General features: G+C 45.6%; 49 protein-coding genes, 9 tRNA genes and 2 rRNA genes (1 of these 60 running past the window's edge). 5 read left to right on the top strand and 55 right to left on the bottom strand.

What is annotated here, in order from left to right; all coding sequences use genetic code 11:
* The 14 genes from M3636_RS00300 to cymR form a co-directional block, all read right to left on the bottom strand.
* Positions 1–1,965 carry the 5' portion of a methyl-accepting chemotaxis protein gene (locus M3636_RS00300; protein WP_145408326.1) on the bottom strand. It extends 297 nt beyond the left edge of the window, so 1,965 of the gene's 2,262 nt are visible here — the first part of the coding sequence; it begins with the start codon at positions 1,963–1,965; its stop codon lies off the left edge, out of view.
* A 239-nt stretch (positions 1,966–2,204) separates the two neighbouring features.
* The gene (locus M3636_RS00295; RefSeq protein ID WP_251380912.1) at positions 2,205–3,533 is read right to left on the bottom strand and encodes a peptidase U32 family protein; all 1,329 of its coding nucleotides are present in this window, start codon (positions 3,531–3,533) and stop codon (positions 2,205–2,207) included.
* A 17-nt stretch (positions 3,534–3,550) separates the two neighbouring features.
* Complete coding sequence (locus M3636_RS00290) at positions 3,551–4,480, bottom strand: peptidase U32 family protein (protein WP_251380911.1); 930 nt, start codon at positions 4,478–4,480, stop codon at positions 3,551–3,553.
* Between the two features lie 15 nt (positions 4,481–4,495).
* On the bottom strand, positions 4,496–5,536 hold the full coding sequence (gene mltG / locus M3636_RS00285) for an endolytic transglycosylase MltG (RefSeq protein ID WP_251380910.1): 1,041 nt from the start codon (positions 5,534–5,536) through the stop codon (positions 4,496–4,498).
* 75 nt (positions 5,537–5,611) lie between these two features.
* Positions 5,612–5,926: a DUF1292 domain-containing protein gene (locus M3636_RS00280; protein ID WP_128103253.1), complete on the bottom strand. Its 315-nt coding sequence runs from the start codon at positions 5,924–5,926 to the stop codon at positions 5,612–5,614.
* Positions 5,927–6,226 (bottom strand): DUF1292 domain-containing protein, encoded by a 300-nt coding sequence (locus M3636_RS00275; RefSeq protein WP_024633075.1) that lies wholly within the window; start codon positions 6,224–6,226, stop codon positions 5,927–5,929.
* 12 nt (positions 6,227–6,238) lie between these two features.
* Positions 6,239–6,655, bottom strand: a complete 417-nt coding sequence (ruvX, locus tag M3636_RS00270) for a Holliday junction resolvase RuvX (RefSeq protein ID WP_174715350.1) — start codon at positions 6,653–6,655, stop codon at positions 6,239–6,241.
* A 127-nt stretch (positions 6,656–6,782) separates the two neighbouring features.
* A complete protein-coding gene (locus tag M3636_RS00265) occupies positions 6,783–7,043 on the bottom strand; it encodes an IreB family regulatory phosphoprotein (RefSeq protein ID WP_090915537.1) in 261 nt (86 codons plus the stop codon).
* Between the two features lie 231 nt (positions 7,044–7,274).
* Positions 7,275–9,905 carry an alanine--tRNA ligase gene (alaS, locus tag M3636_RS00260; RefSeq protein ID WP_251380909.1) on the bottom strand — a complete coding sequence of 877 codons (2,631 nt, stop codon included), beginning with the start codon at positions 9,903–9,905 and terminating at the stop codon, positions 7,275–7,277.
* Positions 9,906–10,330: 425 nt separating this feature from the next.
* On the bottom strand, positions 10,331–11,398 hold the full coding sequence (locus tag M3636_RS00255) for an AI-2E family transporter (protein ID WP_128103256.1): 1,068 nt from the start codon (positions 11,396–11,398) through the stop codon (positions 10,331–10,333).
* 612 nt (positions 11,399–12,010) lie between these two features.
* Positions 12,011–12,220 carry a hypothetical protein gene (locus M3636_RS00250; RefSeq protein WP_024633070.1) on the bottom strand — a complete coding sequence of 70 codons (210 nt, stop codon included), beginning with the start codon at positions 12,218–12,220 and terminating at the stop codon, positions 12,011–12,013.
* Positions 12,221–12,230: 10 nt separating this feature from the next.
* On the bottom strand, positions 12,231–12,752 hold the full coding sequence (locus M3636_RS00245) for a PRC-barrel domain-containing protein (protein WP_128103257.1): 522 nt from the start codon (positions 12,750–12,752) through the stop codon (positions 12,231–12,233).
* 164 nt (positions 12,753–12,916) lie between these two features.
* Complete coding sequence (locus M3636_RS00240) at positions 12,917–14,068, bottom strand: cysteine desulfurase family protein (protein ID WP_251380908.1); 1,152 nt, start codon at positions 14,066–14,068, stop codon at positions 12,917–12,919.
* 144 nt (positions 14,069–14,212) lie between these two features.
* Positions 14,213–14,632, bottom strand: a complete 420-nt coding sequence (gene cymR / locus M3636_RS00235; protein ID WP_128103259.1) for a cysteine metabolism transcriptional regulator CymR — start codon at positions 14,630–14,632, stop codon at positions 14,213–14,215.
* Between the two features lie 439 nt (positions 14,633–15,071).
* On the opposite strand from cymR, the gene mnmA reads away from it, so the two are divergent.
* On the top strand, positions 15,072–16,196 hold the full coding sequence (gene mnmA / locus M3636_RS00230; protein WP_128103260.1) for a tRNA 2-thiouridine(34) synthase MnmA: 1,125 nt from the start codon (positions 15,072–15,074) through the stop codon (positions 16,194–16,196).
* Positions 16,197–16,382: 186 nt separating this feature from the next.
* On the opposite strand, the gene crcB (M3636_RS00225) is transcribed toward mnmA, so the two are convergent.
* The 4 genes from crcB (M3636_RS00225) to M3636_RS00210 are packed head-to-tail and all read right to left on the bottom strand — an operon-like array spanning position 16,383 to position 19,344.
* Entirely contained in the window at positions 16,383–16,739 is a 357-nt protein-coding gene (crcB, locus tag M3636_RS00225; RefSeq protein ID WP_251380907.1) for a fluoride efflux transporter CrcB, read from the bottom strand.
* On the bottom strand, positions 16,736–17,134 hold the full coding sequence (gene crcB / locus M3636_RS00220; RefSeq protein ID WP_251380906.1) for a fluoride efflux transporter CrcB: 399 nt from the start codon (positions 17,132–17,134) through the stop codon (positions 16,736–16,738). Before crcB (M3636_RS00220) ends, crcB (M3636_RS00225) begins: the two co-directional genes overlap by 4 nt.
* A 2-nt stretch (positions 17,135–17,136) precedes the next feature.
* Positions 17,137–18,444, bottom strand: a complete 1,308-nt coding sequence (locus M3636_RS00215) for a replication-associated recombination protein A (protein ID WP_145408152.1) — start codon at positions 18,442–18,444, stop codon at positions 17,137–17,139.
* Between the two features lie 18 nt (positions 18,445–18,462).
* On the bottom strand, positions 18,463–19,344 hold the full coding sequence (locus M3636_RS00210; protein ID WP_251380905.1) for a LysR family transcriptional regulator: 882 nt from the start codon (positions 19,342–19,344) through the stop codon (positions 18,463–18,465).
* A gap of 169 nt (positions 19,345–19,513) precedes the next feature.
* On the opposite strand from M3636_RS00210, the gene M3636_RS00205 reads away from it, so the two are divergent.
* Entirely contained in the window at positions 19,514–20,389 is an 876-nt protein-coding gene (locus tag M3636_RS00205) for a DMT family transporter (protein ID WP_251380904.1), read from the top strand.
* A gap of 206 nt (positions 20,390–20,595) precedes the next feature.
* On the opposite strand, the gene M3636_RS00200 is transcribed toward M3636_RS00205, so the two are convergent.
* The 11 genes from M3636_RS00200 to M3636_RS00150 all read right to left on the bottom strand — a co-directional run bounded on the left by M3636_RS00200 (position 20,596) and on the right by M3636_RS00150 (position 35,525).
* Positions 20,596–22,773 carry a HelD family protein gene (locus tag M3636_RS00200; protein WP_251380903.1) on the bottom strand — a complete coding sequence of 726 codons (2,178 nt, stop codon included), beginning with the start codon at positions 22,771–22,773 and terminating at the stop codon, positions 20,596–20,598.
* A gap of 228 nt (positions 22,774–23,001) precedes the next feature.
* The gene (locus M3636_RS00195; RefSeq protein ID WP_251380902.1) at positions 23,002–24,783 is read right to left on the bottom strand and encodes an ABC transporter ATP-binding protein; all 1,782 of its coding nucleotides are present in this window, start codon (positions 24,781–24,783) and stop codon (positions 23,002–23,004) included.
* Between the two features lie 67 nt (positions 24,784–24,850).
* Positions 24,851–26,149 carry an NCS2 family permease gene (locus M3636_RS00190; protein ID WP_251380901.1) on the bottom strand — a complete coding sequence of 433 codons (1,299 nt, stop codon included), beginning with the start codon at positions 26,147–26,149 and terminating at the stop codon, positions 24,851–24,853.
* A gap of 307 nt (positions 26,150–26,456) precedes the next feature.
* Entirely contained in the window at positions 26,457–27,215 is a 759-nt protein-coding gene (locus M3636_RS00185) for a tRNA threonylcarbamoyladenosine dehydratase (protein WP_128103267.1), read from the bottom strand.
* Positions 27,216–27,232: 17 nt separating this feature from the next.
* Complete coding sequence (gene aspS / locus M3636_RS00180) at positions 27,233–29,011, bottom strand: aspartate--tRNA ligase (protein ID WP_063567716.1); 1,779 nt, start codon at positions 29,009–29,011, stop codon at positions 27,233–27,235.
* Between the two features lie 240 nt (positions 29,012–29,251).
* A complete protein-coding gene (gene hisS, locus M3636_RS00175) occupies positions 29,252–30,502 on the bottom strand; it encodes a histidine--tRNA ligase (protein WP_128104574.1) in 1,251 nt (416 codons plus the stop codon).
* A 723-nt stretch (positions 30,503–31,225) separates the two neighbouring features.
* A complete protein-coding gene (locus M3636_RS00170) occupies positions 31,226–31,675 on the bottom strand; it encodes a hypothetical protein (RefSeq protein WP_128103268.1) in 450 nt (149 codons plus the stop codon).
* A gap of 104 nt (positions 31,676–31,779) precedes the next feature.
* Positions 31,780–32,286, bottom strand: a complete 507-nt coding sequence (locus M3636_RS00165) for a type 1 glutamine amidotransferase domain-containing protein (protein ID WP_128103269.1) — start codon at positions 32,284–32,286, stop codon at positions 31,780–31,782.
* A gap of 346 nt (positions 32,287–32,632) precedes the next feature.
* Positions 32,633–32,800 carry a hypothetical protein gene (locus M3636_RS00160; RefSeq protein WP_251380900.1) on the bottom strand — a complete coding sequence of 56 codons (168 nt, stop codon included), beginning with the start codon at positions 32,798–32,800 and terminating at the stop codon, positions 32,633–32,635.
* A 79-nt stretch (positions 32,801–32,879) separates the two neighbouring features.
* Positions 32,880–33,335: a D-aminoacyl-tRNA deacylase gene (dtd, locus tag M3636_RS00155; protein WP_128103270.1), complete on the bottom strand. Its 456-nt coding sequence runs from the start codon at positions 33,333–33,335 to the stop codon at positions 32,880–32,882.
* Positions 33,336–33,347: 12 nt separating this feature from the next.
* Positions 33,348–35,525: a RelA/SpoT family protein gene (locus M3636_RS00150; RefSeq protein ID WP_128103271.1), complete on the bottom strand. Its 2,178-nt coding sequence runs from the start codon at positions 35,523–35,525 to the stop codon at positions 33,348–33,350.
* A 382-nt stretch (positions 35,526–35,907) separates the two neighbouring features.
* On the opposite strand from M3636_RS00150, the gene uraA reads away from it, so the two are divergent.
* Entirely contained in the window at positions 35,908–37,224 is a 1,317-nt protein-coding gene (uraA, locus tag M3636_RS00145; RefSeq protein WP_251380899.1) for a uracil permease, read from the top strand.
* A 205-nt stretch (positions 37,225–37,429) separates the two neighbouring features.
* On the opposite strand, the gene M3636_RS00140 is transcribed toward uraA, so the two are convergent.
* From M3636_RS00140 to M3636_RS00115, 6 genes are all read right to left on the bottom strand, one after another.
* Positions 37,430–37,942 carry an adenine phosphoribosyltransferase gene (locus M3636_RS00140; protein WP_128103273.1) on the bottom strand — a complete coding sequence of 171 codons (513 nt, stop codon included), beginning with the start codon at positions 37,940–37,942 and terminating at the stop codon, positions 37,430–37,432.
* Positions 37,943–37,979: 37 nt separating this feature from the next.
* A complete protein-coding gene (recJ, locus tag M3636_RS00135) occupies positions 37,980–40,388 on the bottom strand; it encodes a single-stranded-DNA-specific exonuclease RecJ (protein WP_251380898.1) in 2,409 nt (802 codons plus the stop codon).
* 40 nt (positions 40,389–40,428) lie between these two features.
* Positions 40,429–41,403 carry a cation diffusion facilitator family transporter gene (locus M3636_RS00130; protein WP_251380897.1) on the bottom strand — a complete coding sequence of 325 codons (975 nt, stop codon included), beginning with the start codon at positions 41,401–41,403 and terminating at the stop codon, positions 40,429–40,431.
* A 73-nt stretch (positions 41,404–41,476) separates the two neighbouring features.
* Complete coding sequence (secF, locus tag M3636_RS00125; RefSeq protein ID WP_145408142.1) at positions 41,477–42,385, bottom strand: protein translocase subunit SecF; 909 nt, start codon at positions 42,383–42,385, stop codon at positions 41,477–41,479.
* The gene (gene secD, locus M3636_RS00120; RefSeq protein ID WP_128103277.1) at positions 42,375–43,625 is read right to left on the bottom strand and encodes a protein translocase subunit SecD; all 1,251 of its coding nucleotides are present in this window, start codon (positions 43,623–43,625) and stop codon (positions 42,375–42,377) included. Before secD ends, secF begins: the two co-directional genes overlap by 11 nt.
* A gap of 90 nt (positions 43,626–43,715) precedes the next feature.
* The gene (locus tag M3636_RS00115) at positions 43,716–43,955 is read right to left on the bottom strand and encodes a post-transcriptional regulator (protein WP_056701711.1); all 240 of its coding nucleotides are present in this window, start codon (positions 43,953–43,955) and stop codon (positions 43,716–43,718) included.
* 227 nt (positions 43,956–44,182) lie between these two features.
* Between M3636_RS00115 and spoVB the strand changes: the two genes are divergently transcribed.
* Positions 44,183–45,796, top strand: coding sequence for a stage V sporulation protein B (gene spoVB / locus M3636_RS00110; RefSeq protein ID WP_251380896.1), 1,614 nt, complete (start codon positions 44,183–44,185; stop codon positions 45,794–45,796).
* 8 nt (positions 45,797–45,804) lie between these two features.
* On the opposite strand, the gene M3636_RS00105 is transcribed toward spoVB, so the two are convergent.
* Positions 45,805–46,512, bottom strand: a complete 708-nt coding sequence (locus tag M3636_RS00105; protein ID WP_128104575.1) for a YetF domain-containing protein — start codon at positions 46,510–46,512, stop codon at positions 45,805–45,807.
* Between the two features lie 226 nt (positions 46,513–46,738).
* Between M3636_RS00105 and M3636_RS00100 the strand changes: the two genes are divergently transcribed.
* Positions 46,739–47,131 carry a TIGR04086 family membrane protein gene (locus M3636_RS00100; RefSeq protein WP_128103279.1) on the top strand — a complete coding sequence of 131 codons (393 nt, stop codon included), beginning with the start codon at positions 46,739–46,741 and terminating at the stop codon, positions 47,129–47,131.
* Between the two features lie 161 nt (positions 47,132–47,292).
* Here the strand turns inward: M3636_RS00100 and yajC are convergent, their stop codons facing one another.
* The 19 genes from yajC to M3636_RS00005 form a co-directional block, all read right to left on the bottom strand.
* A complete protein-coding gene (gene yajC, locus M3636_RS00095) occupies positions 47,293–47,604 on the bottom strand; it encodes a preprotein translocase subunit YajC (RefSeq protein WP_128103280.1) in 312 nt (103 codons plus the stop codon).
* Positions 47,605–47,672: 68 nt separating this feature from the next.
* Positions 47,673–48,809: a tRNA guanosine(34) transglycosylase Tgt gene (gene tgt / locus M3636_RS00090; RefSeq protein ID WP_056701206.1), complete on the bottom strand. Its 1,137-nt coding sequence runs from the start codon at positions 48,807–48,809 to the stop codon at positions 47,673–47,675.
* A gap of 53 nt (positions 48,810–48,862) precedes the next feature.
* Entirely contained in the window at positions 48,863–49,891 is a 1,029-nt protein-coding gene (gene queA / locus M3636_RS00085; protein ID WP_251380895.1) for a tRNA preQ1(34) S-adenosylmethionine ribosyltransferase-isomerase QueA, read from the bottom strand.
* A gap of 7 nt (positions 49,892–49,898) precedes the next feature.
* A complete protein-coding gene (locus tag M3636_RS00080; protein WP_285858664.1) occupies positions 49,899–51,920 on the bottom strand; it encodes a SpoIID/LytB domain-containing protein in 2,022 nt (673 codons plus the stop codon).
* A 234-nt stretch (positions 51,921–52,154) separates the two neighbouring features.
* Positions 52,155–53,165: a Holliday junction branch migration DNA helicase RuvB gene (ruvB, locus tag M3636_RS00075; protein ID WP_056701201.1), complete on the bottom strand. Its 1,011-nt coding sequence runs from the start codon at positions 53,163–53,165 to the stop codon at positions 52,155–52,157.
* A gap of 55 nt (positions 53,166–53,220) precedes the next feature.
* The gene (gene ruvA / locus M3636_RS00070) at positions 53,221–53,835 is read right to left on the bottom strand and encodes a Holliday junction branch migration protein RuvA (protein ID WP_056701199.1); all 615 of its coding nucleotides are present in this window, start codon (positions 53,833–53,835) and stop codon (positions 53,221–53,223) included.
* Entirely contained in the window at positions 53,832–54,335 is a 504-nt protein-coding gene (gene ruvC / locus M3636_RS00065) for a crossover junction endodeoxyribonuclease RuvC (protein WP_056701196.1), read from the bottom strand. Before ruvC ends, ruvA begins: the two co-directional genes overlap by 4 nt.
* A 271-nt stretch (positions 54,336–54,606) precedes the next feature.
* Positions 54,607–55,305 carry a BofC C-terminal domain-containing protein gene (locus M3636_RS29675; RefSeq protein ID WP_251380894.1) on the bottom strand — a complete coding sequence of 233 codons (699 nt, stop codon included), beginning with the start codon at positions 55,303–55,305 and terminating at the stop codon, positions 54,607–54,609.
* Between the two features lie 148 nt (positions 55,306–55,453).
* Positions 55,454–55,527 (bottom strand) — tRNA-Pro (locus tag M3636_RS00055).
* Between the two features lie 7 nt (positions 55,528–55,534).
* A tRNA-Leu gene (locus M3636_RS00050) sits at positions 55,535–55,613 on the bottom strand.
* Between the two features lie 14 nt (positions 55,614–55,627).
* Positions 55,628–55,704: transfer RNA gene (locus tag M3636_RS00045), tRNA-Arg, on the bottom strand.
* Between the two features lie 4 nt (positions 55,705–55,708).
* Positions 55,709–55,783: transfer RNA gene (locus M3636_RS00040), tRNA-Gly, on the bottom strand.
* A gap of 59 nt (positions 55,784–55,842) precedes the next feature.
* Positions 55,843–55,920 (bottom strand) — tRNA-Asp (locus M3636_RS00035).
* Positions 55,921–55,931: 11 nt separating this feature from the next.
* Positions 55,932–56,005, bottom strand: a tRNA-Met gene (locus M3636_RS00030).
* 17 nt (positions 56,006–56,022) lie between these two features.
* Positions 56,023–56,098 (bottom strand) — tRNA-Val (locus M3636_RS00025).
* A 122-nt stretch (positions 56,099–56,220) separates the two neighbouring features.
* A tRNA-Glu gene (locus M3636_RS00020) sits at positions 56,221–56,292 on the bottom strand.
* A gap of 4 nt (positions 56,293–56,296) precedes the next feature.
* Positions 56,297–56,372: transfer RNA gene (locus M3636_RS00015), tRNA-Asn, on the bottom strand.
* Positions 56,373–56,455: 83 nt separating this feature from the next.
* A 5S ribosomal RNA gene (rrf, locus tag M3636_RS00010) occupies positions 56,456–56,572 on the bottom strand.
* Positions 56,573–56,649: 77 nt separating this feature from the next.
* Positions 56,650–57,671: ribosomal RNA gene (locus M3636_RS00005) — 23S ribosomal RNA — on the bottom strand; the annotation flags it as partial.

Here is a 57,671-nt window from a genome sequence, read left to right as displayed (position 1 = left end):
ATCCATTTGTTCTTTGAACAGTGGATACGCGTCCGATAGGGCTTCAACGGTTTCGTTCATCTCGGTCATGATGTTGTCTGTAATTTCACCAACCATGTCAATCGACTTTCTGGATTGTTCAGCCAATTGCCGAACCTCATTAGCAACGACCATAAATCCACGACCCGCTGTACCCGCCCGTGCCGCTTCAATTGTAGCATTAAGGGACAATATGTTCGTTTGCTTCGTAATATTTTGCATCACATCAAGCACCTTCAGAACAGAGGACGTGCTCTCTTTAAGGGAATCCACTTTGTTCACCAGTGCACCGATCATTTCTTCGGTCTTCTGGGTTTTGGTCATCAATTGGTTCAAATGCTGAATACCCGTTTCACTGGACTTCTCAACATGACGTGCGGATTGTCCCATTTCCTCATTGGCAGCCACTACACTTTCCATCTGACGAGAGATGTTATCCGTGAGATCATTACCACGCTCAGCCTCGTTTGCAAGACTGCTCGCACCTCCTGCAATCTCTTCTGTAGCCACAGCGATCTCAGAAGCGGAAACAGCTGTTTTCTTAGAAGCATTGCTGAGCTCGGACGCTGTATCCAGCACTTCTTGTGCAGAACGATTCGTTTGCTCAACCAGCTTGGTGATCTGCTCCATCATCTCATTAAATGCAGCTGACAATTGACCAATCTCATCCTTAGACGTATATGGTGTACGAACTTTGAGATCACCTTTGGCTCCTTGTTGCATCAGATCTTTCAATTTACCCAATGGACGAGCAAACATACGAACCATCCAAATACCGATCAAGACAGCAATTGCGGCATCAAGTAGTGCCATCCACAATGTGAGCGTAAGAATACCTTTGGCATCCTTAACCAATACGGACGTTGGCAACAACCCGATTAACTTCCAATTGGATGCTTCCATCGTGCTATACACAGCTAACATCTCCGTGTTCTTATCATCCACTGTGTATTCCGTATTAAGACTTCCTGTATTTTCAGTAAGGTCTTTGAAAAATGTAAGTTCGGTATCTTTTCCTGTACGATCTGGAATGGTTGAAGCGACCACTTTATTGTCTGGTGCAATCAACTGCAGCACTGAGCCCGGTCCCAGATCAAGTGATTTCAACTGTTCTTCCAGCACTTCTAATTTCAGTTCAATAATTAATACATACGATTGATTAGAACCTTGTAAGTTCTTCATTGAGCGAGCAATACGGAAAGTTGGCATTGATCCATCTTCTTCATTCTGCGTTGGCAACCAGCGATATCCACCAGCTTGGGTAAGCTCAGCATACCAAGGCTCAGTACGAATGCTTCCCATGGAGGAACTACTATTGCCTGTACCCATCGTTGATTTCGTTTCATCCGTAGGAACCAAATAAATCGCTTCCATGGATTTGTTTGTAAATGCAATGTTGGACAACTGCTTGTTGATGGAACTAGAATTCACAAACAAGTCATACGCGGACAAATTTTTGTCAGACATTTTCTGCAGTAACGATTGCATCTCTGGATCGAAGAAAATCTGTGTGGAGGTATCCACAAAACGTTCTAAAATAATATCCAGCTTTTGCTTCGTTTGTTCAATCGTCTCTTGATTAGATAGAGAGGCATTTTGTTCAATCGTGTTTTTGGCTTTATTATAAGATAATAGCCCCAAGCTAACGACAAAAATCATAATCGCGGCAAAAAATATAAAGAACAATTTGACGCCAACCGACTTAATTGGATTCGCTTTCTTAATTTGAGATAACGTTGAACCCCCTAGGTTCTTCCACTTCACGTTTTTCAAATCTGGCTTGCTCCATTTTACTTTAAAGGGTTTTTTATTTGATGCCCCATCAGCTTTGCTATGTACAGCTTTTCCCTTTTTCGTAATCTTTTCCTTCAATACGTTTAACACTTTATTTTCCTTCACCGGCTTTTCCTTCTTTTCCCCATTTTCTCTCTGCTTCTTTTGAACCATTTCCATTCACCTGCCAGTTCCTACTTGTTGGATTTTTCTTACTTTCCCCTATAAACATGTATTATTCGACAGGTTTCCTATTTCCCCTTTACTAAATCAAAAATTTTTTACAACTTTTTTCCTAATTTTCTATACAAAAAAGACCCCCATCAACCGATATACGGAGGTCATTTTTAGTAATTGATAACATAATATTGTTATTTCATAATACTATTTTGTTATATTATAGGTCTGCAAGACTATTTCTTTTTTCTCATCATATCGAAATAAGAAATAGGTTGATTTACTTTCATTTTCACACGTTGCAGTGGATGTCTTGCAGCATCTAGGACATTGCCTTCCTCATCCTGCAATTCTCCGACAACTTGTTTGAAGAATGTCCCACCTGGGCCGAAAAATTCGATCTGATCACCCGGCTTGAAGTGATTGCGCTGTTGAATTGTCGCCATGCCAGTCGCAGCATCATAATCCATAACGAGTCCTGCGAAGTCGTAAGGAACTGCTTTTTCTTCTGGCTCATAGATATGATCCTCATGATCTGGTGTGTCATAGAAGAAACCTGTGTTTAGTGGACGGTTTGCAGCTTTATTCATCTCTTCAACCCATTCCGGTTTCAACACATAATTTTCTGGATCAGCCATATAAGCATCAATCGCTTGACGATATACGTTAACCACAGTAGCTACATAGTGAATCGATTTCATACGACCTTCGATTTTGAAGCTATCCACACCGACGTCGATCAATTCAGGGATATGTCCGATCATGCATAGATCTTTGGAACCCATGGAGAAGGCATTATCCTGTTTTTCGAACAGTGGAATCTGATTCTCGCCCAGGTTAAATGGAGCAGGAGCTTGCATCTGCATCTCTTCTTCGCTGACCCATACACCTTCTTCTCGTGCGTCCTCAAATAGATCATATTTCCAGCGGCAGGATTGGCAACAGCCCCCGCGATTGGAGTCCCGGTCCGTAAAGTGATTGGATAATACGCAACGCCCAGAGTACGAAGAACACATTGCACCATGGATGAAAGCTTCGATCTCGATATCAACATGAGCCTTGATCTCTTCGATCTCCTCAAAGCTTGTCTCACGGCCTAGAACGACACGTGGCAGCCCTTCATCCTTCCAGAACTTCACGGCTTGCCAGTTAAGCGTTGATTGTTGGGTACTCAAGTGAACCTCAAGTCCAGGAACCGCACGCAGCGCCACATCAATAATAGCTGGATCTGCAACGATTACCGCTGAAATGCCAGCATTGTAAAGATTCTGAAGATACGCTTCAATCCCCTCGACATCTTCATTGTGTGCATAGATGTTCGTTGCCACAAACACTTTCGCGCCGTATTTCTTGGCAAACTCCACACCTTCGCGCATTTCCTCAAAGCTAAAATTGCCAGCATTCGAACGCAAGCCGTAGGCCTGTCCACCAATATACACGGCATCTGCGCCGTAATGGATTGCAAACTTCAGTTTTTCCAGATTCCCAGCCGGAGCAAGTAGCTCCGGTTTATCCAGACGGTTACGTTTGCCGGAGAACTTCCGCTGTACCGCCACTGTTTCCATTTTCTTCACCTCTTCTATTAATACACCTGTTCTTTGTAGAAAAATCCAAATGACAATTCCCGTTCAGGATCTTGCAATTCACGTACTTCATCTAACCACTCTTCGGAGAAGGCATATGCATCAGCATCTGAGATATAATGATCAATTGCTTTTCGGTAGGCTTTAACTACAGCTACATTGTAGGCTAGCGGCTTCAAAATGCCTTCAATCTTCAAGCTGTGCACGCCTGCCTCCATTAACAGATGTAGATCCTCCAAAATGCAAATATCCTCTGAACTCATAATATGTGTTCCGTTCACATCTTCATAGATCGGGAATTTCTCATCCCGTCGCTCTGCTTCAATCAAGAACAAACCACGCTCTTTGCCGAGATTCCCCTCCACAGGACGACCCTGATGTGCCATATAACTCTGTACAAGGCTACGCTTGGAATGATAAATATTAGTCATCCCATGTACCTGTACCTGAGCCTCTACTTTCAGAAAAGGAACCATCTCCGTCAGTTCGTCCATGTTCAGCTCGCGAGCCAACACAACACGACTGGCGCCTTTTGTCCCCCAGTAGTTGGCTGTGGCATAGTTGGTTGAAGTCATCTCTGCATTCCAATGCAGCTGAATGTGCGAAGCATATTCTCGAATAGCTCCAAGCACCGACGGATCATTGAACTCCACCCCGTGTACGCCGATTTTGCCCAGTGCTTGAACATACTCAGGTAATTCCTTCAGTAGATCGTTGGACATCAAGTTCGTCATGGATACATAGACACGTGCCTGATGTTTCGTCGCAAGTTCTACGACCTCTGCTGTCTCTTCTATAGTGAAGCTACCAGGAAGTCGCATACCGAATCGGTCATCCCCGATTAACAGGGCATCCGCACCTGCCTGTAACAGCACCTCTGCTTCATTTACATTCGCTGCTGTAACCAGCAGTTCATGTTTCTTACTCATATACATCCCCTCCGCTTATTGCGCAGCCTTACTCTTGGCTATATTTTGCTGATGTTCCTTATACGTTTTGGCAAACAAATGCCCAGACGAACCGTCCTTTTTGGTTACATAAAACAGGTATTCTGAAGCTTCTGGTTGAAGAGCCGCCTGAATGGACGGAAGACTTGGACTTGCAATCGGACCTGGTGGTAAACCTTTGTTCAGATACGTATTGTAGGGACTCTCTACTTTTAGATCCTTGAAGAGCAATCTAGCCTTCGGCTTGTCCAATAAATATTGCACCGTAGCATCAATCTCCAGCTTCATATCCTGATGAATCCGATTATAGATCACGCCCGCAACTAGAGGACGTTCTGCATCAACTACAACTTCTCTCTCCACCAACGACGCGATGGTCAGCAACTCATGCAACGACAAGTTTTTCTCTTGCAGTTCTTTCTCCAGATCCGGAATCGAATTCATTCTAGTTTGGAACTCCTCCAGCATGCGCTGCATGACATCATGAGTGGAACTGTCCTTTTTGAGTTCATAGGTTTCAGGGAACAGATATCCTTCCAGTACGTACCGCAACTCTTCATCCACTGGAACATCTTTAATAATATCTACATCAAAGGCAGAAGGGTCATTGGCGAGCTTGATAAATTCTTCGCGATCCACAATGCCTTCTTCCGATAATTTATCCGCCATTTGCAGCACAGTATAACCTTCCGGAATCGTAAACTTCACCATTTCCTCGGGTACAACCTCACCATTATTCAGCTTGTTCACGATCTCCTCATATGACACACCAGGATTCATTGAATAGGTACCTGCCATAAAATTCGATCCTTGCTTCTTCCATTTCAAATAACCTTTAAAAGCTAAACCACTTCGAATAAGACCTTCTTGCTGCAGTTGTTCTGCAATTTTTGATGTTCCTGTTCCGCTTTTGATCTCAAAAACGATCGGCTCTGTTGAAGCTTCGAGTGGACGCATCATGTTCCAGGCATATGCGCCAGCCCCACCAGCAGCTACAACAATGACAAGCAGAAGAATCAACCAACCTTTCCCTTTCAAAAAAGAAACAACTCCTTTACACAACCAAAAAGAGCGGACTTCTCCGCCCTTCCGGTTTCTTCAATTTGAAGCTGATTAATCTTCATCAATGGGAAGTGTACATTCATCGTATAATTCCGAGATGTTCTCCCACTCTTCATCATCGTCAATCGTTACTAACTCCGGCATGATCTGGTCTTCACTACCTGGCAATACTCTCAGAAGTTCAACTTCGTCATAAGGACGCAATGAGCTTCGAAGTACGGCGTATTGCTGACCATGCACCTCGAATTCAGCCAGCAAGTCGTAGGGATGTGATTTCCCGTTCTCTTCCTCGAGCTCAACGTGAGCACCAAAAGCCAAACGCAGTGAATCTGTCCATTTTAGGTCTTTGCGGCTGTATTCAGTCATTTAGTTCGCTTCCTCTTCATCTTCTGCTAAGAATGTATTAAACGTCTCCTCAACGATATCCCATTCGGCATCATCTTGGATGACGAAAAGTTTAATGTCGTCGCCCTCTTCTTCGTAACGGAATGCATATACATCCGTCTCTCCATCCTCAGGCTCAACCGGAGCAACCATCATGTACTTGGCCTCCGAACCATCTACTTCAAACTTCATGATGACTTCGAATTCTTCTTCATTGCCCTCGTCATCCGCAATGTAAATAATCTCCGATTCTTCTTCCATACCCAGTTGATCTTCAGCCATTGTTGATCCCCCTCACCTTTTACTGTTGGCATCTAAATAGTTTTGCAAAATCAAGCTTGCGGCCATTTTGTCCACAACCTGCTTGCGTTTTTTCCGACTGACATCCGCTTCAATCAGCGTTCTTTCCGCTGCCATGGTTGTCAGCCGTTCATCCCAAAGGTGAACAGGTAAATTCAGTTCGCCCCGCAGGCGTTCGGCAAAATCAATACAGATTTCACCCCGCGGCCCTACGGTGCCGTTCATGTTTTTGGGGAGCCCTACAACGATCTCGCTAATCTCGTGCTCGCGCACAAGCTCGGCAATTCGACCGAACTCACCTTCATCCCGGCGGCGTTCAAGCACTTCCAATCCCTGGGCAGTCCAACCGAAGGCGTCACTGACAGCAACTCCGATTCTTCGGTCCCCATAATCCAAACCTAATATTTTCATCATGCTCTCCCATCCTCAAGCCTGCTTAGGAGGATTACTCATCCTCTCTCTCAAGCTTCAGGCTGACTACTGTCGGTTCATTTCCCGCTGCCCTGCATGGGCTGCATCACAGCGGAAGCGGTGTACATTACCGGTGATTGGCCAGATAAGAACGTACAAGCTCTTCAATGAGCTCGTCGCGCTCCTTTTTCCGGACCAGGCTGCGTGCATTGTTGTGACGAGGGATGTATGCGGGGTCGCCAGAGATCAGATACCCTACAATCTGGTTGATTGGATTATACTCCTTATCGACCAATGCATCATATACCGTGAGAAGAATCTCTTGGGAGGATGCCTCCTGCTCGTCACCTTTCACATTAAATTTAACCGTCTTATCCATGGAGTCCATTGATGACACCTCGCTCCTGCATGAACATGGGGACCATGTCCTGCCGAATTGATTTCTGCTTATATAATAACATATTCTGACTGTCACGAGTAAACAAAGGAGAAGCGAATTGTGTTTTTTGCTTGACTGTTACGATTTACAGCATGTTGTTCCTGTCATTTCGTAGCTGAAAGCAGAAATTATATTCGCTTCATCCTCTGTAAATGTTTGATTCAACGCATATCGATTGAATTAAACCGCCTGCTCGCTTACAAGTGATACAGCCAATTTCAGTGCTTCATCCAGCTTGGATGCGTCCTTACCACCAGCTTGTGCCATGTCTGGACGTCCACCGCCACCGCCACCGCACACAGCTGCAACTTCCTTAACAATTTTACCTGCATGAAGACCTTGCTTCACTTGCTCTGCAGGTACAGCGACAACAAAGTTTACTTTACCATCTGCGGGAGCACCTAGTACGAGGACTGCATTAGGCAGTTTCGCTTTCAGTTCATCCGCTACGGTCCGCAGTGCATCCATGTTCGGAGCATCTACACGAGCTGCTAATACTTGTGTGTTACCAGCTTGTACGACTTGGTCAGTGAGTTGACCTGCTTCCATAGCACTGAGCTTGCTTTGAAGAGATTCTGCTTCTCTTGCTGCTTCTTTCAATTGTTGATTCAAGCCTTCAATCCGTTTAGGTACATCAGCAACATTTGCTTTGAGCAAAGTAGCCGATTGTTTCAACAGTTCTAGCTGACTCTCAACATAGAGATATGCACCACGACCCGTAACAGCTTCGATACGGCGCACACCGGAACCAATTCCGCTTTCGCTTACTAATTTGAAAATTCCAATCTCCGATGTATTATTTACGTGGCAACCGCCGCAAAGTTCCAAACTGTAGTCTCCTACTTGAACTACACGCACGATATCTCCGTATTTTTCACCAAATAGCGCCATTGCGCCCATTTCCTTGGCTTCATCGATCGCCTTCAATTCAATGTTCACGTTCAAGCGATTCCAGATCTGTTCGTTAACCTGACGCTCGATCTCCGTCAATTCTTCCGGTGTAATGCTGCCGAAGTGAGAGAAGTCGAAACGCAGACGTTGTGGTTCAACCAATGATCCTGCTTGATTAACGTGAGTTCCCAGTACATCCTTGAGTGCTTTGTGCAACAGGTGGGTTGCGGTATGGTTTTTGATAATATCTCCACGTTTGGATGCATCCACTTCTGCTTTAACGACATCACCCACACGCAGCTCACCAGCTTCTACCACGACCATATGCACATGTTGTCCCATTGGAGCTTTGAACAAGCCTTGAACTTTAGCAGTCATATTAGCTCCGCGCAACAAACCTTGGTCACTAACTTGTCCACCACTTTCCGCGTAGAACGGTGTTTGGTCAAGGATGACCTGGCAAGAGTGCCCTTCACCGACAGCATCCACAAGCGCATCGTCAGCAACAATAGCTACCACTTTTGCTTCCTTCAACAGGTCAGTATAACCAACAAACTCGCTTTTAACCTCCAGATCAGCAAGAGGGCCACCTTGAGCCTTCATACTTTCGTTCTCCTGACGACCTGCACGTCCAAGATCACGTTGACGTTGCATCGAAGCATCGAATCCTTCACGATCTACCGTGAGACCATTCTCAGCTGCATAGTCTTCTGTAAGGTCAAACGGGAATCCGTAAGTGTCATACAGTTTGAAAGCTTCTGGGCCACTAATAACAGTGCGTCCTTCCGCTTTAGCTGCTGCACTAATATCAGCCAGAATCGCCAAACCATCGCTAAGTGTTTCGTGGAAACGCTCTTCTTCCGTTTTGATGACTTTAGCAATGAACTCTTGCTTCTCCACCACTTCTGGATAGTACACGCCCATAACCTCACCGACCGTTGTTGTCAGTTCATATAGGAACGGACGGTCTAGTCCAAGCACTTTACCGTAACGCACTGCACGGCGGAGCAAACGGCGGATAACATATCCGCGGCCATCATTACCTGGCAAAATGCCATCACCTACAGCAAAAGAAACCGTACGGATGTGATCCGCAATAACTTTTAGTGCAACGTCAATTTCGACGCTATCATTATATTTAACACCAGCAAGTGCCGCTGTTCTTTGAATCATCGGTTGGAACAGATCCGTATCGAAGTTGGAATCCACATTTTGAAGAATGGAGGCAAACCGCTCGAGACCTGCACCTGTATCAATGTTTTTGTTCGGAAGCGGGGTATAGCTGCCATCTTTATTGTGATTGAATTGGGAGAATACCAAGTTCCATACTTCGAGATAACGTTCATTCTCTCCACCTGGGTACATCTCTGGATCATTCATGTCGTTGCCATAAGCTTCGCCGCGATCGTAGAAAATCTCCGTACATGGTCCACACGGGCCTTCACCGATGTCCCAGAAGTTCTCGTCCAGCTTAATAATCCGCTCTGCAGGCAGACCAATCTTTTCATTCCACAGTTTGAACGCTTCTTCGTCTTCTGGATATACCGTTACGGACAGACGCTCTGGGTCGAAACCAATCCACTCTTTGCTTGTCAGGAACTCCCATGCCCACTCGATCGTCTCTTCCTTGAAGTAATCTCCAATGGAGAAGTTACCTAACATTTCAAAAAATGTGTGGTGACGGCGCGTTTTGCCGACATTTTCGATATCATTCGTACGAATACATTTTTGCGAGTTCGCAAGACGTGGATTCTCCGGCTTCTCACGACCGTCAAAATACGGTTTGAGCGGAGCCATACCTGCATTAATCCACAACAAGGATGGATCATTGTGAGGTACAAGGGATGCACTTGGTTCAATTTTATGACCTTTACTTGCAAAAAACTCTAACCATTTAGACCGGATTTCACTAGCTTTCATGTTGGTCTTCCTCCAATTTAATTATAATGTCCGGTTCTGTAACTCCCCGGTTTGTTAATCATGATCATGCGATAAAAACAACACAAAAAACGCCCCTGATTATATCAGGGACGATGTTATCGCGGTACCACCCTGGTTATTGCCATTTATCCAAGATAAATAGACAATCGCCTCGTTGATGCGAATAACGGTCGCTTCCGGCAGGGTTGTCCTGCACTCCGAAATTAGCTTTCTGCCGCTTCAACTTCCTAGACTCTTCCAGCCATCAGGCAGATTCAACTCTGCTCCGAAGGAGTCTATTCTCTGAGAAAGGAAACCCAGCATACTTGATTTCATCATCGATTTCATAGTCTAAACATACACCCTCATTATATCGGTATGCCTATCAGGTGTCAACGCACGCCACTTCCGCTTCCAGACTGGCTTTATTCAATCCTCCGCTTGATATAGTATGCGAAGAAATGCTGCATAATCACTTTCAGGACGGCAAAGACAGGTACAGCGAGAATAAGTCCAACAATGCCAGCCAGCTCTCCCCCAACGAGAAGGGCAAAGATAATCGACAGCGGATGTAGGTGCAATGTTCGCCCGACCACTTGTGGGGATATGACGTTACTTTCTAATACCTGACATAACGTATTAACGATGACCACAAACAGCACCATTTTGAGAGATACGGTGGACGCCATTACGACTGCAGGCGCCGCCCCCAGGAATGGCCCTAGATAGGGAACGATGTTAAACACAGCAACAATGCTTGCCAGCAATAAGGCATATGGCATATCGACAATGACATAACCAATATAGGCGAAGATTCCTACGATCACACACACGATAAACTGCCCACGAATGTAATTGCCTAGTGCTGCATCAATCTCTTTCATGACTGAAACAATGGCCTTGCGACGTGAGCGGGGTAAGTAGGCAACAACGGTACGCTCAAACACTTCAAAGTCCTTAAGCATATAGAAAATAAGAAAAGGCACGATAAATACATTGAACAATACATTAATGGTTGCTCCGATATTATCCATCAGCACCGTAATCCCTTGCGTCAGCCGATCTTCCATCTGAAAAAACCAGCTATTCATGCCTGTGCGCACACTTGGCGGCATTAACTTGTTATCCATGCTATTCATCAAACTTTGGGCTCGCATCGAAAGCTCTGGCATATGTTCATTCAACTCTTCCAATTGTTCAATCAATACAGGGATTACATTCATCAAGATTACACCGATGCAAGTCAGGAAAAAGGCATAGATCAGCAGTACAGCAATTGTCCGCGGCACTTTACGCCCACCTAGCATACTTACGATTGGATTCAGAACATAAGATATAATCAGAGCTACAATAAATGGCGCCAGAACTGTTTTTAGAAATCCATATATATGAAGTAACAACGGCCTTAACAGCCAGATAAAATATAAAATAATCAAGCCCAGCAGCAGCCAGATGGCGTAACGGAACAGCTTGTGTTTGGTTAATTGCTCCACTTGTATCTCTCCCTTTTGGACTGGCTCTGAAAGTCAGTATATGTAGGAAAGAGAATATTTATTAATAGGACGTGTCTCAAAACTCGCTGAAGTGCATCTTTTACCGCATTTTCGCCACTGCTGCATACTTCGAATTTTTCATCCACGTACTAGGGTTTGTTCAAAAAAAGCCCGAAGCCGCATTTATTTAACATGCACTATATCTCAACGCAAAAACGCCTCCTTCTCATCGAGAAGGAGACGCATGTTGTAATCCGGTCGAGCATATATTATGCCATACTTTATGGATTACTATGTAACCACACATCTATATGCTCTGTTCTGCACATCGCAACAGCATTTAACGACAGAAACTGTCATCAAACCGCATATAGAGGAAGTTCATTGACTTTAAGTACGTGTTCAAAAAGGTCGGTTTTCAGTACCAAGAAGATGGGATGAAGCTAGAAATGGAGTAGCGGAACGTAGGCCAAACTACGTGAGCAACTACATTGTTTCCTACGGAAACAAGCTTCGTAAGCCTCCACTTATTTCGGCTGAATCCCATGTTCGACGTTGAGATGCCACTCGCGCATCTTTCGTAATCAAAAGCGGACTTTTTGAACAACCTCTTTAAGAAGATGCGTGCAGGTGAGGGAAGTCTTGTGGCAACTCTTCACCGAAGAACAAGTCATCGAGTGAGCTAAGTGTGCCGTCTTCTTCTACCTGATACACAGACATCTTCTCTCCGTTCACCGTTAATTCGATAAAGCAACCCCAGCAATAAAACTGGTGGGAACCAATTTTCCCGATATCTTTGGAACTACAGTTTGGACATTTCATATTCATTCACCTATCCATTAACAGAATGAATGGCATTTTCCAAGCGCTGCTCACTCAGTGGAGGTACCATAACGGCATTTTCCCCGATAGACATATCGCTTGTACATGGCAGCCATTTACGGCCCTCAATCAAATCGGACACGAACCCGTCCGTAATTTCAATCCCTATTATTGTATTTCCCAACTCTTGGTCAAAATAAACATCAGAGATTCGTCCTAACAACAATCCCTCTTCAGTAAGTACAGATCTCTCCTTCAATTTAGACTGACCGAGAAGGTACGTATGTTTTATGTCGTCGGCTCCCGTCTTGCGGACAGCCTGTTGATTACGGATCATGACGGCATCTTCGCCGTAGGCAACGATATCTTGCCACTGCACGATTTTGACATGACTGGTAAACAGGCCTTTGTTCTCAAGTTCAATGCCTTCAATTTTCCAATCGTCACTCACAATGAAATCCTGGATTTTGCCGACCTGTTTGCCATCCTCAACATCAAAAACAGCTAGACCGATCATTTCCTGAAGCTTCATCGTAGGGTCCCCCTCATCTTCTTATCATTAAATAGGCGCGGTGTTATCCTTGTTAGGTATGCCCAAAGCTTATGAATTGCAATCAGATACCCACATCCAAACCGCTCTATCCAACCGATGAAATGGAACTTCTTCCCTCCTTATGTCCCAGTGTAAAGATCCCCTTAGGGTCTATTACGCAGTCGCCCAAGAATGGTTCCAATTTTTTCGGCGGTTATCCTGATTTCTTCCGTAGTATTACCCAATCCCCAACTAAAACGAATCGCTGAGTGCAAAAATGCCTCTGGAAGCTTCATCGCTTTGAGTACATGGGACAATTCAAGAGAACCCGATGTACATGCCGAGCCGCTGGCAACAGCGATCCCCTCCATATCGAGGTTCATTAACATCGTCTCTGTGGACACTTCCGGGAAGCTGATATTTATAATGTTGGGAAGCGTAAATTCGGGGTGGCCGTTCACATGAAAATGCTCTGTTCCCACGTGCTGCTCCAACTGTTGAAGCAATAATGCTCTAAGCTGCAGATCATGCTCGTAACGCATTTGTTGTTCTGCCGAAACAAGTCGTAATGCTTCAGCGAATCCGGCAATGCCCGCCATGTTCTCTGTTCCTGCACGTCTCTGCCGCTCCTGCAACCCTCCGTGTGCTCTTGCTTCCAATACAACGCCACGCCGCACATAGAGTACACCGACACCTTGTGGCCCATTGATTTTGTGAGCAGAGAAACTAATCAGATCCACAGGCAAATCATGGCATGAGATCTGTTGTGTACCCAGTGCTTGAACCGCATCGGTATGGAACCAGATATCATGTTGTCTTGCAAGCTCACCAATCTCACGTATCGGCTGAATTGTACCCACTTCATTGTTGGCAAACATAATCGTAATCAGAATTGTGTCTGGACGAATCGCATCACGTAATTCATCCACGTTAATTCTTCCATACTGATCAACAGGCAGATACGTTACTTCGTATCCTTGGCGCTCTAATTCCTGACATGTATGCAATACAGCATGGTGCTCAATAGCCGTTGTAATGACATGGCGTCCACGATCTTTTCTTGCTGATACGGCACCAAAAACAGCTAGATTATCACTTTCCGTTCCACCTCCGGTGAACACCAGCTCATCTGGCAAACAGCCCAAAGCCTTCGCTACAGCATCTCTCGCGCCGCTGACAACGCGTTTGGCATCACGTCCAAATGCATGAATGCTGGATGCATTACCATATTGCCCTGTCATAACTTTCATCATCGCTTCTGCGACCTGTGGATGCATTGGTGTGGATGCAGCATGATCCAGGTAGATTCTTTGCATTTCACTTCACTCCGTTTATCGTTAAATTACGAATTCGCAATTAAATTACATGTATACACATACGACTTAAATAGCTCGTTGCATGGCTAAAGCCCCCATAATGGGGGCTTTATTATGTGTGATCTCTGATGCTCGTCATCTTATTTAGATATAGAACATGTAGCTATCTTTTTTCTCCTGATCCTCGAACGAAATGAGATCCTTCAATGTTGTAGAGTCTAGCACCTCTGCAATGCTATCACGAATACGCAGCCACAGATCTCGCTTAGCTGGGTCATCCTCTTCGGTGAAGTCCACCGGGGAGATTGGTCCTTCTAGAACGCGGATCACGTCACCTGCGGTTACTGTTGCAGGATCGCCTGCGAGAATGTAGCCACCGTAGGCACCGCGAATACTTTTAACCAGTCCTGCATTACGCAGCGGAGCGATCAATTGCTCCAGATAATGCTCGGAGAGCTGGTTGCGCTCGGCAATGCTTTTAAGTGATGTAGGGCCTTCGCCTGTTCTGGCAGCCAGCTCCATCATGATTGTGAGACCGTAACGGCCTTTTGTTGATATCTTCAAAGGAGTCACCTCTTTCAATTTTCGAAAAAACGCACGATAAATCTTAACTTACCCTATGTGATTCATGACCGTCTTTCCCTTACTGTGTGGTTAAGGATGGGAAAATACAGGTCTTATACTTCTAATCCTACGTATTCCGATCATAACCCTCAGCTAATGTTAACATATCTGTCTGCGTTATGGAAAACAAAGATTGACGATTTTCAAAAAATGTACGCCTACAGTGGACACTATCCAAAGTTAGCCGGGTGTATCGTAACTTAGACCGGGTTATGCTAGAATAAGAAAAGCGTCTATTGACGTGCTTCACAGAAGCTTGATCGCATTCAGCGAAAATGTTTCTTACCCTATTTAGAAAGATGATGCTCCGAGACTTACACTTTCTGATATGATAAGGAACGAGAACGAAACACATTTATATATAGAAGTGGTGATAACGATGTCCAAAACAATTGAAAATACACGGGTCGTCGTTGGCATGTCCGGGGGTGTCGATTCTTCCGTAACTGCGCTCCTATTGAAAGAGCAAGGATACGATGTCATCGGCATTTTCATGAAAAACTGGGATGACACAGACGAGTTCGGCCACTGTACCGCTGAAGAAGATTCAGAGGATGTGCGCCGGGTATGTGAACAGATCGGCATTCCATACTACACTGTCAACTTCGAGAAAGAATACTTTGATAAAGTATTTTCCTATTTCCTTGATGAATATAAGTCAGGTCGCACGCCAAATCCTGATGTCATGTGCAACCGCGAGATCAAGTTCGGCGAATTCCTTAACAAAGCGCTTGATCTGGGTGCAGATTATGTAGCAACAGGTCACTATGCCCGCCTGGTTGAAGAGGATGGTCAATTCAAACTGCTGCGTGGTGTGGACAATAACAAGGATCAGACTTATTTCCTTAACGCACTCAATCAGAACCAGCTATCCAAAGCAATGTTCCCAATCGGTCATCTTCCCAAACCGGAAGTGCGTAAAATCGCTGAAGCAGCCGGTCTGTACACTGCGAAGAAAAAAGATAGCACAGGTGTCTGCTTTATTGGCGAGCGCAACTTCAAAGAGTTCCTGAGTAACTACCTACCTGCCAAAGGTGGAGATATGGTAGATATCGTTACCGGTGAAGTAAAAGGTCGTCATGATGGCCTCATGTACTACACACTTGGACAACGCCAAGGTCTCGGAATTGGTGGGTCTGGTAATGGTGAGCCTTGGTTTGTTGCTGATAAGGATCTGGAGCGTAATCAACTGCTTGTTGTACAGGGCGATGCCCATGCAAGCTTGTACTCAACAGGTCTCACAGCAACAGGTGTAAACTGGATTGCTGGTGCAGAGAAGGTGCCTAACGTACCATTCCGCTGTACCGCAAAATTCCGCTATCGCCAGCCAGATCAAGGCGTAACGCTGACATGGCAAGAAGACGGTAGTGTCGATGTACAATTCGACCAGCAGCAAAAAGCCATTACACCAGGACAAGCTGTCGTTTTCTACGACGGAGAAGTGTGTCTGGGCGGCGGAACCATTGATCAAGTGCAAAAGGTACCTGTACCCGCAATGCAATAACAAACGCTCTTTATGATGTACTGTAGGGCTGTTCGCACAGTCCTTCCTTCCTCATAAAGAAAGCCTTGTATCTCGATAAGAAAAGCCATCTTTTCATGTATACCATGAATGATGGCTTTTTTCCTGCTTTTTATTGCAAAAAAAATAAATTTTTCTATCTTGGCAACCGACTGATTTCCTCGCTCATCACCCGATCCAGGTTCCTACATAAGCGGCGGTTACACCTAGCACAACTGAACTAGCTACATACACAGCAGCTCGGGCATACCTTGCTTGATTCAACAAGCCAAGCGTTTCATATCCGAAGGTGGAGAAGGTGGTATATGCTCCGCAGAACCCTGTACCTCCTACCACCCATAACCAATCCGGTATTATCGCCGACTGATGCCAGCCATACAGCAAACCCAGTAATAGAGAACCACTGATATTAATCATCCAGGTTCCCCACGGAAATCCTGTACCGATGGAGCCCGTAATCCATTTTCCGAGACTATAACGAAGCACTGCACCCACCATACCTGCACACCCAATCCACAGGATCATGAAGCACCTCCTGCCGACGATTTGCTAAGCATTTGATGTCCAATTTTCATGCCAAGCCCACAGAGAAGCAGTCCCGCAACCAAACTAACAAACAGGTATATAAGAGCTCTCTCCCATAGTCCTCCCTCGATCAACCGCACGATATCTAGACTGAACGTGGAAAATGTAGTGAACGCCCCTGTAAATCCAGTGCCGATTGCTAGGCGGAGTTGAGGTGTTATTTTACCCGGGACAGCAACGGTGAAGAACCACCCCAGGAACAAGCTGCCAAGCGCATTAATCAACAGAACCGCCCAAGGAAAACCTTCATTCGCTGCAGGTATCCAGACCTGTACTCCATACCGGGTAAGTGTTCCTACCAATCCACCACACGCCACATATATGAATTCTTTCATAATTACAGATCTCTGCGTCGCTGTTGATTCAGCCGAATTTTCGATTCATTCCCCTGCTCTGTCGCTTCGTAAAATACACGGCGTGATAGTTGCTTAGGTAGGTATTCCTGCTTCACATAATGTCCTGGATAGTTATGCGGGTATTGATAACCTTCATGTCCAAGTTTGACTGCACCAGAGTAATGCGTATCCCTCAAATGAAGAGGAACCTCTGCCGATTTCACTTCATCAATGGCATTCATCGCTTTGGATATGGCCGTATACACCGCATTCGATTTAGGGCTCTCTACCGCAAATAAAATCGCTTGAGCAATGTTCAGCTTGGCTTCAGGCCATCCGTTGTTCCGGTATGCATCCAATGCGCCAATGGCTTGTGTCATCGCTTGTGGATTAGCAAGTCCAATGTCCTCACTGCTCGCTGCAATCAGGCGACGAATAAACGTCATCGGATCCATGCCGAGCTTCTCCACTGCATATAAAAACCAGAATAATGCCGCATCACTAGAACCACGAATACTCTTGTGGAAGGCAGATAACACATCATATTGCGTTGATTCATCCGCTTTTACGATGGGACGCCGAATTGACTCCTCCGCTACACCAAGCGTAATATGAATCGTACCATCCTTCTCCGGTGGTGTCGTCAGGGCAGCCAGTTCAAGTGCATTTAACGCTCGGCGAATATCCCCATTAGCCATCGTAGCAATATGCTCCAACGCTTCCTCGTCTACCTGCAGCTCCATAAAGCCCAGCCCTTTGTCCGCATCCGCAAGCGCACGACGCATCGCAATTAGAGAATGCTCCTTGTTCAAGGACTCTAACTGGAACAAGGTGGAACGACTCATTAAGGCTCCATTGACATAGTGAAAGGGATTCTCCGTCGTAGCACCGATAAAAATTATCGTACCTTTCTCTACTGCCGGAAGAAGAGCATCCTGTCTAGAGCTATTGAAGCGATGAACTTCGTCCAGAAACAGAATCGTTTTGGTACCATACAGCTGTTTGTTCGTCTGCGCCTGTTCGATCACTTCACGCACATCTTTGACAGAGGCATCCACTGCGTTGAGACGCACAAATTGACCCTGTGTATGCTTGGAGATGATGTTGGCAAGGGTTGTCTTGCCACAGCCTGGAGGGCCGTATAATAAGATGGAGGAAATCTGATCCGCTTCGATTGCACGTCGCAGCAATTTCCCCTGTCCGATAATATGTTCTTGTCCAATATATTCATCAAGCTGCTCTGGCCGCATCCGGTCAGCAAGCAGTCTTGCCTGTGGCTGTGAATCCTGTTGAAATGAAAATAAATCCATGATCTATCACTTCCTTAACTAATGACCTCTACTCTCTATCATAACATACTCTTTCGGTAACAAATCCATAAATGCACGTAGAGCACTACTCACAAAGGCATCTTTGCGAGTGATAAAATACGTCATCATATGACTCATACCCAAAGGAAGTGAATGTTTACGCAATAATCCTTGTTGCAAATGATGTCGAATTACAATTTCAGGTAACAATGAAATCCCCATACCTGAAGTCACCCCACTAATGATGGCTTCAAGCGTACCAAACTCCATAATTACGGGACGATTAACACCATTGCTTCGTAGCCAGTCTTCTAAAATTTGACGGTAGGAGCACCCCATACTGTACACTAAAACAGGCTTCTCAACGAGTTCTTGATTCTCTGGACGAATGCCAGAGGATACAATAAATAATTCCTCTTCGTAGACGGGTACCCCGGAAAGATCAGGATGATCACATAAGCAGCTTATAAAAGCTCCTTCCAGTTCATATCCCAGCACCTGATCCATTAGATATTGTGAGTTGCCTGTGCTTAATGACAAGGAAACCGATGGATACAGTGTATAATAACTCGCAAACAGCTCTGGCAATCGCACAGCTGCAGCCGTCTGTGTAGAGCCGATTCGTAGCGGGCCTGTTGGCTCATTGGTGGCCCATAGTGCTTTCTCCGCCTCATTCAGTAATCCGATAATCTTATTGGCATAGGTAAGCAGCAATTCCCCCGCAGGAGATAACGTCATCCCCCTATTATGGCGAATGAATAATAACGTACCGACCTCGGCCTCCAGGTATTTAATTCTTGCTGTGACATTGGACTGTACATAGCCGAGACGCTCCGCTGCCTTGGTTAGATTGCCTTCCTGGGCTACAACTTGAAATATTCGTAGATCTCCGCTCTCCATATGATCATCATATCCTCCTCACTTGACATCATTATTAATGATACCAAGATCACTAACAATCATTATACAGCATGACAGATCAGCCCTACAATTGAGGGTATCAGGAAACAGCACATAACCGTTGCTGGTCAGATTTTGTAAGTAATTCATTTAAAGGAGTACTTTTGGTATGAAAACCGGACGATACACACTACTGATTATCATCACTACGTTCATTATGGGAACTTCATTTCCTGTTGGTAAAATAGGCATGCACTACGCTCCGCCCTTCTTACTTATGGGACTGCGTTATATCCTAGCCAGCATCATAATGGTCTATATTGTGCGTAAACGCCCGCAGCCCGTAGGATGTCGACAATGGTTCCAGGTAGCCTTGATCGGACTATTCCAGTCCGCCGGTGTCATGGGCTGCGCGTACTACAGTATGAACTGGATCACTTCGGGAGAGTCGGCCATTCTGACCTTCACCAATCCCCTACTTGTCATTCTATTCAGTGCAGTTCTGTATGGGGTGAGTTATCGCATGAGCCAGTGGGCTGGTGTTCTGCTAGGTTTCATAGGGGTTGTATTAACGTTTGGTCTGCAGCTGAGCGTAAGTCCGGGAACATGGATTGGTCTTGCCGGCGCCTTTTGTTTTGCCGTGTCCACATTACTGATTAAACGCTGGGGGGCTGCGCAGGATACGTTTGTACTTACCGCATACCAAATGCTCGCTGGTGGCATTGTTCTTCTGATCTTAAGTGCTTGGACGGAAGAACCCCATTTTGCTCTAAATGTGACCTCTGTCTTTGTCCTGTTGTGGCTCGCACTCATCTGTTCGATCATTCAATTCTCACTCTGGTTCTATCTGCTACAACACAGTGATCCCGCCAAAACAAGTTCTTTCCTCTTCTTGGCTCCGTTCTTTGGTGTACTTTCAAGCTGGATTTTGCTATCCGAACGCATGGAGTGGATGATGGGTGTAGGTGGATCGTTCATCTGTATCGGTATTTATCTGGTCAATCGACGTCGACGCATGATACAGCTGAGTACAACGAATTCGTAATAGCTGACATAAGTAGCTAGTACGAGTGGTCATACATGTGGTCAAAACGAGCCGTCAGCACAAGTAGATAATACGAATAAGTAATATGAGTAGATAATAATAGTAGATAATACCAGTAACTTATACAAGTACAAAAAAAGTCATGGCGCTCTCTAAGCACCATGACTTGTCGCATTTATTTATCGATGAATCAATTTCATCTCGCTCTAAACTTCAGGCCACTGCTGAATCGATACCAGGTCACCGTCCGAATTATGCGTTGCAGAAGCATAAGCTGGTAGATCACCTTCATGAAACAGCCATAGCTCATGCAAGGCACGTGTACACCCTACATATAGCAACTTCGCATCCCCTGCATTAGGCAGATAATGCGTCTGATCCACATCCGCCACAATGGCTGCATCAAACTCCAGCCCTTTGGACAAATACACAGGCAGGACGGAGTGACCACCAGTATACTCTTTTTTGCCGCCATCAATCAGATTAAGCTCCCACCCCGCCTGCACTAACTCACGATGTAACTCCTTCGCTTCATGCAAGGTACGCGTTAGAATAGAAACTGTCCGATAATCCTTGACTGTGAGCAGCTTCAAAGCACGCTCTAGACTCGCAGTCCGCCCCTCACTACCATAAGGCAGAGTCCGGACAGGATCACCACTCCGAAACACAGGGATCGCTGTAATCCCGCTCTTAACGCCCTGTTCCAGAATGGTATTCGCATAATCAATGATCTCCATTGTAGAACGATAACTACGTGTTAGTGCAAAATAAGCATTCTGCTCAGCTGGAAACAAGGAGCTCATCTCTTCCCATGTGTGTACACCTCGGTACTCATGAATGCCTTGCGAGAGATCGCCAAGAATCGTGAAGGAATGACCTTTTACAAACAGATCCAGCAATGCCACGTGAAACGGGGAAAAATCCTGCGCTTCATCAATAACGACGTGATCGAACCGATCATTGCCTTCGATATCATTAACCAACGTATGAATATAAACGAGCGCAGGCAAATCCTCTTCCCGCACACGATTTTCCTTCAGGTCTGCTGCCGTCTGCTTCATAACCATCTTCGGAATCGCTTGCTGTGCAGATGCTGGTACTGAACCACCTTTAATCACTTTGAACAATTGCTTATACAGCGTTAGCGGCTCATATTGCGGCCACTTTTTGGCGTAAGCCTTTTCCCGGGTAGCTGCTTTCTTTTTGCGTTCCTTGCGTACAGCCTCCGGTGCAGGTTTTTTGAGTTCCATCTCAATCCAGCGATGAATACGTGCCATGACGCGTTCTTTTCGTTTGGCGAGTGGGTAGTGCTTGTATTCGTCTCCAAACCAACCCTCGATCTCGGCTTTACTGAGCACTGCCCCATCCCATGGGCTGAAGTCCATATCTGGCACGGAATCCTCTTCCATCCCGGACAGCCATTCCTTAATCAGCTCCATGAAGCGGATCGATCCTTTGTAGCGCCCAGGAACATCATCATTCAGCTCAGGACGAGCGGCTGGTGTTTCGAACCATGTGTTTAATGTCTCCGCCGTATCTGCCAAAGGCATCTCTAGACCGAGCAGATTCATCGCCCAATCCGGGAAAGTTTGCTGCTGGATATCACCTACACCCAGTTCGGGCAGTACATCGGAGATGTAGTCAAGGAACATATGGTTCGGTGCAAAAATAACCATTTTCTCCGCAGATACCTGCTCCTTATATTGATACAGCAAGAAGGCAAGGCGGTGCAGGGCAACTGTTGTTTTTCCAGATCCAGCCACACCCTGGATAATCAAAGCGGTGTTTCTTGCCGCCCGAATGATCTGATCCTGCTCTGCCTGAATAGTAGAGACAATATCACGAAGCTTGTTATCCTTGTTCTCACCCAACCGATACACGAGGAATTCATCCGATACGGCTGGCTGGTCGCTATCGCGATTATACGTATCTGCCACACGCTCCAATATCCGCTGCCGAATGACAACGTTTCGTTTCAAGTACACTAGACCTTCGATAAGCCCTTCTGGGGCTTCATACGTAGCGGAGGCTTCGCCTCCTGTAAAAGAGTAAAACAGACTCGCGACAGGAGCACGCCAATCGATGACGAGCGGATGCTCGCCCACCTCTTCGCGGTCTACGCCGATCTTGCCAATATACAGCGGTTTCCGTGCACCGCTGCCCTGCTCTTCGAAATCCAAGCGTCCGAAATAGGGTTGCTGCGCGCTCTTGGACAAGGCGGTGCGGCGCTCTTCGCGTCCCGCTTCCAACACTTGCTCTGTGAAGTCGTGGCCGGTATAGACCGGAACATTCCGCAGTCGTTCCAACTGACGATCCACTTCCTCCATCGTTCGCTCTAACCTGTACTCTTCTTCTTGATAGGCACTTTGAAAGCTGTCTGACATGTTTCAGTTACCTCCTAAGAATATGTTTGCTCTGCATAGCCAATCACTGACCACGCAAAAGGATACCCAATATATCACATTGATCTGCAAAAAGCTACAGGCACACCCCATACCAGCAAACTAAAAACCGCTGTTCTCGTTTGTAAGAAACGAAAGAACAACGGTGTATAGCTTGAGCTTGTTGATTATCTATGGTGAAATACGCACAACTGTACCTGTAATTAGAAATTAATTATTCTGACCTTCCTGAGCCACAAACTGTTTCTGAGCCAGCTCACGGTACACCGGATGATTGCTGATCAATTCCGCATGTGTTCCTGTTCCAGTCACATGTCCATGCTCCAACACAACAATCTGATCCGAATCGACGACCGTAGACAACCGGTGTGCAATCACAATCGTAGTTCTTCCCTCCATAAGATTGGACAAGGCCTGTTGAACTTCATGTTCTGAGGTACTATCCAAGCTGGATGTCGCTTCATCCAACATGAGAATATCCGGGCTGCGGAGCAGTGCACGAGCAATAGCGATCCGTTGACGCTGGCCCCCAGATAACTTGATACCCCTTTCGCCCACTTCTGTCTCATAACCCTGAGGTAGCTTGTCGATGAAGTCAGCCGAATACGCCATCTCCGCAGCCCGCCTGATCTCATCCATCGTAACCTCACGAGTCAAGCCGTATGTAATGTTGTCCTTGACCGTACCAGCCATGAGCGGACTTTCCTGTGATACATACCCGATCTTGCCCCGCCAAGAGGATAAAGAATACTCCGAAATCTGTTGTCCACCATACGAAATGTGACCTGAATCCGGCATATAGAACTGCTCCAATAAGGAGAACAACGTCGATTTACCACTACCACTTGGTCCAACAATAGCCGTTACCTTCCGTGTAGGAACCGTTAGATCAATTCCATGCAGCACTTCTTCCCCTGTGACATAGGAGAAATTCACTTGATGAAATTCAATGGTTTCATTCCCCTGAGGCGCTATCTTTGTGCTGTGGTTCTGTTCTTCCTCATCTGCAAGAATAGCTTGAATGCGCTCTGTCGCTCCGACTACTTTTTGCAAACGGGAATATAATGTCGTGAACTGTCCCATAGGCATGATGACTTGGAACAAGAGCAGTATGAAAGCTACCAGCTCACCTGGGGACAGAATACCAGACGCTACGCGCATTCCACCAACACCTAGAATAACGACCAATACAGCCGTCATGACAAATGAAAACAACGGACCGATCAGAGCCAGAATACGTGCTTCCTGCAAACCAAAAGCAAACATTTTGCGAATCCGGGAATCTCCTGCTTCTGCCTCCTGTTTCTCCGTACCATAGGCTTTAACTAATCGAATCTCGCCAATCACTTGGCTAAGCACTGACGTTAGACCTGCCATCTCATCCTGCTGTTTCTTGGAGATCTTGTACATCTTCTTCCCAACCGGTAACAATATTAATAACGTAAGTGGCACAAGACTTAGGATAATGAGCGACATCACCCAATCCAGATAAAATAACAACGCCACCCCACCAATAACGGCAACGATATTAGATACAAACGATACAAGATAATCTGCAATTAAGGTCATGATCTGACTCGTATCATTGGTAATCCGGCTCATCGTGTCCCCAGTGCGATTGCGATCAAAATACGGCATTCGTAGAGATAACACCTTGTTCCATAGCTTGGTTCGCAGTGTTGCCACCACTCGTTGCCCTGCATAATTCAACATATAAATACTGATACCCGAAGCAATGGCCTGTATGACAAATGCTCCAACCAATAACAAAATGATAGACTTATCTAACGCAGAGGTCGTCAGTCCATCGATCAGACCCTTGGTCATCAGAGGTACAATCAGTCCGGCTGTAGTCTGAATCAGAGTCAAAATGAGAGCCAGAACCAGAATTAATTTGGGTGGATTCGTGGAAGCGATGAGCTTAACGAAATCCTTAAATCCCTTTTTTCCAACCTTAGGCTCATTCAATTCTTGTTGTTGCTGCTCTTCCATTCCCGTTCCTCCCGTTCTCATCTACCTAGGATCATACGTATGAACTTACATTAGGTTCCCTGCCCTTTTACAACACTCCATGCAGCACGAAATTAGCCAAAAATAGAATGGAGATGCCATACATCACTACCGGCACCTGTTTCCCTTGTCCTGCGGCCAGCTTCGCAAGTGGATAAGCGATGAATCCAAACGCCATACCATCCACGATACTATACGTAAAGGGAATCATGACCATGATCAAAAAGGCCGGGAATGCCTCTGTGAAGTCGCCAAAATCCATGTCCTTCACACCTTGCACCATCAAACCACCTATAATAATTAAGATCGGTGCAATCGCACTATCTGGAATATAACCAAGCAATGGGATGAAGAAAAAGGTTGCCCCGAATAGCACTGCTGTCACGAGCGGTGTCAAACCCGTGCGCCCCCCTGCAGCAATACCCGCAGTCGTCTCCGCTGCCGCAACCGGCGGGCTGCTTCCGAATATACCTGCCAGCACCGTGCTAATGGAGAGTGCCCGCAGACTGCCTTTGAATCGTTCCGGGCGGCCAATCATCTGCGTCTGAGCGGTTATGAGTCCAATATTTTCGAACACTACAATGAGTAACAATAAGAATACGGCAATCCAGAAAGCGATGTCGGCTAGCTTCATTAATGATAACTCGCCAAACAAGCCCCCATACTGGCGTAGTGCCTCCATTGCGGATACCGACTCGCCTGGGTGTACTGCACCGAGGACATAGGCAAGTCCTGTACCAATCAGAATACTGATGAGAAGTCCACCTTGTACATTACGGATAAACAAAATTACCGCAAGAACTAGCGTTACGCAGGCAGTAATTACATTAGGATCGTTGAAATGCCCAATCGCTACAAACGTAGTCTGATGCGCAATCACGATCCCGCTTTTTTGCAAACCGATGAACGTCAAAAACAAGCCAATCCCTACGGTAATACCATGCTGTAGATTTTTAGGGATCGCTTCGCTGATCATTTTATATAATGACGTGAATGCAACGATTGCAAACAACACCCCTGTAACGGCTACAACAGCCAGCGCTTCCTGCCAGCTCAGCTTCATCGAATGTACCAATGTATACGTGAAGAAAGCATTAATTCCCATACCAGGTACAACCACAATAGGCGACTTCCCGCCAAATGCCATAAGTAAACAACCCGCAATAGATGTGAGTAACGTGCCTACCATAGCCGCCTGTAAAGGCATTCCGGCATCAGATAGAATTGTAGCATTGACCATAACGATATAGACCACGGCAAAGTAAGAAATGGCTCCTGCCACAATCTCCTTTTTCCACTGATCCCCCGGCTCGATACCGAGTCGTCTGGACATCCATCCATGTTTCATTCGTTCTATTCCCCTCTCAAGCTGCGAATCTCTATGTATTTATCATCATTTCGCACAGCAATCCATATCATACACGGTTTTCACATTGAAGTACATGACGTAATCCTGACATATCTAAATGCACGTCTAATTCATTTATCACAGCATATACGTGACTGATATAGATGGGTATGTCGATTGAGCTTTTCAGAAGATAGGTAGTAAACAAACACCAAAAAACGCAGGTGCACATAGGCACCCACGTTCTATAAGGTAGAGGAATTTATTCAATGAATACTACCTCTTGCTTGATTCTTTTTGCTTCTTGTTATGCCTCTTGCTTCTCTGCTTTTTCAAGCAGTTCTTTCACCGCTACGCTGACCATAATCAGTCCAGCTACCGGTGGAACAAAGGCGTTACTCGCTGGTGGCTGTTTGGCTTTACGTATTTCCGGTGCGTTCTCCGGAACAATTTTTTGCGTAACATCTGCGCGTGGTTTGAGTGGCTCTTCTGTGGAGAATACCACCTTCACGCCTTTTTTGATACCGTCTTTACGAAGCTTCGTACGCACTACACGAGCAATCGGGTCCATGGATGTCTTGGAAATATCCGCAACTTGGAATTTCGTCGGATCCATTTTATTAGCCGCACCCATGCTGGAGATCACTGGAATGTTACGTTTCAGGCACTCTTTAATGAGGTGGACTTTATAGATGATTGTGTCGGATGCATCCAACACATAATCCAATTCATATTTGAACAGTTCCTCGTACGTTTCTTCCGTGTAAAACATATTCAGCGCAATCGCATCACACTCAGGATTGATCAGCTTCACCCGTTCAACCATCAGATCGGCTTTTTTCTGACCTACGGTTGTTGTTAACGCGTGAATCTGGCGGTTGATATTCGTGATATCCACCACGTCTTTATCAATCAGGATGATACGTCCAATACCGCTGCGCGCAAGGGCCTCTACTGCAATACCGCCTACGCCGCCAATGCCGAGTACAGCTACGGTACTATTTTTGAGAGCATCTAGACCTGCAGGTCCGATGGCCAGCTCTGTTCTGGAAAATTGATGGAGCATTGAGATCGAAACCTCCTTTATTTCTTTTCCGCTACCGGTTTACGGGCTACACGGATGTGAAGTTGTTCCAATTGCGAGTTGTCTACTTCAGAAGGTGCATTCATGAGCAGATCGGTTGCACTTGCCGTTTTCGGGAAGGCAATCGTTTCACGCAGGTTCGTACGACCAGCAAGCAACATCACGAGACGGTCAAGACCAAAGGCAATACCGCCATGTGGTGGCGTTCCGTATTCGAATGCTTCGAGCAAGTAACCGAATTTCTCATTAGCCACTTCTGGAGACAATCCCAGGGCTGCAAACATTTTTTCTTGCACGTCACGTTTGTAGATACGCATCGAACCGCCACCGACTTCATAACCATTCAGAACAAGGTCATAGGCTTGAGCGCGAATTGCACCTGGATCTGTGTCGAACAGATGCACATCTTCATCTTTTGGACGTGTGAACGGATGGTGTTCTGCTACATAACGTTTCGCATCCTCATCATATCCGAGGAGTGGGAAGTCTACAACCCAAGCAAATTTGAATTTGCTGTCATCGATCAGTCCAAGTTGACGACCGATTTTCAGACGCAATGCACCCAGAACGTCAGCAACGACTTTTTTCGTGTCAGCGGAGAAAAGCAACAAGTCGCCTTCCTCTGCACCTGTACGTTCTTTAACGGCTTCAATCTCTTCAGGCGTGAAGAACTTCACGATTGGCCCTTTGAACTCGCCATCTTTCACTTGGATCCATGCCAGACCTTTGGCACCATAACGTGCTGCGAATGGTCCGAGGTCGTCGATTTCTTTACGGCTCCATGTGCCACAGCCTTTAGCGTTCAGTACTTTTACTTCTCCGCCTTTTTCGATGACAGAAGCAAATACTTTAACACCGCTATTCGCTACGATATCGTTCATTTCTACCAGCTCCATGCCAAAACGCAGATCTGGTTTGTCTGAGCCGTATTTACCCATTGCATCTGCATACGTGATACGTTGGAATGGCAGTTCAAGCTCAATGCCTTTTGTTTCACGAAGCAATTTAGCCATAAGCTCTTCCATCATTGGCAGCAGGTCATCCTGTTGCAAGAAGGAAGTCTCGATGTCGACTTGCGTGAATTCCGGTTGACGGTCTGCACGCAGATCCTCATCACGGAAACAACGTGCGATTTGATAATAGCGCTCCAATCCACCGACCATCAGCAATTGCTTGTAGATCTGTGGGGATTGTGGCAGGGCGAAGAATTCACCTTCATGCACACGGCTTGGTACGAGATAGTCACGCGCACCTTCCGGGGAGCTCTTAGTCAAGATTGGTGTTTCTACCTCAACGAACTCTTCTCCATCCAGATAATCACGGAATACTTTAGATGCTTTGGAACGCAGTTTCAATGTTTCGAACATTTCCGGACGACGCAGGTCCAGGTAACGATATTTCAAACGAAGTGATTCATCAACTTCAACGCCATCTTCGATGAAGAATGGAGGTGTTTTGGCTGCATTCAGCACTTCGATTTCTGTAATTTGAACTTCAATCTCGCCTGTAGGCAAGTTTTTGTTTACCGTTTCTTCGTCACGCTTAACGACTTTACCGGTAACAGCGATTACGTACTCACTACGTACACGATCTGCGATTTGCAGAGCTTCGCCTGAGTAAGCTGGGTTAAAGACAACTTGTACAATTCCACTACGGTCACGTAGATCAATGAAGAGTACGCCCCCAAGGTCACGGCGAGTCTGAACCCAACCGTTTAATGTTACTGTTTCACCGATGTGTGCGGGTGTTAATGCGCCGCAATGATGACTTCTTTTCATAACCAAACTCCTCATTATGTGAATTTCCGTTCTGTGTTGATAGCAGGCAGATCCCGTTATCACCAGTGCGGTTGTGTGAAGACGATTTTATTGAATAGGCGTTGTTCTTACAGAATCACTCAACCTTCCACATCAAATCGTGTTTAGTCTACGTTCGTCTGTAAGATAGCCGGATCATATGTTACTTCTTATATTTTGTTGCATTGGATACAGTTTTCAAAAGATTTTACTTACCCTGATCTACTTACCTTGGATTGCAGTGACCAAGTCTTCAAGCTTCACTGTCTGTTGTTCACCGGTATCCATGGATTTCAGTGCAATCTCACCGCGCTCTAGCTCATCATCACCGAGAATGGCGGTGTAACGTGCTTTGAAACGGTCTGCTGACTTCATCTGAGCTTTCATCTTACGACCCAGGTAGTCACGTTCTCCAGATAAACCGGATTGACGCAGTTTGAACAGCTGACGGTTTACTTCGCGATCCGCTGCCTCGCCTAAAGCGACAAAGTAAACATCGAGCGGAGCAAGTGTGGTAACGTCAATGTTTTGGTGTTCCAGAATAAGCTGAATCCGCTCCAAACCAATTCCGAAACCAATACCTGGCTGATCCGGCCCGCCAATATCTCCGACAAGACCGTTATATCGACCACCGCCACCTACAGTATCAATTGCACCAATACCTTGTGCCTTCAACTCAAAAGCAGTGAGCGTGTAATAATCCAGTCCACGTACGAGACGATTGTTCACGGCATAGTCTACACCGAAGTCATCCAGATATGCTTTTAGCTTGGCAAAGTGATTCAGAGACTCTTCATCAAGACTGTCCAGAATGGACGGTGCACCAACGAATTTATCCTGATCTACTTTGCAATCGAGCACACGCAGGGGGTTACGCTCCATCCGGGATTGGCAATCTTTGCAGAGAGTATCTTTCATCGGTCTGAGGAATCCCAGCAATTGTTCGCGGTAAGCCGCACGACTGGTTGGATTGCCTACGGAGTTGATCTCAACTTTGACATCCTTCAAGCCAAGCTCTACACATAGTTGGTAACCGAGTGCAATTACTTCTGCATCAATAGCTGGATCAAGTGCTCCGATCGCCTCTACGCCAAACTGATGAAACTGACGCTGACGCCCTGCTTGGGGACGCTCATAACGGAACATCGGACCAATATAGTACAGTTTGCTTACATCGGGTTCACCATAGATTTTATTCTCCACATAAGCTCGCACCACACCAGCAGTGCCCTCAGGACGAAGAGTCATACTTCGATTACCCTTATCGTCAAACGTGTACATTTCCTTCTCGACAATATCCGTCGTCTCTCCTACACCTCGCACAAACAAAGAAGTCTGTTCGAAAATCGGTGTGCGAATTTCACGATAGTTGAAGCGGCGGCAGAGGTCACGTGCTTTTTCTTCTACGTACTGCCATTTCTCTACAACGCCAGGCAACAAATCTTGTGTACCTGTTGGTTTTTGAAAAGCCATCATTCATCCCTCCAGCATTGATATATTTTTGGAACAATCTCTTTAAATAGCAAAAAATCCCTCGCCCTGTCGCTGTATACAGCAAACAAAGGGACGAGAGATTGTGTTTAACATTCACCCGTGGTACCACCCACATTTCGGAAACCTGAAACATTAGCCGTTCAGGTGATTCGTCTGATCATACAACAAGTGCACTTGTATGAATTCATTCAGAACCATTCCGCTCAACGTGTAACGCACGTCTGCGCAGGGCTGCTACTGACCATCATAAGAAGCTCAGAAGTGTTCGCAGTCTGTTCTCGGGGAAGTCATTCGTCCGCTCATCAAGAGAATCCTTACAGCCTGGGGATTCCTCTCTGGTCATGTGGGCACGGAGTACTTGGTCCCGTCATCAAATCATCGTTATATGTCCTTTAACGCTCTAATCTAACGTTTGAAGTCAATATTATTTCCTGATTGTAATGAACCGCAGTGCTAAAGTCAAGGGTTAACCTGAAAAGACTGCAAAAAAAAGCCCGCACACCGTGTGCGGGCTCAAATCATATATAAAAAAAGGGGGTCATGTGTGTTATTATAAGCCCACTATGTTAAAGCCTTATGTAACTAATATTACAGTAATATTACAAAAATGATAGCGCTTTATAAACAAGCTATTTTACATGTACAAAGCCCCTGCAACGCCTGAAAGTCAGACGTTACAGGGGCTTGCTAGCCTTGAATATATTATTCGTCCAATTCCTCTACATAGGCATGGTTAGAGCGGAGCTTATGAACGATATCATCATAGTCCTCATCGCTCACTTTGGCAGACAAAACGTAATGCAGATCACTATAATCTCCCGGAGACACATCCGCAGCATTTAGCAAGTCTCCATCCTCATTGATCCGATCACGAGGATCTTTCTCTGCATCACGATCTACATCCGCGACTACAGGAACAACGTTCCCCGCTCCTGGAGCACCAGGTGCTGTTCCCACACCTATACCTCCACTCGTTCCTGCACCACCCGTGGCGGTGTATGGCACCAAAGGTATCAGTATGCGATTATTTCTACCTACCGCACCATCCAGTTGTCCTACCTCCAAATGCTCTGTGCGATACGCTTGAAGTGAGATTCTTGCTCCCTCTGCCTCATCTTCTGTTCGAAAATACGCCTGAATATGTTTTGCCATGTCAAACCCTCCTTTATCGAGTTGAACTGCCATAGTTCTAAGCTAAAACAACGTTTAGAATTCTAAAATTCTAAACTATATTAGGCTCATTCATTTAATGGAAATTAAATGACTTTCAACAATTCACGGACAAACGCTGGCTCATCCTCAGGTGTTCTGGATGTAATATAGTTTCCATCCACTACAGCTTCATGATCCTTAAATTCTGCCCCAGCATTCACCATATCATCCTTAAGCGGTGGATATGACGTCACGGTACGACCTTTGAGCAAGTCAGCACTGGCCAAAATCTGTGGACCATGGCAGATTGCCGCGATTGGTTTCTTCGCACTATTAATCTCCGTTACAAACTTCAAAATGTTTGCATCTGTCCGCAGATTTTCAGGAGAAGAACCACCAGGTATAACTACCGCATCATAATCGGATGAGGAAACCTCTGAGATCGCCTTATCTGAGGTATAGGTTACTTTTCCTCCCTTACCTTTTAGCGATTCTCCTGCTTTCAAACCGATGATCTCTACTTCATGTCCAGCTTTTTTCACTTCATCATATGGCACCTGCATTTCCGAATCTTCAAAATCATTCGCCAATAAAAAAGCAACTTTACTCATAACGTATGTTCTCCTTTCCGTGTTCGAAATTTCTTGAAATCGGGGTTCTGCAGAACTGTGTATATTTATCCTATCTGTTCTTTACCCGTTAGGTTGTCGTATGACTTGGCGCATCCCTGCGCCTCGTTTTGTTATTACCCTAACTGAAGGCGTTTATAACAATTCGTCTTCTTTTCTTTTGCAACTCCATTTATGTTTCAATCGTGCCTCTCGCTCCGTACCAAAAAGACCTGATTCATATCAAATGAATTCAGGTCTTCTCTGTGGCTGTGGTTATCTCAAACGGAATTCCGTTCATTAGTCCGTTTCAGACTGACTCGCCATGCTATGCAGGATTGCACTTAAATCAGCTACGTGGAAGCCTGCTCTGCTCCCCTTTATCTGCATTATCCAGCACCCACACTGTTGATGCATATTCAGCAGCCGCACGAGCCAATTGAAGCGATTCATATAAGTTTCCTGGAAGAAGTAAAGGTTCAACGCGTGATCGTGTTTCCTTGACAGATTGACGCATAATGGCAGGATACTCCTTTGACAATAAATTTCATCGACTGGATATCCTTCATTATGACCAGATCACGATCTGAATATGCTCATGCGCTTGGATTATTAGGACTTTCAAGCATCAGGGTGACTGGCCCCCAATTCGTGAAGGTCACATCCATCATAGCGCCGAAACGCCCCGTTTCCACCTGAATCCCTTTATCCCGTAGTAACTGATTGAACAGCTCATATAATGTTTCAGCTATATCTGGTTTAGCTGCAGCCGCGAAGCTTGGACGTTTCCCTTTGCGGCAGTCACCGTATAACGTAAATTGAGATACAGACAACACGGCTCCGCCCACATCCAATAAGCTAAGATTCATCTTCTCCTGCTCATCTTCGAAAATGCGAAGTCCTGCAACTTTGTCAGCCAAATACTGAGCGTCCTTTTCCGTATCCTCATGTGTAATGCCAACGAGCAGCATTAGTCCCGACTCAATTCGTCCCGTCAATTCGTTATCCACAGTAACCTGAGCCTCTTTACAGCGTTGCACAAGCACTCTCATTGCACAGGCTCCTTACTGCATGATCCGGTGCACCGAATAAACATCCTTCACCCGTTTGATTCGTTCTACCACGGAATGCAGATGATCTGTATTACGAATCAAAATAGTGACATGCACCAATGCTAATTTATTTTTGTCTGTCCGTCCTGTAACGGCAGAAATATTCGTTTTACTTTCAGAGACAGCTTGAAGTACCTCATTAAGCAAGCCATTGCGATCATGACCTGTAATTTCAATATCCACACTGTAGCTCGCTTCAATATTCTCTTCCCACTCGACCTCAATTACACGTGCTGCTTCTTCTCCATCTGCGCTTGTTGGGATATTTGGACAGTCGCTTCGATGGACAGAAACGCCGCGTCCACGTGTAACATATCCGATAATTTCATCTCCAGGCACAGGGTTGCAACAGCGGGCAAAACGAACGAGCAGATTATCTATTCCTTTGACACGAATGCCATTTGTCGGACGATTTTTGCGTTCTGGTGCAGGCTTCAACTCACGCATCTCGGAATTCAGTTCCAGCAAGCTGGATTCTTCCTGCTCTTTGCGCAGCTTCTCCGTTGCTTTGGTCACAATCTGCGCAGCCGTGATTCCGCCGAACCCAACAGCTGCAAGCATATCGTCAATGTCGTTAAATGCGTATTTTTTGGCTGCTTCCTGTAACTTGTCGTCCGTCATCCAAGCAGATGGATCAAGCCCCATACGTTTGAGCTCACGTTCACAGCTCTCGCGTCCTTTTTCCACATTCTCTTCACGTCGTTCCTTCTTAAACCATTGCTTGATTTTAGCTCGCGCATGTGACGACTTGGCGATTTTGAGCCAGTCCTGACTCGGACCATACGAATGCTTGGACGTCAAAATCTCAATAATGTCACCGGTCTTCAGGTGATAATCGAGTGGTACAATACGACCATTCACCTTAGCTCCAATCGTACGATTACCTACTTCCGTATGAATCCTGTACGCAAAATCGAGTGGCACAGAGCCTGTCGGAAGTTCAATGACTTCTCCCTTCGGTGTAAATACAAACACGAGATCAGAGAAAAAGTCCATTTTGAGCGATTCCACAAACTCAGAAGCATCTTGAGCCTCATTCTGAAGTTCGAGAATTTCACGGAAGAACGTAATTTTATCCTCAAAATTATTGCCTGAAGCCACGCCTTCCTTGTACGCCCAGTGGGCAGCGATACCGAACTCAGCGGTACGGTGCATATCCCAAGTTCTGATCTGAACCTCGGTTGGTTCACCGTTAGGGCCAACGACCGTTGTATGCAAGGATTGATACATGTTGGCCTTCGGCATGGCGATATAATCTTTAAAACGTCCTGGCATCGGTTTCCATAACGTGTGTATAATTCCGAGCGTAGCATAACAATCCTTAATATTATCCACAATAATACGGATGGCAAGCAGGTCATATATCTCATTGAACTGCTTGTTCTTCGTTGTCATTTTCTTAAAGACGCTGTAGATATGTTTCGGACGACCTGATAGGTCTGCCTGAATTCCCATCTCTTCGAGCTTGCTCGTAATTCCGTCCATAACCGTATCAATGTATTGCTCTCGTTCTGCACGCTTCTTGTGCATCAGATTCGCAATACGGTAGTATTGCTGCGGATTCAAATAACGGAGGGCGATGTCCTCCATTTCCCATTTGATTGCAGATATACCAAGGCGGTTGGCAATTGGACAGAAAATCTCCAACGTTTCATACGAGATGCGACGCTGGCTTTCTTCCGATTGAAATTTCAACGTCCGCATATTATGCAGTCGGTCTGCTAATTTAATGACGATTACACGAATATCCTGCGCCATAGCAATAAACATCTTACGATAGTTCTCGTTCTGTTGCTCTTCTTTGGAGCGGAACTGAATTCGTTCCAGCTTCGTCAAGCCGTCAACAAGCATAGCACACGTATTGCCAAAATGATTGCGAATTTCTTCAAGGGACACCGTAGTGTCTTCTACTACATCATGAAGAAGCGCTGCAATAATGGAGATGGTGTCCATCTGCATGTTCACAACAATATCGGCAACCGCAAGCGGATGCAGAATATAAGGTTCTCCCGATTTTCGCGTCTGTCCGTGATGTGCCTGATCCGCAAATTCGTAAGCTTCACGTATGCGAATCAGATCGGGTTCTTTGATGTAGGCTCCGGCCTTCTCGAGTAATTGCTCTATGCCCATTCTGATCTGTTCCGTGTCCTTTCTATACAAAATGGAACCCGTGACATTGCATGAACACAGGTTCCCCGTAAAAGTAATTTCCTATAATTATGACGCTTCACCCGTTTCCCGTCAACTGCTGACGAATAAGAGTAAGTTTTCCATTTTTTTAGGTTAAAATATGTATTCTGTCCCCATGATGACGCTTCGTATAAATGTTCGGTTTAATCAAAGAAAAATAGGTATTCCTCTGTATTATTATTCCCCATCCTAGCTGAAATAGAATATAAAGTATAAAAAAACACCTCAAACCCATGCTATTACACAAAATGTTATTGCTTAATTAAGAGAAACTCTGTAATCTATTGAAAGTTTGTGTTTCGGAAAAGGAGATGAACATTCAGTGCAACGCGAAATTCAGGTTAATCAAAAGATGCCGCTCGGCTCAGGTTCACTGCTAAGCCTTCAGCATTTGTTCGCCATGTTTGGAAGTACGGTGCTTGTGCCGAATCTCTTCGGTGTTGACCCAAGTATGATTTTGCTAATGAACGGTATTGGTACATTACTTTACATACTCATGTGTAAGGGAAAGATTCCTGCGTACCTCGGTTCCAGCTTTGCCTTTATTGCACCAGTACAGTCTGTCTTGCTCACTCATCCAGGCAACGGATATTCAATGGCTCTTGGTGCTTTTATCATCACAGGTATCGTGTTCTGCCTTGTAGCTCTCATTATTAAGTATGCAGGCACAGGTTGGATTAACGTTGTGTTTCCACCAGCAGCTATGGGTGCGATTGTAGCGTTAATTGGGTTAGAGCTCATTCCTGTTGCAGCCGGAATGGCTGGGCTGATTAATCCAGAACCTCTTAAAAATCCTGACTGGGTTCCACAGGCTAAACCTATTATTTTATCGATGGTAACCTTAGGTGTGACTGTACTGGGTGCTGTAACGTTCCGTGGCTTTCCCAAAATCATTCATATTTTGATTGGGATTATATCCGGTTACGCACTTGGTTTCTTAATGAAAGCTGTCGAAACGGATAAGATTGCTGAAGCTAGTATTGTCTCTCTTCCGACAATCACCACACCAACGTTTGATTGGTCGGTCATTCTAACCATTTTACCTGTAGCTCTCGTTGTTATTGTAGAACATATTGGTCACTTGCTGGTAACGAGCAGTATTGTAGGTAAAGATCTGTCCAAAGACCCAGGTCTGCATCGCTCCTTGCTTGGTAACGGCGTCTCCACCATTCTATCTGGTTTTGTTGGATCTACTCCAAACACAACCTATGGCGAAAATATCGGCGTTATGGCCTTAACCAAAGTATACTCGATCTATGTGATTGGTGGTGCAGCCATCATCGCGATTATCCTTTCCTTCTCAGGAACGTTCTCGGCTCTAGTTGCTAATATTCCTGTTCCTGTTATGGGTGGTGTTTCCTTGCTTCTATTTGGTGTCATTGCCGCATCCGGATTACGTATTCTGGTTGAACAAAAAGTTGATTTTGCCAAACCTACGAATTTGATCCTAACAACTCTCGTGCTCGTGGTTGGATTAAGTGGAGCGGAAATAAGCTTCTATGGTGTTCATCTCAAAGGTATGGCACTTGCAACAATTGTTGGTATATTTATGAGCCTGCTATTCAAACTGTTTGAAGTGATAGGCTGGTCTAACGATAAGTCAGAGAAACAACCTTTGACAGAGAAAACACCAGACTAATATATAATTGGGTTCAAAATAATACTTAAACACGAAATAGCCCTCGCCCATAATAAAACCTAACCAACGCAAAAAAAGCCTGTTCTCTCACACCATCAAGGAATGAGGGAACAGGCTTCTTTATAATAGTTAATGCTGTATATTATTTCCCGGGAAACGGGAGATCCAATTCTTGTTCAATCACAGCAAGCACTATGCTGAAATCTTAGTAATTCATCAGTGTAAATACGTCAATTTCAGGCAACTTGGAACGACCATTCAGATCAGACAGCTCAATCAGGAAAGCTGCACCAACAACTTTACCACCCAATTGTTCAATCAGATTGATCGAAGTCGCAATCGTTCCACCCGTTGCAAGCAGATCGTCAGCAATCAGAACATTTTGTCCCTTTTCGATCGCATCTGTATGCATAGCGAGCGTATCTTTGCCATACTCGAGATCATATCCAACTTCAATCGTCTCTCCTGGCAATTTTCCGCTTTTACGGATCGGGGCAAAACCGACACCAAGAGCATAAGCCAGAGGAGCGCCTACAACGAAACCACGTGCTTCAGGTCCGGCAATTACATCAATTTTGAGATCAGAAACCATTGTTTTGAGCTCATTGATCGCATTGCGGTACATTTCTCCATCCTTCAACAATGTCGTAATGTCCTTGAAGCTGATTCCTGGTTGTGGAAAGTCAGGAATGACACGAATATACTCTTTAAAATCCAAAATAATCTCCTCCTAAAATAAATAGCACAACTTCCATCTAAGATACGCCCTTCATCCGGGATATCATCCATTGTGTCAGCTGAGGCGTAGATGCATCCAGCATCACTTGCTCCGTCTCGGCCATACTTTCCAGCGCCTGATAATGACGCGACGCGGTTAGCTCACGTTTGGGTGGGTTATCCACAAACGCAATTTTTCCAAAGTCTCTTGTAATGAAGGATAACTCCTCAAATACATCAAGCATCATGGTGATCATACGTGGAGAACAGCCACACTGACGGCTGAGTACAGGAGTAATCTCTTTTTCCTCCACCGGTTCAGCTCTCCATTTCGATACCAGCATATAGATGCGCTTGAAAAGTTCTCTGGAAGGCATCTGAAGGCGATCTCGGCGGTTGCCTGATCCGTGCAGAAGGATGATATTCTCGGCTCCGCTGAACATAGCCAGCATAGCATCAAGTTGTTCCGGTGTTTCCGGCGTATCAAACACAAATAACGTCCGGATCTGTTCCTGTCCATATTGCTGCGCAGCAGCATTACACGGAAATAACCCGACCTTTCTATCATATACCCAAAGGCACGGTTCATACAATGAATTTCCCTCAGAAACATTCGTTTCGTTCTTCACAATTGCACCAACCGAACCTGATTTGTATCTTAAATGTACTTCTAGTGTGCTCAGGAACTGCTTCATTGTACTCAGCGGCTCACCATTTCCTCTCAAATCAAACACCTGTGCTTGAGGCACATGAATATCCTGGAGCATCAATTGTGGCTTGCGCATTCCATTCCACTCGTTAATCGACAGCTCGCCCATAACGTCAATAATGGAACCCACCGGTAAAAACTCAGCGAGTGCTCCTTTGCCAAAGGCCACGGTCTCTAATTGGTGTCCTTCTTGCTCCAGCACAAGTTTCAGATGACGTTTCTCTCGCCCCATCGTTCGGGTCTCTTTAACCGTAACATTTCTAAATACGAAACGAGGAGAAGGATTGCTCATCCCGAACGGTTGCAGTCTGTCAATCTCTTGAATCACTTTCAAAGGCACATCACTGATACAACATTCATCATCAGCAAGACGCTGAGGTACAAAATCCTCTTCGGTTAAAACATTAGCAGCAAACTCATTCAAGCCTCTCTCCAGCTCTTCCAACTGATTTCGATGAAGTGTCATGCCTGCCGCAGCTGGATGCCCTCCATAATGATCCATGGAGTCTTTGCAAGCCGTTAATGCTTCGTAGATATCCAATCCATCGATGGAACGAGCAGAGCCTTTGCAAACCCCACTCTGCGCGTCAATGCCCAGAATGAGTGTTGGCCGATAGTAACGTTCCAGCAACTTAGATGCAACGATACCTACAACCCCAACATTCCACCCTTCTCCCGCAAGAACGATCACATCGGGAACCGCACCAGAGTTAAGCTCAATTTTCTGTTCTAACTGAGCTGTTGCTTCCTGAAGAATCCCCTCAACAACCTGTTGCCGCTCTCTGTTGAGCAGGTCCAGTTGTCCTGCAAGGGTATGAGCTTCGTCCAAATCTTCGGTCGTCAGAAGAGATACAGCTCGTCCTGCATGATCCAAGCGTCCACTCGCATTAATACGTGGCGCCATTGCAAAAGCAATATTAATGGAGGTTACCTGACTCTGATCCACACCACTAATTTCAAGGAGAGCACTTACACCAGGAAGACGTGAGCCACGCATGGACTCAATTCCATAACTGACAATAACTCGATTCTCACCTTCGAGCGGCATCAAGTCAGCGACGGTGCCAATGGCTGCAATCTCCATCCATTCACCTGGCACTTCACCAATAAGAGCCTGAGCCAGCTTTAGAGCCACGCCTGCGCCCGCCAACCCCTTAAATGGATAAGGGCACTCCGGTAGTTTCGGATTAATGAGTGTGTACGCCTCGGGAAGTATTTCAGGAGGTTCATGGTGGTCGGTAACGATTACTTCTATCCCTAGCGTAGACGCATAGGCAATCTGTTCTACTGCACTTATGCCAGTATCGACGGTAATCACCAGCGTCACACCCTGTTGATGCGCCCAATCTAATGCATGATTGTGAAGTCCATAACCTTCGTTGGAACGATGCGGAATGTAAATATCGTAGGACGCACCCAGATGGCGCATCAGATGGATCATCAGTGAAGTACTGGAAACACCATCTGCGTCATAATCTCCATAAATCAAAATATGTTCTTCTCGTTCAATAGCCTGGCGGATTCGAGGTACAGCTTCTTTCATACCAAGCAGCAGATAAGGATCATGCATCTGATTGAGATCTGGATGTAAGAATCGTTCGGCCTCCATTTCATTATGAACCCCGCGACTAACTAACAAACGTCCAACAAGAGATGACATGGAAAGCGCCTGCGAGAGTCCCGCAGCCGCATCCAAATCGATATGTGGTGTATTCCACCGGTATTGCGAATAAAGCAATAATAACGCTCCTTTCTTGATCTACAGGATCCGAGCTCCATTACTGAATTAATGTCGCTTCATGATCGGGCAGTTCATGATTGGATTTATACGGATACCCAGGGTCATAGGGTACTGCCTGAATCTGTACTTCCTTGACATGGCTGAACCGAGTGAAGAGCAGCGTTTTGGCTCGATTAGATATCTCCTGAGCCTCTAATACGGAGATCCGTGGATTTACGCTAATAATGAGTTCAATGGTAACGGCATGCTCCTGTTCGCGGGCAACCAATTGTTCAATTGTAATGACGCCGTACACTCGCTGTACAGTCTCTTTGAAATCCAGAGCCTCTTCCTGTTGCAGCTCTTGAACTAGAGAACCATATACTGTGTCTACAATCATTCTATAACCTTTATGAAACACGAAACAAGATGCAATTAATGCCGCTGCTGGATCCATGTACAGAAGCATACTCCATCCTGACATCTCCCCGATCATTGAACCAATGATCCCAACCAATACCGTAAGGGAGCAGTAAAGCGCTCGGCGATGCTGCTGAGCATAGGTCAGTGCTTGTGCTTGATTTCTTTTCCGGAAATACCTGTATTGAAATTGGAAAATGGCTTCCTTAATAGCTAAGGCTGCAAAGGCTGCGACAAGTGCATGCTGATATTTGTCTGATGCCACAGGAGTATCACCTATCAGGCTACTTAAGGCTGAAATTGCAATCTGTAATCCTCCCATAAGAATGAGAACAGACAGCAAAACCGAGATTCCAGGTCTCGCTACACGTGAATGCTCCTTAGAGCGCGTAGCAGCTCGTTCTGTATCCCTACTCTTATGCCGTACAGAATGGGAAGGGAATAGTCCTGCCAGTGAAGAGGCAGCTTCTGAGGCAGAGTACAGACCATCTGCAAGCAACGATTTGCTATTGGCCAAATACCCGACAACAGCCTTAATTACTGCAAGCGTCATATTCCCAGCAATTCCGCTCCACGTTGCCGCCTGAACCGTTGAAATATGTTCTCTGGCCATGGAAATTCCCCCTTGTTTCTGTCTCTAAAGTTACAAAGCCGCGCCTAGTAGACGCGGCTTCACAATAAGATGTTTAGTTAGATGCTTTAGCCGCTGTTTTTGGCTTATCGATTTGTTTACCTTTAAGCGTCAGCCATAGTGGAGCAGCGATAAAGATGGAAGAATACGCACCGAACAGCGTTCCGATTACCATGGCAAGCGAGAACATCCGAATGGACTCCCCACCGAAAATGAACAAACAGATGGAAGCCGCAAATACGGTGAATGTCGTATTCAGGGACCGTGTCATCGTTTGTGCCAAACTGCTGTTAACGACCTGGCGCAAATCTGCCTTGGTTGTCTTTTTGGCAAAACGTAAATTTTCACGAATTCGGTCAAAGATAACGATTGTATCGTTGATTGAGAAACCGACGATGGTCAATACGGCGGTAATAAAGGTCAGATCCACTTCCAGACGGAAGATCGAGAACACACTTATTACAACAAATGCATCATGGAAGAGAGCAATTACTGCCGCCAAACCGAAGCGCCACTCGAAGCGAATCGCTACATAAATCATAATCCCGACACTTGCAATGAGAACGGCATAAATCGCATTACGTTCCAGTTCCTTTGCCATTTCAGGGTCTACCGTGTTTACTTCGTAAGAAGCAGTGGAATCCAGTTTGCTGAATTCCTGCTTGAATGTACTCTCTTGCGTTTCATCAAGCTCATTGGAAAAACGAACATTAACCCGATCTGAACCCGGTGTGATCGTTACATCGCCCTCATCAACACCAAGATCAGCAACGATAGGTCTAATCTGTTCCGTTGTAATCGCCTTGGATACTGAAATATCAACATTCGATCCGGCACGGAAATCAACCGCATAGTTCAAACCAAGCGTTAGAATACTAACAATTCCCGCTACGGTTAGGATAATTGAGAAAATATAGGCAAATTTACTGCCTTTAATATAATCATAATTCCAATTAAAGCGCACGAATTTCACTCTCCTTCACTCCGAAGTACTTAGGCTTCTTCAAGACGTTACCCCGTACGAGCAAGGTTAACAGGAAGCGGGAGAAGAAAATATTCGTGATAATACTTGTGACGATGTCAAAAATCAACACAAGTGCGAAGCCTTTAACTGCACCCGTACCAAAGTAGAACATAACAGCAGCAGCAATGATCGTAGTTATGTTAGAGTCAATAATTGTGCGGAAGGAATGCTTACTACCCGCTTTGACCGATGACAAGATCGACTTACCACTCCGCATTTCTTCTTTGATCCGTTCGTACGTGATGATATTGGCGTCAACCGCCATCCCTATACCTAGAATAAATGCCGCGATACCCGGAAGGGTAAGGACAAACTCCCCTAAGTAGAAAATAGCAAGCACCAACCACGTATGTGTAATCAACGCAAAGCTCGCAATGATCCCCGGAATACGGTAAATCCCAATCATAAATACGAGGATGAGCACTGACCCAATCAAACCTGCTTTGATCGTCTGATCCAATGACAATTTACCCAGCGTTGCACCAACACTTTGGGAATACTTCTCTGTCAGTTTCAGCGGAAGCGCACCTAGGTTAATCGTATCACGAAGCTGATTTGCTTCTTCGCGCGTATAAGAACCTGAGATTTGAGCAGAACCATCTGTTAGTTGTTGTCTGACTGTAGGCGCAGACAGCAGCTCATCATCCAAATAAATCGCGAGTGGTTGTCCAACCAAACGTTTGGTGATCTCAGAGAATTTAGCTTTGTCTTTCACTTGAATGTCAATCATCGGTTCATTCAATTGCGTGAATACAACTTTTGCAGCATTCTCTACAAATTCATTACCACGAAGCTCAATCTTGGTGTACTCGCCTTCCTTGTCGTTCTCTGCTTTACTACGGAAGGTCAAGACGGCAGGTTCTTTCATTTTGGCTCTAACTTCAGCCTCATCCGTAACCCCAGCCAACTTCAATCGAATCCGGTTGGTTCCTTCAGTAGTTACCTCCGGTTCGCTTGTTCCGAGCGCATTGGCACGGCTTTCTAGACTCTTGGCCGTTTGCACCAAAGATGCTTTGGTGACTTGTTGTCCCCCATCAAGCGGCTCCGCTTCATATAAGATCTCGTAGCCTCCCTTTAAATCAAGGCCCAAGCGTATATTTTTGAGCAGCTCCGGGCTTGTTCCCACCATTACCCCTGTGGTGACAAGCACGACCAGAATGAAACTGATAATTCTTTTCATGCCGTTCCTAGATCCCCTTTCGTTCTCAATATTCCTATTATAGCGATGCCGTAAAAAGCAGTCAATTTTCAACAAAAAAGATCCCTTTCGCTAGAAAGAGGATCCCCGGTATGCAGACACGGTCATAAAGTTCATAAAGCTTGTTGCTTTCAGTGACAAAATGTCGTTCACCAGCTGGTGAAGCGGTGGAATGCCCTGCTTTTCATATTTATGACTGACGCAATTCCAGACATCTTTGCTGGTCACATATTCATAACCTACAAGCCTAAACTCTTCCGCCTTGCTGCAGCAGAGCATCTCAATGGACTGTTCCATCTCCATATCGTTCATTTCCTCCAACGGGGATTAGCCTCCCTTCCCACACACAAGCCTTTATGCGGCATCAATATTACATCATTCGACTTCACCTGGTCATATTCCTTCTTGCTGGTGATGGATCTTTTTGTTAATCGTGATCAAATTGTCATGAGAGGATCATGGACTGGCATAGGATGAAGAACAACGGCTTTGTCCCATTAACGAAACCTGTTATTTTCATTCGGGAAAGAGGGGTAGTCTTGAAGAAGCAGACATTTATCCAGGGAGCTATGATCCTGCTCGCCGCAGGCATTATTAATCGTATTCTCGGATTCATCCCACGTATTGCATTACCACGGGTTATCGGAGCAGAAGGCGTCGGAATCTATCAGTTAAGTTACCCCTTCTTTATTGTGCTCGTAACCTTAATTACCGGCGGCATACCACTTGCCGTCGCTAAACTCGTAGCTGAAGCAGACACAGGTGCAAATCGTTTTTCTCCTCAACGGATCCTGCAGATCAGTTTAGCCTTTACGTTGACGCTTGGTGTAATTTTTATGTTTCTATGCATTGTTTTTGCCCCTTGGGTCACCCGTTATGTTCTTACAGATGAACGAGTATACCACACATTTGTTAGCATGAGTCCCATGATTGCAATTATCGCTGTGTCGGCTGTTTACAGAGGTTACTTCCAAGGTAAGCAAAATATGATTCCTACGGCAGCTTCCTCTATTGTTGAAACGATTGTTCGTATTATTTGCGTGATTTGGTTTGCTTGGTTGTTGCTTCCCCAAGGTATTGCTCAAGCTGCCGCTGGTGCAATGCTAGGTGCTTTGGTTGGTGAATTCATTGGCATGCTCGTACTGTTATGGAGCTACCATAGACAAAAAAACGATACAGAACACCTCTACATTACAAAATCAGTCGTGCCTCAAGAAAAAAACAATCTCGGTGCAGTTCCTCAAACGGATCATTCACAGCACAGCCTTATTCGCCGGTTGTTAGCCATCTCTGTACCTGTTACAGCAGGACGATTGGTTGGTTCCTTATCCTATCTTGCCGAAACCATTGTAACCGCGCAAAGTTTGGCCATTGCAGGAATTTCACGAGGGTTAGCTACTGCCCAATACGGAGCACTGCAAGGCATGATTATTCCATTATTATTGCTCCCAGGGGCACTTACCTCATCGCTGGCAACCTCTCTCGTCCCCTCATTGTCTGAAGCCTCTGCGCAGGGTGATCGTGCTTTGATTCATAAACGCATGCATCAAGCTCTAAGGCTTGCACTCGTTACAGGTGCTCCTTTTTCTGTTTTTATGTATGTGCTTGCCGAACCGATGTGTCTTATTCTCTACAATGATGCATCGATTGGAAGCATGCTGAAACTGATGGCTCCTTTTGCTCTCTTTATTTACATTCAGGCTCCTCTGCAGGCTGCATTACAGGCACTCGATCGTCCGGGAAAAGCATTGCTCAATACATTTATCGGTGCTGTAATCAAAATCACACTGATTCTACTGCTCGCTTCACGTCCTGAATACGGCATCTTTGGTGCTATTATTGCTATATGTGCTAACTCGACAATCGTAACTTTATTACATGCAAGAAGTGTGCGGACTTTGCTCCAATTTCGTTTCAAATTGATGGACTGGGTTAAGACAGGCACAGGCATGTTCATCATGGGTGCAGCAACTCTTCTTGTTTATGAGCATACGATCGTTATTCTGCCACTATGGGCAAGAATGATTCTTGCTCCTTCGATAGGATTAATCGTGTATTTAATCGTAATGGGTTTGACACGTATGATTGATTTTCATGATTTGTCCCGTGTGCCTATTATCGGTTCATGGTTTGAACGTAGATCACGTAAATAAGCGATATCTTATTTGGAATCATCCTTCAGGCTAACATAGACTTTGCCATTATGATCAATGGAACAGATAAATACTTCCTTGAAATCAAGAATGCCTTTTTGCTGAATCTGATTTTTAAGCCAGAATCTTGTTTTTTGAATAAGTTCAAGATTTTGATCCTGAACTTTGCCATCCATGATTAGTGGCAAGGGCAGACCTTCATATTTGATATTCTGGAATCCATCCACTCGTTCTTGCCTAGCTTTTTGTTTGGTATGGGAGCTGCCTCCATTATTTGATGATCCGTTTCCACCTGAATTGCTCTGATTGCTCGGAAATACTGTTAATTTACCTGTTGTCTCAAGAATGGCAAACTCGACGTCGCCAATGCTATCTATATTTTGCTCACGCAACTGAAGTAACAGATCATCCAGATTGTATCGTTGCTTACGCATCTCATCCCGATGCAGAGTACCTTTGGAGATGAGAACCGTCGGTTTGCCATCAATCATTAGGCGAAGTCTACGACTCTTGAGACTGATAAATGCCACACCAATCTGCATTATAAGTACAGTTAGCATGGGCACTATTCCGTGAGAAAGAGGTTTTTCCATATCCTCGATGACGAAGGCCGCAATCTCTGCAAGCATAATGGACACGACGAGGTCAAACATGGACAGCTTTCCAATTTCCCTCTTCCCCATCACCCTGATCGCGCCATAGACAATGAAATACATGAGGATTGTTCGAAAAATATGGGCTCCGATATCTGAGAAGTTCACGACAAGGTTCCTCCTTTGTTTGAGTTATCCATAGGCACCTGTAGCGTAATCCCTATTTTGACCCGAAGCTAACATGCTCATGCAGAGCAAATCCATTCATTTAATGGAAAATTCAGTTCATAAGTCCGAAGGCTTGACCATACACTGTATTAATTTCAAACTTGTACAAGGGGGATGCTTCATGCAGCTGATTCGCCGAGTGATCTCGTTTCGAATGTCCAACCCAATTTTGTCGGGACTCTGTCATGCCTTTGTTTGGATGTTACTAGGAGCATTGGTTCTTTCCTTATTTCTCTGGATGACTGGAATGCGGGAGCAGGATCTTTCCCTGTATACTTACGTTGTTCATGGGCTGTCGCTACTCATTGGTGGATTTGTGGCTGGCAAAAGATCTGGTGAAAAAGGATGGTATCACGGTGGTCTTACGGGTGTCGTTTATGGCTTCATTGTACTGGTCATTGGATTCCTGGCATTGGATGCCTCGTTCAACTGGAAAGATAGCTTACAACTTGCAAGTGCATTTCTAATCTCTGCTCTGGGTGGAATTTTTGGGGTAAACACACGGCGGAACTAACAGTTAAGGAGTGTTTGTCTGACATGTGGCATAAAGGCATCTGGGTCATTCTAAAAAAAAAGAACCGGAGCCCTATAGCAGGAGCTTCGGTTCTGTAATAAATAAAATTAACTACTGTGAGCGAGATCTAAGTACGTCTACAACTTCTCGCTCATTTATAATTATTCAGCAGTTTCACGACTTACTGCACTGCTGATCGCATTACGATCAAATGTAAGCTTCGTTACATCGTTTACGCGTAGAACAACCACGTCTTCTGTAATTTCAGCGATTGTACCATGGAGACCACCGATTGTTACGATTTTATCGCCTTTTTTCAACTGGCTAAGCATCGAATTACGCTGTTTTTGCTTCTTGTTCTGTGGACGAATCATCAAGAAGTAGAAAATCGCAACCATAAGTACCAAAGGTACAATCAAAGATACAATACCTCCGCCTGGATTAGCCGCTTGTAGTGCCATTCCTTGAAACATGTAAACTCCCCCTTATCGACTATACGTACAAGATAATGCTTGTTCCTCCGGTTCCGCAATAAACCACATTAGAAACCTTTGTCATTGTCATGAAGACCATATTGATCGAAAAATTCATCCCGGAAATCAAGCAGACGATCTTCCATAATGGCTTTACGCACGTTGCGCATCAAATTCTGCAAGAAATGAAGATTATGGATGGTCGTCAGACGCAAGCCAAACGTTTCATCCGCCTTGATTAAATGACGCAAATAGGCTCTGGAATAGTTACGACAAGTGTAGCAATCACATTCAGGGTCAAGTGGCCCAAAATCAGTTGCAAACTTGGCATTTCGAACTACAAGCCGTCCTTGGCTAGTCATCGTTGTTCCGTTACGGGCAATTCGCGTTGGAAGTACGCAATCGAACATGTCTACTCCACGAATCGATCCCTCAATCAATGCATCGGGTGAACCTACCCCCATTAAATAACGTGGTTTGTTGGAAGGCAACAAAGGCACCGTATAATCCAACACGCCATACATTAAATGTTTCGGTTCTCCAACACTCAGTCCACCAATAGCATACCCCGGGAAATCCATGGAAGTCAAATCTGCTGCGCTTTGGCGGCGCAGATCTTCGTGCATTCCGCCCTGCACGATGGCGAACAGACCTTGGTCATGTGGACGGGCATGACTTTCCAAGCAACGCTCAGCCCAACGGCTAGTACGTTCAAGAGATTTTTTCACATATTCATATTCTGCAGGGTATGGTGGACATTCATCAAATGCCATCATAATATCGGAACCCAGTGCGTTCTGTATTTCCATAGCCACTTCTGGGGACAAGAACTTTTTGTCTCCATTCAGATGTGAGCGGAAATTCACGCCTTCCTCTGTGATTTTACGCATTTCACTGAGAGAGAATACTTGAAATCCACCACTATCGGTCAGAATTGGGCGATCCCAATTCATGAATTTGTGCAAGCCACCAGCTTGACGAATAATCTCATGTCCGGGTCTCAGAAACAGATGATACGTATTACTCAGAATAATCTGCGCATCCATTTCCTTTAACTCTTCAGGACTCATCGTTTTAACGGTTGCTTGCGTGCCTACTGGCATGAACGTTGGTGTCTCAATGATTCCGTGAGGTGTATGTACACGTCCTAATCGGGCACCAGATTGTTTACAAGTTTTAATATGTTCGTACGTAATTGCTGCCATTGGTTTTAATCATCCTCTAAAAGTTAATCGTTAGACCTGTATTCGTGAATCAATTAATAGATCAACATTGCATCGCCAAAGCTGAAAAATCTATACTCTTGCGCGATAGCTTCCTCATAGGCGTGCATAATGTGTTCTCTACCTGCAAGCGCACTTACCAGCATGACCAATGTAGATTTCGGAAGATGGAAATTCGTCAGCATGCCATCAATAACCTTGAAGTTATATCCAGGATAGATGAAAATTTTAGTCCAGCCACTGCTCTCCTGCAATATCCCATGCTCAAATTTACTTCCTACCGTTTCAAGTGTACGACAACTTGTCGTACCTACGGCAAAAACACGATTCCCACGTTGCTTCGTTTCGTTAATGAGATCCGCCGTCTCCTGTGAGATAGAGTAATACTCCTCATGCATAACATGATCCTCTACTACATCTACGGACATCGGGCGGAATGTTCCCAGCCCCACATGAAGCGTAATGAAGGTTACGTTAACACCTTTTGCTCGAATCTGATCAAGCAGTGCATCTGTAAAATGAAGCCCAGCTGTTGGTGCGGCCGCAGACCCTTCATGCTTCGCATATACCGTCTGATAGCGTTCGCGATCATCCAGTGTTTCTTTAATATATGGAGGCAACGGCATTTCACCGAGTCGATCTAGGATCTCCTGAAAGATTCCCTCATATGAAAATGTAAGCATACGCGCGCCCATTTCGCCTTCTTCGTCGATCACGGCTTTCAGTTCATCTCCAAAAACGATAACAGAACCGGCTTTCAGCTTTTTACCTGGCTTAACCAGTGCTTCCCAGCGATCACCTTCCACGTTTTTGAGAAGTAACACTTCCGCTTTGGCTCCAGTATCCTCTTTTGTTCCAAACAAACGAGCTGGCAATACCCGTGTATCGTTGAGCACAAGTGTGTCACCAGGCTGTAGAAAATTAATAATATCCGGAAACGTGTGATGGTTAACTTCACCGCTCTCCTTATTCAACGTAAGCAAGCGAGACGCTGTCCGATCAAGCAACGGCGTCTGTGCAATAAGCTGTTCCGGCAATTCAAAATCATATAAGTTCACATTCATGTTCAATTCATTCCTTAACAATAGTCGCATTTTGGTAATAGTGTTTCAATATTTCCTGGTAATCATACCCTTCATCTGCCATGCCTTTGGCTCCCCATTGTGACAAACCTAATCCATGACCATTTCCTTGGCCAATGAACATAAAGTTCTGTCCCTGAGTTACGGCTCTTGCCTGACCATCACCGCTCATGACAACAAGGGCATTACCGGAAGAAGTCCCTGTACCTGAGGCAGACAATACGGCCGCCCCTTGAGACCCGGTCTTACTCGCTGTATTCCCGTCAGCGCCTAATACAGTATAACTTCCAGTACCTGCAATATCAAATAAAGTACTAGGCAATCCACCTAGAGCCGAGCGGTACGTATCTGCATATTTAACAGTTAGCGCTTGTCCATTCGCACTTACTTCAAGTGCTCGACCAGAAGGTCCGCGCTTCGTGACTTCTAATGTTGAGATAGATGAAGGAACAGCCGTTGTTGTTTTACCTTGTAACGTTTTGACTAATTGAGCAGAGGTAAATGGCCCTCTCACCCAAGCGTAATCATTGGATTGCGCTACTTTTGCCAAAACAACGGCTTCGTTTCCTGGATTCATTTTGGCTACCGGCTCAACGGTAGATTGAATTAGCGGGATGGCACGAACATTCGTATTCTGTGCCGTAACGGTAACCTTGGAAAGACCTGCATCAGTTTTGGAGCTTAGCTCCTTCACATTGTCCTCACGGATATATCCACTGATGCCTGAGTTGAGCAGTACATGATACCACGTATGCAATCCAGCCTGCGCTGATGTATCTCCAGAGCTATCCACATTGGTGAAGACTCCTGCTCCCCCGTTCCAAACCTCGGAAGGATGTGCCGTTTGTCCACCCGCATTAGATGAGAACACAGCCTCTACAATTTTATCCCCACTTTTGACAACTTCTCCTGCCGTAGCATCCACTGCGCTGGTTACTTTATCATTCTCCGAATCAATGCCGTTATAGGCTTGACTTAGTGTAGTATCCACAACATTAGCAATTTGGAAGCGAGTGCCCTGTTGAAGAGCATAGGATCGAGCAGCAACTGCTTGTACTTTCAGAGCCTCTGCTGGCCAGGAGGAATACACCTCTGCTCCAACAACGGAGTACAAATATTGTTCTAGTGGAACGACATTCACTAAGGCCAAGTCACCATTTACGATACTTAGTTCCATATTCCCTCGATATGTCCGCTGGGAACGTTCCAACACTTTGATACCACTTCCATCTCCTTGTACCCAAGCTTTGGCTACCGTACCTGCAATCGTGTAGTGTACCGCGGTCTTAGGCGTGTCAAGGCTTAACCCTGCATCCTGCCGGATGATTAGAGCGGAGCTATTATTAGCTACAGGAGATAGACTGATACCAGCTGCTTGTGCCTCAACTGACTTTTTCACAGCAGTCAGCTCCGCATCTGTTACAGCTTCACCGACCCATACACTGTAACCCGAACTACCAGCGTCCAATGACAGTACGGTATAGGAAGTGACGCCTGATACTGAGAGAGAAGCTTGCGCCGCTTGTGCTTCTTGTAAGGAGCTATAGTTTCCAGTAGATAAATGTTTAGTTCCGGTTATGACTGGTTTCTGTCCACCCAATTGAGCTGCTGCAACTTTCTGAACACGAGCAACTGCTTGTCCAGCAAGTGCCTCTGTAGCATAGTTTCCGGTATAGAGCTGATACACCGTTTTGCCACTCACACTTGAGCTGAAGAGTAGCGGCTTATCGCTGGTTGGTTGCAATAATTTGGCTGCTGCCGCCGCTGTTTTGAAATCTGCTGTCTCCAACACCTTCACACGGAAACCATCCGCACTGAATCGAACCTGCCCAGCTGGAAGACTTACATTAGTACCCGTCTCAGATCCAACTGTCCAACTTCCATTAGATTCAAGAGTAATTAATGGTGTTGTTGATTTATATGTGCTTCCTAGATTTGCAAACATCGCAACCCGAATTAACTGTCCATCATTTTCTGCTGCATAAGCGGGTACCTGCAGACATCCTGCCATCAATACAGCAGCAGCCAAAACCTTTAACCGGCGACTCCATTTTTTATTTTGTATTGCTTTCCCCACGATCAAGCTCCTCTCCGCACTTTTCCTTGTGTATATAAGTTCAACTAAAAAGTTTAGTTGAACTTATATACATTATAGATACATCTATAAATTTTAAAATTCATTATATTTTATTAGCTGGTTGATGTACTAGAAGAGTGTCCTTCCCACTGCCCATCGCACTACTTGTTACTTTCCATCTCGTGGCGGAATCGGCAAACCTAAATGATGGTAAGCCATATCTGTAACAATCCGACCTCTTGGTGTACGTTGAATCATACCGATCTGCAATAAATAAGGCTCATAGACATCCTCAATCGTTTGACTCTCTTCACCAATCGTAGCTGCAATCGTATCCAGACCAACCGGGCCTCCCCGGAAGCTATTGATCATAGATTTAAGCATCTTATGGTCGATTTCGTCCAATCCTCTAGGATCAATCTGTAGACGTTTAAGCGCTTCTTCTGCTAATGCCTGTGTAATGACTCCATCGCCTCGTACCTGAGCGAAATCTCGAACCCGCTTCAATAAACGATTGGCAATCCTCGGCGTTCCACGGGAACGGAGGGCAATCTCTTCTGCAGCGTCTCCAACAATCTCAACCCCAAGAATCTCTGTAGAGCGAGAGACAATGTAGGCTAGCTCATCAACCGTATAAAATTCCAGACGGCTAATAACACCAAAACGATCCCGCAGAGGCGCAGACAGCAAACCAGCGCGTGTTGTAGCCCCAATAAGAGTGAACGGTGGTAGGTCAAGACGCACAGATCGCGCACTAGGCCCTTTACCGATCATAATATCCAATGCAGAGTCTTCCATCGCAGGGTACATCACTTCTTCAACTGTACGATGCAGGCGATGAATTTCGTCAATAAATAACACATCACCCTCCTGAAGATTGGTCAGCAATGCTGCCAGATCTCCTGGTCGCTCAATCGCAGGCCCTGACGTGGTGCGCAGGTTAACGCCCAATTCATTGGCAACGATGTTGGCAAGTGTCGTTTTACCGAGCCCTGGTGGACCATACAACAAAACATGATCCAAGGCTTCATTACGCATTTTGGCTGCTTCAATATATACTTTTAAATTTTCCTTAACCTGATTTTGTCCAATATATTCATTCAAATACCGGGGACGAAGACTCAGCTCAACAGCTTGATCATCCATCATCAGGTTAGCGGAAATAATACGCTCATCCATATTTATCCCTACCTTTTTAGTACGAGCCACTGTGCTGTCGTGGTGGTAAAGTTAGTTATCCAGTGAATAGCATTTGCAGTGCTCGTTTCATCAACACATCAACCGAATCCGCAGATGTAACATCTTTTTTCAACTTGAGCCATACTTTATCCAACTCGCTGTCTGTGTAACCAAGTGCTTTGAGACCATCACGTGCCTCATCCCAAGCAGAGCCGCTTCCTGCTTCTTCTGAAGGAGGGGCAAATAAACCTGTTGCATACGCCGCGGCACCGAACCCGTCCAGCTTATCCTTCAGATCCAAAATCATACGCTGAGCTGTCTTTTTACCGATTCCCGGCAGCTTGGTCAGGAACGTCAGATTCTCTTGGTAAATCGCTGTAACGACATGATCAGGCGTGCCTCCCGCCAAAATGCCCAGGGCAACTCGTGGTCCAATACCGGACACCTCGATCAACTTACGAAACAAGCGCTGTTCTTCTCTTGTAACAAAACCATATAGCAACATGGCATCTTCACGCACGTGATGATGGGTGTAGACCATGATCTCACCTTCTTGCTTCGCGAACGCATACGGATTAGGACAAAATACACGATAGCCCACACCTTGAACATCAAGCACAATATATTCATTCTCCACATGCACGAACTGTCCTCTAAGAAAATCAATCATTTTCGCAATACCTCATTTAACTTAGAATTTAATGTATATGAATGTGCATGACATACAGCTACTGCTAACGCATCTGCTACGTCATCTGGCTTGGGAATCGCCTGCAAACGCAGAAACATTTTGACCATCTCTTGCACTTGACGTTTCTCCGCCTTGCCGTATCCTACAATCGCCTGTTTAATCTGCATCGGCGTGTACTCAGCAATAGGTAGCCCTTTCTGTGCAGCCGCCAAGACCATTACCCCTCTGGCCTGACTGACGGACATCGCTGTTGTAACGTTCCGATTGAAGAAAAGTTTCTCCAGTGCGACTGCATCTGGCTTATATTTATCGATGAGCTGCACCATGCCCTCATATACGTGAAGCAATCGTTCCTCTTCAGGTGTATGTGCCTCTGTCTGAATGCAGCCATATTGTACAGGAACCACTTTACTACCGATCTTATCCACAAAACCAAACCCAACAATCGCAATTCCCGGGTCTATCCCCAAAAAACGCAAACCCATCTCTCCCTTACAATAAAGCGAACATATGTATCGTTCATTTCATTATAACAAAAAGATAGACCCTGCGGCAGGAAACTTTGACTACATTTTAAAAGGTCGAGTAAAGCCCAAAACCTATTGACCGGGGGTGTATCACGCAATTCCAAAGTCCAACTTATTTTCCTACGATCGGTCAGCACATGACAAAAAGGACATCTTTTCGATGCCCTCCTCCAGCAAACTCATATCCCGTCTTAGATTTTATGCTGTTCGAATTTTTTTGGAGTCATCCACCATTTCGAATGACTTCTTCCGAGGCTCGATCAATCGCATAGTCACTAAATGTCGAAATCACACTGTTATACTCATCTTTATCCTGTACTCGGATTCCTTGCTGCAGCTGCTCCCATACTCCTTCAGGCAGAGAAGACTCAAGTGACCCAACATCCATCTGAAAAAAAGTACGGATTACTTTGTCTTCTGCAGGGCGACCTTCGTACAGATTTAGATTACCCAAAGCATCTATGCTAATATAAGCCTGCTCTTTGCATAGAGGAGAAAGGTCGTCAACGTGTTGCTTAACCCGTAATGCATCTGCTGCAACTTCTGCATCCCATTCAGGATGTTGAATTAACAATACTTCGATTTGCGAAGCTGTCATTTTGCCTAATTGCTCTGTCTCGACTCCACAGACATAGTGGACTTCCAGTACAACAGCAGTTAAATCATCAGGCGCATTAGATACTAGTTGTTTAAGTATGGCTTGTACCTCTGCTTCTGAACGTTTCTCTTCTATAGGAGCTGCCCCCATAACAGTAACGGTCTCACTAAAATTAGTTGTTAATAAACGTTGAATGTGAGAGGAGATGGACAGTCCACTATACGCCAGTAATGTTACAGCCACTAAAGCTAGACTCATCCATGCAGTTCGTTTCCAACGTCGCCAACGTCTCTTCCATTGTTTCTTTAATTTAAACGTGTTCACGTGAACCCCTTCTATCACCTTTTTAAAACTAGTGTGACCGAAAGGGTTATCGTTTATGCACAATCAATTCTGCATTTAAACATCACTTACACCACTTACACAAATACAAAAAGAGACTATCATATTATAGATAGTCTCTTTTCTCAGATCGGGATGACACGATTTGAACATGCGACCCCCTGGTCCCAAACCAGGTGCTCTACCAAGCTGAGCTACATCCCGTTATGTATACCGGCGAGAGGACTCGAACCTCCACGGTTTCCCACTCGATTTTGAGTCGAGCGCGTCTGCCATTCCGCCACGCCGGCATATAAAGTTATAATGGCGCGCCCTGAGAGATTCGAACTCCCGGCCTTTTGATTCGTAGTCAAACGCTCTATCCAGCTGAGCTAAGGGCGCAAATTGGAGCGGAAGACGGGAATCGAACCCGCGACCCTCGCCTTGGCAAGGCGATGCTCTACCGCTGAGCCACTTCCGCATACGGTAAGGTGTAATCAAAAACAAAATGGATTCTCATCCCTGAAGCATAAACTTAAATGGCGGAACCGACGGGATTCGAACCCGCGATCTCCTGCGTGACAGGCAGGCATGTTAGGCCAACTACACCACGGTTCCAAAATAAAAAATTGCGGGGGCAGGATTTGAACCTGCGGCCTTCGGGTTATGAGCCCGACGAGCTACCGGGCTGCTCCACCCCGCGTCGTTAAAAAAAGTATATGGTGGAGGCTGAGGGGATCGAACCCCCGACCCTCTGCTTGTAAGGCAGATGCTCTCCCAGCTGAGCTAAGCCTCCATCTATATGACCCGTAGGGTATACTCTCACTTCGTTCGAGACTGCGATGCAGTGCTAACGAGGCTTATCCTCCGACGAACCTTTGGGATTCTCATCCCTTGTTGAAGCAATAGAAATTGCTATGACCCGTAGGGGATTCGAACCCCTGTTACCTCCGTGAAAGGGAGGTGTCTTAACCCCTTGACCAACGGGCCTTAATGGCTCCCCGAACAGGGCTCGAACCTGTGACAACTCGATTAACAGTCGAGTGCTCTACCAACTGAGCTATCAGGGAATAACATACATTTACATAATTATTAAATTTAATTCATCGTACAATGTCCACAAGTAAAACTTGTATCTATGTAAGAAAAATTTGCTTGGCGGCGTCCTACTCTCCCAGGACCCTGCGGTCCAAGTACCATCGGCGCTAGAGGGCTTAACGGTCGTGTTCGGGATGGGTACGTGTGGAACCCCTCCGCCATCGCCACCAAACGCGTAGCTTACATCTCAGAGTGTTGTTCTCTGAAAACTAGATTCGAAACGAAAGTCTGCGATTTAAAACGTGCTAATTGGATAAGCCCTCGACCGATTAGTACTGGTCAGCTCCATGCATTACTGCACTTCCACCCCCAGCCTATCTACCTCGTCGTCTTCAAGGGGTCTTACATACTGGGAAATCTCATCTTGAGGGGGGCTTCACGCTTAGATGCTTTCAGCGCTTATCCCGTCCGTACATAGCTACCCAGCGGTGCTCCTGGCGGAACAACTGGTACACCAGCGGTACGTCCATCCCGGTCCTCTCGTACTAAGGACAGCTCCTCTCAAATTTCCTACGCCCACGACAGATAGGGACCGAACTGTCTCACGACGTTCTGAACCCAGCTCGCGTACCGCTTTAATGGGCGAACAGCCCAACCCTTGGGACCTACTTCAGCCCCAGGATGCGATGAGCCGACATCGAGGTGCCAAACCTCCCCGTCGATGTGGACTCTTGGGGGAGATAAGCCTGTTATCCCCAGGGTAGCTTTTATCCGTTGAGCGATGGCCCTTCCATGCGGTACCACCGGATCACTAAGCCCGACTTTCGTCCCTGCTCGACTTGTAGGTCTCGCAGTCAAGCTCCCTTATGCCTTTGCACTCTTCGAATGATTTCCAACCATTCTGAGGGAACCTTTGGGCGCCTCCGTTACTCTTTAGGAGGCGACCGCCCCAGTCAAACTGCCCACCTGACACTGTCCCCGCACCGGATTACGGTACCAGGTTAGAACCTAGATACGATCAGGGTGGTATCCCAACGGTGCCTCCACCGAAGCTGGCGCTCCGGCTTCAAAGGCTCCCACCTATCCTGTACAGATCGTACCCAAATTCAATATCAAGCTGCAGTAAAGCTCCATGGGGTCTTTCCGTCTTGTCGCGGGTAACCTGCATCTTCACAGGTATTAAAATTTCACCGGATCTCTCGTTGAGACAGCGCCCAAGTCGTTACGCCATTCGTGCGGGTCAGAATTTACCTGACAAGGAATTTCGCTACCTTAGGACCGTTATAGTTACGGCCGCCGTTTACTGGGGCTTCGGTTCACAGCTTCGGATT

Origin of the sequence: Paenibacillus sp. MER 99-2, from assembly GCF_023714095.1 — a bacterium.
Taxonomy (GTDB): domain Bacteria; phylum Bacillota; class Bacilli; order Paenibacillales; family Paenibacillaceae; genus Paenibacillus.
The sequence above is the reverse complement of the archived record's forward strand: the minus strand, read 5'-3'. Positions and strand labels throughout refer to the sequence as shown.

Coding starts and splice junctions, on each gene's coding strand:
- ruvB (WP_056701201.1), bottom strand. CDS start 53,165: ATGGATGAGCGTATTATTTCCGCTAACCTGATGATGGATGATCAAGCT.
- M3636_RS00170 (WP_128103268.1), bottom strand. CDS start 31,675: ATGGCAAAACATATTCAGGCGTATTTTCGAACAGAAGATGAGGCAGAG.
- M3636_RS00105 (WP_128104575.1), bottom strand. CDS start 46,512: ATGTATTTCATTGTCTATGGCGCGATCAGGGTGATGGGGAAGAGGGAA.
- M3636_RS00265 (WP_090915537.1), bottom strand. CDS start 7,043: ATGGACTCCATGGATAAGACGGTTAAATTTAATGTGAAAGGTGACGAG.
- M3636_RS00160 (WP_251380900.1), bottom strand. CDS start 32,800: ATGCGTCAATCTGTCAAGGAAACACGATCACGCGTTGAACCTTTACTT.
- M3636_RS00185 (WP_128103267.1), bottom strand. CDS start 27,215: ATGCTCCATCAATTTTCCAGAACAGAGCTGGCCATCGGACCTGCAGGT.
- tgt (WP_056701206.1), bottom strand. CDS start 48,809: ATGGCAGCAATTACGTACGAACATATTAAAACTTGTAAACAATCTGGT.
- ruvX (WP_174715350.1), bottom strand. CDS start 6,655: ATGAAAATATTAGGTTTGGATTATGGGGACCGAAGAATCGGAGTTGCT.
- secD (WP_128103277.1), bottom strand. CDS start 43,625: ATGAAAAGAATTATCAGTTTCATTCTGGTCGTGCTTGTCACCACAGGG.
- M3636_RS00245 (WP_128103257.1), bottom strand. CDS start 12,752: ATGAAGCTTCAGGAAATGATCGGTCTAGCTGTTTTTGATGTTGAGGAT.
- M3636_RS00165 (WP_128103269.1), bottom strand. CDS start 32,286: ATGAGTAAAGTTGCTTTTTTATTGGCGAATGATTTTGAAGATTCGGAA.
- mnmA (WP_128103260.1), top strand. CDS start 15,072: ATGTCCAAAACAATTGAAAATACACGGGTCGTCGTTGGCATGTCCGGG.
- M3636_RS00190 (WP_251380901.1), bottom strand. CDS start 26,149: ATGAAACATGGATGGATGTCCAGACGACTCGGTATCGAGCCGGGGGAT.
- M3636_RS00150 (WP_128103271.1), bottom strand. CDS start 35,525: ATGGGCATAGAGCAATTACTCGAGAAGGCCGGAGCCTACATCAAAGAA.
- M3636_RS00100 (WP_128103279.1), top strand. CDS start 46,739: ATGCAGCTGATTCGCCGAGTGATCTCGTTTCGAATGTCCAACCCAATT.
- M3636_RS00290 (WP_251380911.1), bottom strand. CDS start 4,480: ATGAGTAAGAAACATGAACTGCTGGTTACAGCAGCGAATGTAAATGAA.
- dtd (WP_128103270.1), bottom strand. CDS start 33,335: ATGAGAGTGCTTGTGCAACGCTGTAAAGAGGCTCAGGTTACTGTGGAT.
- yajC (WP_128103280.1), bottom strand. CDS start 47,604: ATGTTTCAAGGAATGGCACTACAAGCGGCTAATCCAGGCGGAGGTATT.
- aspS (WP_063567716.1), bottom strand. CDS start 29,011: ATGAAAAGAAGTCATCATTGCGGCGCATTAACACCCGCACACATCGGT.
- alaS (WP_251380909.1), bottom strand. CDS start 9,905: ATGAAAGCTAGTGAAATCCGGTCTAAATGGTTAGAGTTTTTTGCAAGT.
- M3636_RS00280 (WP_128103253.1), bottom strand. CDS start 5,926: ATGACTGAATACAGCCGCAAAGACCTAAAATGGACAGATTCACTGCGT.
- M3636_RS00130 (WP_251380897.1), bottom strand. CDS start 41,403: ATGGCCAGAGAACATATTTCAACGGTTCAGGCGGCAACGTGGAGCGGA.
- M3636_RS00205 (WP_251380904.1), top strand. CDS start 19,514: ATGAAAACCGGACGATACACACTACTGATTATCATCACTACGTTCATT.
- M3636_RS00295 (WP_251380912.1), bottom strand. CDS start 3,533: ATGGAAACAGTGGCGGTACAGCGGAAGTTCTCCGGCAAACGTAACCGT.
- M3636_RS00275 (WP_024633075.1), bottom strand. CDS start 6,226: ATGGCTGAAGATCAACTGGGTATGGAAGAAGAATCGGAGATTATTTAC.
- M3636_RS00250 (WP_024633070.1), bottom strand. CDS start 12,220: ATGAAATGTCCAAACTGTAGTTCCAAAGATATCGGGAAAATTGGTTCC.
- crcB (WP_251380906.1), bottom strand. CDS start 17,134: ATGAAAGAATTCATATATGTGGCGTGTGGTGGATTGGTAGGAACACTT.
- M3636_RS00240 (WP_251380908.1), bottom strand. CDS start 14,068: ATGCAAAGAATCTACCTGGATCATGCTGCATCCACACCAATGCATCCA.
- M3636_RS00215 (WP_145408152.1), bottom strand. CDS start 18,444: ATGGATTTATTTTCATTTCAACAGGATTCACAGCCACAGGCAAGACTG.
- M3636_RS00200 (WP_251380903.1), bottom strand. CDS start 22,773: ATGTCAGACAGCTTTCAAAGTGCCTATCAAGAAGAAGAGTACAGGTTA.
- M3636_RS00115 (WP_056701711.1), bottom strand. CDS start 43,955: ATGAACGATATGGAGATGGAACAGTCCATTGAGATGCTCTGCTGCAGC.
- M3636_RS00210 (WP_251380905.1), bottom strand. CDS start 19,344: ATGGAGAGCGGAGATCTACGAATATTTCAAGTTGTAGCCCAGGAAGGC.
- M3636_RS00195 (WP_251380902.1), bottom strand. CDS start 24,783: ATGGAAGAGCAGCAACAACAAGAATTGAATGAGCCTAAGGTTGGAAAA.
- ruvA (WP_056701199.1), bottom strand. CDS start 53,835: ATGATTGATTTTCTTAGAGGACAGTTCGTGCATGTGGAGAATGAATAT.
- M3636_RS00080 (WP_285858664.1), bottom strand. CDS start 51,920: ATGGCAGGATGTCTGCAGGTACCCGCTTATGCAGCAGAAAATGATGGA.
- crcB (WP_251380907.1), bottom strand. CDS start 16,739: ATGATCCTGTGGATTGGGTGTGCAGGTATGGTGGGTGCAGTGCTTCGT.
- queA (WP_251380895.1), bottom strand. CDS start 49,891: ATGAATGTGAACTTATATGATTTTGAATTGCCGGAACAGCTTATTGCA.
- hisS (WP_128104574.1), bottom strand. CDS start 30,502: ATGGCTTTTCAAAAACCAACAGGTACACAAGATTTGTTGCCTGGCGTT.